This is a genomic window from Ensifer sp. ENS11, assembly GCF_014851895.1.
Taxonomy (GTDB): Bacteria; Pseudomonadota; Alphaproteobacteria; order Rhizobiales; family Rhizobiaceae; genus Ensifer; species Ensifer canadensis.
In genome coordinates, this window is sequence record NZ_JACVAN010000004.1 from 395,472 (window position 1) to 450,049 (window position 54,578).

General features: G+C 61.0%; 48 protein-coding genes and 2 pseudogenes (1 of these 50 only partly in view). 24 read left to right on the plus strand and 26 right to left on the minus strand.

Going from position 1 to position 54,578, the window contains the following annotated elements:
* Positions 1 to 102, plus strand: partial view of a hypothetical protein gene (locus IB264_RS11105; RefSeq protein ID WP_025427110.1) — the 3' end only. The gene continues 288 nt to the left of window position 1, outside the view; 102 of the gene's 390 nt are visible here — the last part of the coding sequence; its start codon lies off the left edge, out of view; it ends in the stop codon at positions 100 to 102.
* 95 nt (positions 103 to 197) lie between these two features.
* On the plus strand, positions 198 to 1,184 hold the full coding sequence (locus IB264_RS11110) for a copper chaperone PCu(A)C (protein ID WP_025427109.1): 987 nt from the start codon (positions 198 to 200) through the stop codon (positions 1,182 to 1,184).
* A 28-nt stretch (positions 1,185 to 1,212) separates the two neighbouring features.
* On the opposite strand, the gene IB264_RS11115 is transcribed toward IB264_RS11110, so the two are convergent.
* Complete coding sequence (locus tag IB264_RS11115) at positions 1,213 to 1,569, minus strand: hypothetical protein (protein WP_025427108.1); 357 nt, start codon at positions 1,567 to 1,569, stop codon at positions 1,213 to 1,215.
* A gap of 432 nt (positions 1,570 to 2,001) precedes the next feature.
* Between IB264_RS11115 and IB264_RS11120 the strand changes: the two genes are divergently transcribed.
* Positions 2,002 to 2,469 carry a nuclear transport factor 2 family protein gene (locus IB264_RS11120; RefSeq protein WP_025427107.1) on the plus strand — a complete coding sequence of 156 codons (468 nt, stop codon included), beginning with the start codon at positions 2,002 to 2,004 and terminating at the stop codon, positions 2,467 to 2,469.
* Here the strand turns inward: IB264_RS11120 and IB264_RS11125 are convergent.
* Both IB264_RS11125 and IB264_RS11130 read right to left on the minus strand, forming a co-directional pair.
* Positions 2,433 to 2,747, minus strand: coding sequence for a chaperone modulator CbpM (locus IB264_RS11125; RefSeq protein ID WP_038576109.1), 315 nt, complete (start codon positions 2,745 to 2,747; stop codon positions 2,433 to 2,435). The two genes, IB264_RS11120 and IB264_RS11125, sit on opposite strands and share 37 nt — an antisense overlap.
* Positions 2,744 to 3,664 carry a DnaJ C-terminal domain-containing protein gene (locus tag IB264_RS11130; RefSeq protein ID WP_025427106.1) on the minus strand — a complete coding sequence of 307 codons (921 nt, stop codon included), beginning with the start codon at positions 3,662 to 3,664 and terminating at the stop codon, positions 2,744 to 2,746. The genes IB264_RS11125 and IB264_RS11130 overlap by 4 nt, the downstream gene beginning before the upstream one ends.
* A gap of 253 nt (positions 3,665 to 3,917) precedes the next feature.
* Here IB264_RS11130 and IB264_RS11135 point away from each other — a divergent pair, with 253 nt between their 5' ends.
* Together IB264_RS11135 and IB264_RS35130 are read left to right on the plus strand one after the other, a co-directional pair.
* Positions 3,918 to 4,160 carry a hypothetical protein gene (locus tag IB264_RS11135; protein ID WP_025427105.1) on the plus strand — a complete coding sequence of 81 codons (243 nt, stop codon included), beginning with the start codon at positions 3,918 to 3,920 and terminating at the stop codon, positions 4,158 to 4,160.
* Between the two features lie 393 nt (positions 4,161 to 4,553).
* The gene (locus IB264_RS35130) at positions 4,554 to 4,682 is read left to right on the plus strand and encodes a hypothetical protein (protein ID WP_255569869.1); all 129 of its coding nucleotides are present in this window, start codon (positions 4,554 to 4,556) and stop codon (positions 4,680 to 4,682) included.
* A gap of 225 nt (positions 4,683 to 4,907) precedes the next feature.
* On the opposite strand, the gene IB264_RS11140 is transcribed toward IB264_RS35130, so the two are convergent.
* The 5 genes from IB264_RS11140 to uvrA form a co-directional block, all read right to left on the minus strand.
* Positions 4,908 to 5,342, minus strand: a complete 435-nt coding sequence (locus IB264_RS11140; RefSeq protein ID WP_025427104.1) for an N-acetyltransferase — start codon at positions 5,340 to 5,342, stop codon at positions 4,908 to 4,910.
* Positions 5,343 to 6,058: 716 nt separating this feature from the next.
* Positions 6,059 to 9,862 carry a vitamin B12-dependent ribonucleotide reductase gene (locus IB264_RS11145; protein WP_025427103.1) on the minus strand — a complete coding sequence of 1,268 codons (3,804 nt, stop codon included), beginning with the start codon at positions 9,860 to 9,862 and terminating at the stop codon, positions 6,059 to 6,061.
* Between the two features lie 684 nt (positions 9,863 to 10,546).
* Positions 10,547 to 11,350 (minus strand): DUF72 domain-containing protein, encoded by an 804-nt coding sequence (locus tag IB264_RS11150; protein ID WP_025427102.1) that lies wholly within the window; start codon positions 11,348 to 11,350, stop codon positions 10,547 to 10,549.
* A 35-nt stretch (positions 11,351 to 11,385) separates the two neighbouring features.
* The gene (locus IB264_RS11155; RefSeq protein WP_025427101.1) at positions 11,386 to 11,859 is read right to left on the minus strand and encodes a GNAT family N-acetyltransferase; all 474 of its coding nucleotides are present in this window, start codon (positions 11,857 to 11,859) and stop codon (positions 11,386 to 11,388) included.
* A gap of 44 nt (positions 11,860 to 11,903) precedes the next feature.
* Positions 11,904 to 14,825, minus strand: coding sequence for an excinuclease ABC subunit UvrA (gene uvrA, locus IB264_RS11160; RefSeq protein WP_025427100.1), 2,922 nt, complete (start codon positions 14,823 to 14,825; stop codon positions 11,904 to 11,906).
* Positions 14,826 to 15,105: 280 nt separating this feature from the next.
* On the opposite strand from uvrA, the gene IB264_RS11165 reads away from it, so the two are divergent.
* Complete coding sequence (locus IB264_RS11165) at positions 15,106 to 15,654, plus strand: single-stranded DNA-binding protein (RefSeq protein WP_025427099.1); 549 nt, start codon at positions 15,106 to 15,108, stop codon at positions 15,652 to 15,654.
* A 264-nt stretch (positions 15,655 to 15,918) separates the two neighbouring features.
* Here IB264_RS11165 and IB264_RS11170 read toward each other — a convergent pair whose 3' ends face one another.
* Positions 15,919 to 16,548, minus strand: a complete 630-nt coding sequence (locus tag IB264_RS11170; protein WP_025427098.1) for a MarC family protein — start codon at positions 16,546 to 16,548, stop codon at positions 15,919 to 15,921.
* Between the two features lie 334 nt (positions 16,549 to 16,882).
* Between IB264_RS11170 and gyrA the strand changes: the two genes are divergently transcribed.
* A complete protein-coding gene (gene gyrA / locus IB264_RS11175; protein WP_025427097.1) occupies positions 16,883 to 19,657 on the plus strand; it encodes a DNA gyrase subunit A in 2,775 nt (924 codons plus the stop codon).
* A gap of 46 nt (positions 19,658 to 19,703) precedes the next feature.
* On the opposite strand, the gene IB264_RS11180 is transcribed toward gyrA, so the two are convergent.
* On the minus strand, positions 19,704 to 20,618 hold the full coding sequence (locus tag IB264_RS11180; RefSeq protein ID WP_192433333.1) for a LysR family transcriptional regulator: 915 nt from the start codon (positions 20,616 to 20,618) through the stop codon (positions 19,704 to 19,706).
* Between the two features lie 94 nt (positions 20,619 to 20,712).
* Here IB264_RS11180 and IB264_RS11185 point away from each other — a divergent pair, with 94 nt between their 5' ends.
* On the plus strand, positions 20,713 to 21,747 hold the full coding sequence (locus tag IB264_RS11185; protein WP_025427095.1) for an NAD(P)H-binding protein: 1,035 nt from the start codon (positions 20,713 to 20,715) through the stop codon (positions 21,745 to 21,747).
* Here IB264_RS11185 and IB264_RS11190 read toward each other — a convergent pair.
* Together IB264_RS11190 and IB264_RS11195 are read right to left on the minus strand one after the other, a co-directional pair.
* A complete protein-coding gene (locus tag IB264_RS11190) occupies positions 21,737 to 22,618 on the minus strand; it encodes a lytic transglycosylase domain-containing protein (protein WP_234907880.1) in 882 nt (293 codons plus the stop codon). The genes IB264_RS11185 and IB264_RS11190 overlap by 11 nt on opposite strands.
* Positions 22,619 to 22,769: 151 nt before the next feature.
* Complete coding sequence (locus IB264_RS11195; protein WP_025427093.1) at positions 22,770 to 23,279, minus strand: GNAT family N-acetyltransferase; 510 nt, start codon at positions 23,277 to 23,279, stop codon at positions 22,770 to 22,772.
* A 36-nt stretch (positions 23,280 to 23,315) separates the two neighbouring features.
* Here IB264_RS11195 and IB264_RS11200 point away from each other — a divergent pair, with 36 nt between their 5' ends.
* The gene (locus IB264_RS11200; RefSeq protein ID WP_025427092.1) at positions 23,316 to 23,885 is read left to right on the plus strand and encodes an XRE family transcriptional regulator; all 570 of its coding nucleotides are present in this window, start codon (positions 23,316 to 23,318) and stop codon (positions 23,883 to 23,885) included.
* A 2-nt stretch (positions 23,886 to 23,887) separates the two neighbouring features.
* On the opposite strand, the gene IB264_RS11205 is transcribed toward IB264_RS11200, so the two are convergent.
* The 5 genes from IB264_RS11205 to trxB all read right to left on the minus strand — a co-directional run bounded on the left by IB264_RS11205 (position 23,888) and on the right by trxB (position 28,812).
* Positions 23,888 to 24,688: an aminoglycoside phosphotransferase family protein gene (locus IB264_RS11205; protein ID WP_025427091.1), complete on the minus strand. Its 801-nt coding sequence runs from the start codon at positions 24,686 to 24,688 to the stop codon at positions 23,888 to 23,890.
* 67 nt (positions 24,689 to 24,755) lie between these two features.
* Positions 24,756 to 25,877 (minus strand): alkene reductase, encoded by a 1,122-nt coding sequence (locus IB264_RS11210; protein WP_025427090.1) that lies wholly within the window; start codon positions 25,875 to 25,877, stop codon positions 24,756 to 24,758.
* 41 nt (positions 25,878 to 25,918) lie between these two features.
* Positions 25,919 to 26,209: a helix-turn-helix transcriptional regulator gene (locus IB264_RS11215; protein ID WP_025427089.1), complete on the minus strand. Its 291-nt coding sequence runs from the start codon at positions 26,207 to 26,209 to the stop codon at positions 25,919 to 25,921.
* 616 nt (positions 26,210 to 26,825) lie between these two features.
* A complete protein-coding gene (locus IB264_RS11220; RefSeq protein ID WP_038577011.1) occupies positions 26,826 to 27,722 on the minus strand; it encodes a LysR family transcriptional regulator VtlR in 897 nt (298 codons plus the stop codon).
* A 115-nt stretch (positions 27,723 to 27,837) separates the two neighbouring features.
* Positions 27,838 to 28,812 (minus strand): thioredoxin-disulfide reductase, encoded by a 975-nt coding sequence (gene trxB, locus IB264_RS11225; RefSeq protein ID WP_025427087.1) that lies wholly within the window; start codon positions 28,810 to 28,812, stop codon positions 27,838 to 27,840.
* Between the two features lie 847 nt (positions 28,813 to 29,659).
* Here trxB and IB264_RS11230 point away from each other — a divergent pair.
* The 4 genes from IB264_RS11230 (at position 29,660) to IB264_RS11245 (ending at position 33,092) form a co-directional block, all read left to right on the plus strand.
* Positions 29,660 to 30,130 carry an Lrp/AsnC family transcriptional regulator gene (locus IB264_RS11230; RefSeq protein ID WP_025427086.1) on the plus strand — a complete coding sequence of 157 codons (471 nt, stop codon included), beginning with the start codon at positions 29,660 to 29,662 and terminating at the stop codon, positions 30,128 to 30,130.
* An 83-nt stretch (positions 30,131 to 30,213) separates the two neighbouring features.
* A complete protein-coding gene (locus IB264_RS11235) occupies positions 30,214 to 31,023 on the plus strand; it encodes a glycosyltransferase family 2 protein (protein ID WP_025427085.1) in 810 nt (269 codons plus the stop codon).
* Positions 31,024 to 31,041: 18 nt separating this feature from the next.
* A complete protein-coding gene (locus IB264_RS11240) occupies positions 31,042 to 32,073 on the plus strand; it encodes a glycosyltransferase (protein WP_025427084.1) in 1,032 nt (343 codons plus the stop codon).
* The gene (locus IB264_RS11245; protein ID WP_192433334.1) at positions 32,070 to 33,092 is read left to right on the plus strand and encodes a glycosyltransferase; all 1,023 of its coding nucleotides are present in this window, start codon (positions 32,070 to 32,072) and stop codon (positions 33,090 to 33,092) included. The genes IB264_RS11240 and IB264_RS11245 overlap by 4 nt, the downstream gene beginning before the upstream one ends.
* Positions 33,093 to 33,115: 23 nt before the next feature.
* Here the strand turns inward: IB264_RS11245 and IB264_RS11250 are convergent, their stop codons facing one another.
* Together IB264_RS11250 and greA are read right to left on the minus strand one after the other, a co-directional pair.
* A complete protein-coding gene (locus IB264_RS11250; protein WP_192433336.1) occupies positions 33,116 to 34,171 on the minus strand; it encodes a glycosyltransferase family 4 protein in 1,056 nt (351 codons plus the stop codon).
* A gap of 87 nt (positions 34,172 to 34,258) precedes the next feature.
* Positions 34,259 to 34,735, minus strand: a complete 477-nt coding sequence (gene greA, locus IB264_RS11255) for a transcription elongation factor GreA (RefSeq protein WP_025427081.1) — start codon at positions 34,733 to 34,735, stop codon at positions 34,259 to 34,261.
* A 295-nt stretch (positions 34,736 to 35,030) separates the two neighbouring features.
* Here greA and IB264_RS11260 point away from each other — a divergent pair, with 295 nt between their 5' ends.
* Positions 35,031 to 36,521 (plus strand): MFS transporter, encoded by a 1,491-nt coding sequence (locus IB264_RS11260; RefSeq protein ID WP_025427080.1) that lies wholly within the window; start codon positions 35,031 to 35,033, stop codon positions 36,519 to 36,521.
* Here the strand turns inward: IB264_RS11260 and IB264_RS11265 are convergent, their stop codons facing one another.
* From IB264_RS11265 to IB264_RS11275, 3 genes are all read right to left on the minus strand, one after another.
* Positions 36,522 to 36,842, minus strand: coding sequence for a DUF6894 family protein (locus IB264_RS11265; protein ID WP_038576103.1), 321 nt, complete (start codon positions 36,840 to 36,842; stop codon positions 36,522 to 36,524).
* A 209-nt stretch (positions 36,843 to 37,051) separates the two neighbouring features.
* Complete coding sequence (carB, locus tag IB264_RS11270) at positions 37,052 to 40,543, minus strand: carbamoyl-phosphate synthase large subunit (protein ID WP_025427078.1); 3,492 nt, start codon at positions 40,541 to 40,543, stop codon at positions 37,052 to 37,054.
* 521 nt (positions 40,544 to 41,064) lie between these two features.
* A complete protein-coding gene (locus IB264_RS11275; protein ID WP_025427077.1) occupies positions 41,065 to 41,928 on the minus strand; it encodes a LytTR family DNA-binding domain-containing protein in 864 nt (287 codons plus the stop codon).
* A 55-nt stretch (positions 41,929 to 41,983) separates the two neighbouring features.
* Between IB264_RS11275 and IB264_RS11280 the strand changes: the two genes are divergently transcribed.
* Positions 41,984 to 42,214 carry a hypothetical protein gene (locus tag IB264_RS11280; protein ID WP_025427076.1) on the plus strand — a complete coding sequence of 77 codons (231 nt, stop codon included), beginning with the start codon at positions 41,984 to 41,986 and terminating at the stop codon, positions 42,212 to 42,214.
* A 102-nt stretch (positions 42,215 to 42,316) separates the two neighbouring features.
* Positions 42,317 to 43,264 carry a neutral zinc metallopeptidase gene (locus IB264_RS11285; RefSeq protein WP_025427075.1) on the plus strand — a complete coding sequence of 316 codons (948 nt, stop codon included), beginning with the start codon at positions 42,317 to 42,319 and terminating at the stop codon, positions 43,262 to 43,264.
* Between the two features lie 221 nt (positions 43,265 to 43,485).
* On the opposite strand, the gene IB264_RS11290 is transcribed toward IB264_RS11285, so the two are convergent.
* A complete protein-coding gene (locus IB264_RS11290) occupies positions 43,486 to 44,481 on the minus strand; it encodes an aldo/keto reductase (RefSeq protein ID WP_025427074.1) in 996 nt (331 codons plus the stop codon).
* A gap of 115 nt (positions 44,482 to 44,596) precedes the next feature.
* Here IB264_RS11290 and IB264_RS11295 point away from each other — a divergent pair.
* The 3 genes and pseudogenes from IB264_RS11295 to IB264_RS11305 all read left to right on the plus strand — a co-directional run bounded on the left by IB264_RS11295 (position 44,597) and on the right by IB264_RS11305 (position 48,513).
* A pseudogene (locus IB264_RS11295) lies at positions 44,597 to 45,506 on the plus strand (LysR family transcriptional regulator).
* A gap of 167 nt (positions 45,507 to 45,673) precedes the next feature.
* Positions 45,674 to 46,966, plus strand: coding sequence for a TCR/Tet family MFS transporter (locus IB264_RS11300; RefSeq protein WP_025427073.1), 1,293 nt, complete (start codon positions 45,674 to 45,676; stop codon positions 46,964 to 46,966).
* 149 nt (positions 46,967 to 47,115) lie between these two features.
* Positions 47,116 to 48,513 (plus strand): MATE family efflux transporter, encoded by a 1,398-nt coding sequence (locus IB264_RS11305; protein ID WP_025427072.1) that lies wholly within the window; start codon positions 47,116 to 47,118, stop codon positions 48,511 to 48,513.
* A 122-nt stretch (positions 48,514 to 48,635) separates the two neighbouring features.
* Here IB264_RS11305 and IB264_RS35135 read toward each other — a convergent pair whose 3' ends face one another.
* Positions 48,636 to 48,764, minus strand: a complete 129-nt coding sequence (locus tag IB264_RS35135) for a hypothetical protein (RefSeq protein WP_256435850.1) — start codon at positions 48,762 to 48,764, stop codon at positions 48,636 to 48,638.
* A gap of 362 nt (positions 48,765 to 49,126) precedes the next feature.
* Here IB264_RS35135 and coaD point away from each other — a divergent pair, with 362 nt between their 5' ends.
* The 5 genes from coaD to tgt all read left to right on the plus strand — a co-directional run bounded on the left by coaD (position 49,127) and on the right by tgt (position 53,053).
* Positions 49,127 to 49,621 carry a pantetheine-phosphate adenylyltransferase gene (gene coaD, locus IB264_RS11310; RefSeq protein ID WP_025427070.1) on the plus strand — a complete coding sequence of 165 codons (495 nt, stop codon included), beginning with the start codon at positions 49,127 to 49,129 and terminating at the stop codon, positions 49,619 to 49,621.
* A 35-nt stretch (positions 49,622 to 49,656) separates the two neighbouring features.
* Positions 49,657 to 50,229 (plus strand): peptidylprolyl isomerase, encoded by a 573-nt coding sequence (locus IB264_RS11315; protein WP_025427069.1) that lies wholly within the window; start codon positions 49,657 to 49,659, stop codon positions 50,227 to 50,229.
* Between the two features lie 22 nt (positions 50,230 to 50,251).
* A complete protein-coding gene (locus tag IB264_RS11320) occupies positions 50,252 to 50,761 on the plus strand; it encodes a peptidylprolyl isomerase (RefSeq protein ID WP_025427068.1) in 510 nt (169 codons plus the stop codon).
* Between the two features lie 78 nt (positions 50,762 to 50,839).
* On the plus strand, positions 50,840 to 51,922 hold the full coding sequence (gene queA, locus IB264_RS11325; RefSeq protein WP_025427067.1) for a tRNA preQ1(34) S-adenosylmethionine ribosyltransferase-isomerase QueA: 1,083 nt from the start codon (positions 50,840 to 50,842) through the stop codon (positions 51,920 to 51,922).
* Complete coding sequence (gene tgt / locus IB264_RS11330) at positions 51,923 to 53,053, plus strand: tRNA guanosine(34) transglycosylase Tgt (protein ID WP_025427066.1); 1,131 nt, start codon at positions 51,923 to 51,925, stop codon at positions 53,051 to 53,053. It begins immediately after the preceding gene.
* A 13-nt stretch (positions 53,054 to 53,066) separates the two neighbouring features.
* Here the strand turns inward: tgt and IB264_RS11335 are convergent, their stop codons facing one another.
* Complete coding sequence (locus IB264_RS11335) at positions 53,067 to 53,489, minus strand: DUF4864 domain-containing protein (RefSeq protein ID WP_057208602.1); 423 nt, start codon at positions 53,487 to 53,489, stop codon at positions 53,067 to 53,069.
* Between the two features lie 201 nt (positions 53,490 to 53,690).
* Positions 53,691 to 54,249 (minus strand): annotated as a pseudogene (locus IB264_RS11340) (IS30 family transposase); the annotation flags it as partial.
* Positions 54,250 to 54,578: the final 329 nt, after the last annotated feature.

The following is a 54,578-nucleotide window of genomic DNA, read 5'->3' on the forward strand; positions in this document are numbered from 1 at the left end:
ACCGGCAACTGGCTTGCCGATTTGCACCGCGCGCAAGACGAAATTACCGTCCGGCATCTGCGCCTTCTGCCGCCGCCGCGCGGACCTCCCCACCAGTCGTAACGCTTCCCCACGCATTCAATTTCAATGCGCCGCGATGGCGGCATCGACCACGACAGAACCGGGCTCTGACCGGCACGTGGTCAGGAGTGTACGACATGAACAAGACCGCACTGACTATATTTTCCCTCGGCCTGGCGCTTTCAACCGCTGGCGTCGCCCACGCCCATGCGACGTTCGAAACCGACAGCGCGCAATCCGAAAAGAGCTTCAAGGCGGTGCTGCAGGTTCCGCACGGTTGCGATGGCAAGGCAACGACCGAGGTGCAGATGAAGCTGCCGGAAGGCTTCGTCTTCGCCAAGCCGCAGCCGAAACCCGGTTGGGAGCTGGAGATCATCAAGGGCGACTACCAGAAGACCTATGACAATCACGGCGAGAAGGTCTCTTCCGGCCCAATCGAGATCCGCTGGAAGGGCGGCAATCTGCCCGAAGAGTTCTACGATACCTTCGTCGTCAAAGGTAAGATCTCGGGCTTCGACAAGGAAACCGTGCTTGCCTTCCCGACGGTTCAGCTGTGCGGCACGGACGGCAAGGTGGTGTGGGACGAGGTAGCAGCCGAGGGGCAGAGCGCCCATGACCTGAAGAGCCCGGCGCCCACGGTGACGGTGACGCTTGCCGCCGGTGGCGACGAGCATGCCGGACACGGCGGGCAGATGGCCACGGACGGCCCGGTCAAGCTGGGCGACCTTGAAATCTTTGGCGGCGCGGCCAAGGCGATGCTGCCGGGCGCCAAGGTTGGCGGCGGCTTCCTGACGATCAAGAACGGCGGCAGCGCCGACGATCGCCTGGTCGCAGTCGAGAGCCCGGTCGCGGGTCGCGTCGAGATCCACGAAATGGCGATGCAAAACGACGTGATGAAGATGCGCAAGCTCGATGACGGCGTTGCCATCCCGGCCGGCGAGACCGTCGAGCTCAAGTCCGGCGGCCTGCATCTGATGTTCATGCAGGTGTCGAAGCCGTTTGCCGAGGGTGAAACCGTGCCGGTTACGCTGGTCTTCGAGAAGGCTGGCAAGGTCGATGCCACGCTTGCCGTGGGAACGGCGGCCGGCGGCGCTGCGGCAACCGGCGGGCACAAGCACCACTGAAGGACCTGATGAGACGAAGGGCTTTGCCTCAGGCGGCGCCGTTCTCATCCTCTTGGCCGGCGGGATCTTCCTGCCGGCTTTCGTTTTCGCGCCATTCTGGCATGTCCCCGTCGTCGCGCATGTATTCGAGATATCGGCGTAGCGTTTCCGCCTCGCTCTGCTGCGGCAGGCGGCCATCGGCGCTCATCAGCATCAACGACAGGGGCAGGGCGCCCTTCATCTTGGGAATAGATGCCTGGGTGATCGTCGGCTCGCTGGAACGGCGGGTCGAAAGCAAGGTGATCGCCTCATCGGCCGGGCCATCGCCGGACACGCGCGCCTTCGGCTTGACGGCTTCCGCCGCATAAGCCGCTGTGGTCGCGGATACCGTGACGACCTGTACCACCTTGTTCCCCTGCCTTCCTTGCTATTAATCCTTTCCTTTTTGCGCTGTTTCGCTTGAAGCTGGGTGAAAATTGGCGGTCGCCTTTTAGTCGAATCCTAACGATTGCTTCTAAGGGCGGTGCGGATCGGTTTTCGAAGAGTCTATGTCGGGATGCGCCCATGCGATCCATCCCTCGGGCATGAAGGCCGGACACTTCGGGCATCCCCGACGGGGGAACGCACAGGTTGAAGACCACCCTGATTGCTCTCTTTGCCTCGACGCTTGGGTCAGTCGCCCGGGCGACGGCAGGCGTTGCCACCACAGGCCAGCAAAGACGAACGCCAGGCTGAGGTTGTACTGCAGCCTTCGCATATACTTGCGACATGCCTTAAATACGCGCACACTCACCCCGGATACAAAAGGCGTGCCCAGATTTCACAAGGGAGCAATTTGATGCCAGATCGCACCGCGCTCGAGCAAACCGTGCACTCGCTCTATGCAGCGCGCGATGCCAACGACCTTGAGGCCATGCTGGCCTGTCTGCATCCAACCTTCAGCTTCCGTATCGTCGGTAGCGGCCGTCTTGGGGCCATGACCCAGAAGGTCAGCAATCCGGAAGCAGTGCGCTCCGCTTTTCGCGGCCTGGTCGACGCCTGGGATTTGAGCCAGATGAAGACGGTTCAGCTCGACGTCGACGGTAACACGGTTTACGCCCATCGGGTTGGGCCCATCCGCTTCGTTCCTTCCGACACATGGTTCGATACGGAAATCCTGGACAGGTTCAGCTTCAGCGACGACCGGATGGCTGACCTGACGGAATTCGTCGACACCTTGCTTGTTGCCGAAACCGTCGGTCTTGTCGCGATGCCGGCGATCGCGGTGGATTATTCGTCGTCCACACGAGACAGTATCAGCCTCTGAATATCCGGATCCTGGCTGCGGATTGCCGTCATCAACGCACTCAACCGGCCGCGTAGGCCGTAAATCTGATCGAGCAGTTGCATGGCGACGTCGACGCCGTCGTCGTTGACGCCCATGGGGCCAGTCAGGTCCTGGATCAGGCGGGCGCGGGCAAGATCATCGTCTTCGAATATCCAACCTCTGTCGGCCTGGCGCGGCACAAGCCAGCGCTGCTCGACCCAGACCCGTAGCACCGTGACCTCGATTTCGAGGTGTTCGCAAAACTCGCTGTCGTTCATGCGTTGCCTCCCAGGTTCTTGCGTGGATCCTCCGCCTTTCCGGCTGCCCAGCCCTCGACGAAGGCGGCGAGCGCCGGATCGGCCTGCGGCGCAAGCGTGATCTTCAGCGTCACATAGGCATCGCCGTGGCCACCGCCCGGCTTGCGCATGCCCTTACCCTTCAACCGCAAGACCTTGCCGGTGTTGGAGTTCGGCGGGATCGTGACGTTGACGGCGCCATCCATGGTCGGAACGCGGATCTTGCCGCCAAGCACGGCTTCGCTCAGCGAAATCGGGATCTCATAGCGCACATCCTCACCATCCACCTGGAACAGCGGATGCGGCCGCACACGGATGTCGATCAGCGCGTCACCGGCAGCCGCGCCGTTGGAGCCGGGCTCTCCCTTGCCGCGCAGGCGCAACGTCTGGCCGTCGCGTGTGCCCGGCGGAATCGTCAGATCAAGGGCCGGCCCGCCCCCCGGCAGGCTGATCTGCTTCTTGGCACCATTGACCGCCTCGAGCAGACTGATCTCCATCGAGAAATGTGCATCGCGCCCGCGCATCGATTGTTGGCCCCGACCACGACGAGAAAAGAAGTTGGAGAAAATATCGTCCGAATCGCCGAAATCCGAAAAGCCGTGAGCGCTTTCGTAGCGACCGGCGGTGTCGTTGGCGCCGGCATAATCGCGGTAGAAGTTCCGAGGCGCCGTTTCCGCGCCGGTTTCGTCGATCTCGCCGCGATCGTATTTGCCGCGCTTCTCCTCGTCGCTTAAGAGCGCATAAGCGGCCGAAACTGACTTGAAGCGATCCTCGGCTCCCTTGTCCCCGGGGTTGAGATCGGGATGTAGTTTCTTGGCAAGCTTGCGGTAGGCGCTCTGAATATCTTTCTGCTTGGCGTCCCGGCTGACGCCCAGGGTTTCGTATGGACTGCTCGGCATGGGTCTCCCTCAAACTGAAGCGATCGGCAGTGGATCGGGCTGTGCGGTACAGCTCACATATCCCAATCCAATCGGGTGATCGGTCGCTTGACTACAAGCATAGGGCACCCGTGCGGAAACGACAGGGAGAAAACGAACCGCGGCCGGTTTGTGCTCTCATTTCGCGAGTAGGCCGTTTCTGCTACAATCGGGATTTCGGAACCATTCGAAAAAGGCAGCGTTCCCATTGGGTGGTTTTTCAACGGAGGCCGACATGTCCGTGCGCCTGCAACTTGCCATCATGGTTGGACTGATGATCAACGCCGTGCTCTTCGGCATCGGTGCGGTGATCGTGCTTTCCATCCCGGTGCTCGCCGACAACGCCAAGTATTCTCTGCCAGTCGTGGTCGTCACATGTTTCATCCTCACGCCTTTCATCGCCTGGCTGATGGCTCCACGCCTCAGGCTGCGTTACTGGCGGGAGCGCGAGCAGCCGGGCAAACACCTGTCGACGTGAACCTTCGCCTCGGCTTTTCCCAGGGGCAGGCGGCTGAGTTCTACTGCATGTTTCCTTAAATCCTATTCGTTTTAAGGATAAAAACCTGCAGCAATTCAAAGTGCTACAGCGACCTTTGCGCGTCTAAGACGCGCGGCGCTGTAGAAGCTGAAAGAAGCGTGCTGCTGTTTGCCCCGCTCACCCTTGTGAGTGCAAAAGCGCCAACGATTTGCCGCGCCCAATATGCGCGCAGACGTTGAACACATCACAGGCAAGCACAAATTAGCTTTAAACAATCAATGCCCTTGATAGATGCCCGGTTGAGTATCATAGAATTGGCGGGTCAAATCGTCATGCGTCGCTTCGGCGTAGCGCACGGCCGAAGATCAAACGACGCTGAAGGAGCAAATGCCTATGAAAACTGCGATGTTGCTACTCGTTCTCTCCACCTTGGCGGCCTGTGCGCAAACCACGGGCGGCGGTGGTGTGAATTATGTCAGCGGCGACGGCGACTATTACCAGGGCATCGTTACACCGAAATAATCCGGTGAAGGCAGCCTGAAATCCCATGGAAGTGGGCTTTTCACCAAAAAGGCTTCGGTTGCACGGTTGCGCTCTCCCACGCACCGATCAACCGAAGCAACACTCGCACCAAGAACGGCAGAACTCTTGTCGACGCGCCACAACTCTGCGGCGCTCTCCGTAACTGATCCATCCTGCATTGATCATACGCAGCGAAGCTGCATGCCACCTGTCTTTGGCTGTCGGCTAATTCTCAAACCGCTTCTTCAGGAAGTAACGCGCTATTGCGCCCGGCGCGCCCTCCAGCTGGCCGAAAACCACAAAACCCAGCTTTTCGTAAAAAGGCCGCGCCTGGAATTCGAACGTATCGAGCCATAGGCCGATGTAGCCGCGATCCCGCGCGATCTTCTCCGCCTCGGCGATCAGTCGCTGTCCCAGACCTTGGCCGCGAAGGTTTTCCGGTATGGCGAGATAGCGGATGAAAGCCCAGCCATAGCCATCGGTCGCATAGAGCCCGCCGATTGCCGCCTTCGTTTCGGGATCCCGAATGAAGACGGCAAAACCGGGCTGATCGACCATGCCGCTATGCGCATCGTTATAGGCGTCAAGCGTCGTGACGATCGCACGCAGATCATCCTTGCTCGGATCTTCGAGGGTGATGTCGATGATGGGGGCTGTCATTTGGAACGAGCCAGATAAGCGGGGCGAATGGGTAAAGACTGCGGATGCACAATTGCGACGGTCGGCGGTGCCTCTCTAGCCGCAACAGATACATAATCTGTGCTAGCTGCCAAGTGTTTCATCCCGACGGCTCTGGCGCCTTACACGGTTGCGATACGCCTTCTCGTAGGACGATCGGCGATTTGGTGCTGAGCCACTCATCGTAACTGAGATGGCGCGTCTCGTAGCCGGGTTTGGCGACACACCACCGCCAAGAGAACACGTCGTAGCCATGCACGACCAGCGCCTCAACACGCCATTCACCTTCTTATGAAAGCGTGCGATTCCTGATGCGTCCGTCTCCGTCACCTCGGCAAGTCCGCGGCGATTATGAGGATGAACAATTGTCCAAAGATGCACCTTCGCGCCCGCAATCGGGACCTCGCTGGTGTCGTGGACGGAGACACGAGCTGCCGGCTTCAGTTGCTTGCAAATCGGGTAGGCGCAGCTAGCCGGCAAGACAAGCGGCAGCAGTAGCAATAGACGGAATGCACTCATTACACCTGCCTCTCCTGTCAGAGAGAAACCAAATCCGTAACGTTTCAAATGCGGGAAGCAAGGTCAGGCAGAAATCCGGAGCCTGCCCCAACACAAAAGGCGCTCTAAGGAGCGCCTTTTGTTTCTTCAATGTCTCACTGCACGCATCTTACACCACGTGGCTTCAGTGTCGTAGCTGGTCAGCTGCAGCCGCTGGTGGCGCCGCAGGTGTCGCACTTCTCGCAGGTGCCGTTGCGCACCATTGTGAAGTTCTGGCACTCGGAGCACATGTTGCCGGTGTAACCCTGCATGATCGAGCGGGCGCGGCGTTCGGCTTCGAGCTTCTTGGCGTCCGACTTGGCCGATGCCGCTTCTGCGGCCGCCTTGTCGGAGAACAGAGCCGTCACTTCCGTTACCGTCTCGACTGTTTCCTCGGCGATCTCTTCGGCAAGTTCGGCGGCGCGCTCTTCGTAGTCGCGCTTGAAGGCAACGATTTCAGAAGTTGCGATCGACGTTGTCTGTTCGATCTTGCGGACGGTGTTGCCGGCAATCGAGGTTACCGTTGCACTGGAGGAGGCGCGGGCAGGGGCTGCTGTCGCCGAACCCTTCGGCTCACTGGTGCGATCAGCCGTGCCGCCGACGATGGTCGGCTTGTAGCCGCGGGTCCAGCCGGTGGAGATCAGGTTCGTCTTGCCTTCCTGGATACCCTTGCCGAGCGCCGTGTTGCTGAAGTCGGACGTGTCGACATGGGCCAGATCGTGACGGCCGAGGTAGGACACGGCCAGTTCGCGGAAGACGTAGTCTAGGATCGACGTCGCGTTCTTGATCGCGTCGTTGCCCTGCACCATGCCGGCCGGCTCGAACTTGGTGAAGGTGAAGGCCTCCACATATTCTTCGAGCGGCACGCCATATTGTAGGCCGAGCGAGATGGCGATGGCGAAGTTGTTCATCATCGCCCGGAAGGCAGCGCCTTCCTTGTGCATGTCGATGAAGATCTCGCCGATGCGGCCATCGCCGAATTCGCCGGTGCGCAGGTAGACCTTGTGACCGCCGACGACAGCCTTCTGGGTGTAACCCTGGCGGCGGTTCGGCAGCTTTTCGCGGGCGCGGATCACCTTCTCGATGACGCGCTCGACGATCTTCTCCGTGATGGTCACGGCCTGGGCAGCGGCCGGCGCCTGGATCAGATCCTCCAGCGCATCCTCGTCATTCTCGTCTTCGATCAGCGAGGCATTGAGCGGCTGCGACAGCTTGGAACCATCGCGATAGAGCGCATTGGCCTTCAGCGCCAGCTTCCACGACAGCATGTAGGCGTTCTTGCAATCCTCGACGGTCGCCTCGTTCGGCATGTTGATCGTCTTGGAGATGGCGCCCGAGATGAACGGCTGGGCGGCAGCCATCATGCGGATGTGGCTTTCGACCGAGAGGTAACGCTTGCCGATCTTGCCGCAGGGGTTGGCGCAATCGAAGACAGGCAGGTGTTCGTTCTTGAGGAACGGCGCACCTTCGAGCGTCATCGCACCGCAGACGTGGATGTTGGCCGCTTCTATGTCCTTCTTCGAGAAGCCCATGTGCTCCAGGAGGTTGAAGTCCATCTGGGCGAGCTGCTCGTCGGTAACCTTCAGCGCACCCTTGAGGAAGTCCGCACCGAGCGTCCACTGGTTGAAGACGAACTTGATATCGAAGGCCGACTTCAGGGCAGCGTTGACGGCCTCGACCTTCTCATCGGTGAAGCCCTTGGCCTTCAGCGTCGAGGGGTTGATGGCAGGCGCCTGGTTGAGGTTGCCATGGCCGACGGCATAGGCCTCCATCTCGGCAAGCTGGCTCTCGGAGTAACCGAGCGAACGCAGAGCCTCGGGAACGGCGCGGTTGATGATCTTGAAGTAGCCGCCACCGGCGAGCTTCTTGAACTTCACCAGCGCGAAATCGGGCTCGATTCCAGTCGTGTCGCAGTCCATGACAAGACCGATCGTGCCGGTCGGCGCGATGACGGTTGCCTGGGCATTGCGGTAGCCGTGCTTCTCGCCGAGTTCCAGCGCCTTGTCCCAGGCGCTCATGGCGTGAATGACGAGGTCCTGGTCGGGGTTTTCGCCATGGATCAGCGCGACCGGGTTGACCGAGAGGCCTTCATAGCCCGTCGTCTCGCCGTAAGCGGCGCGGCGGTGGTTGCGGATGACGCGCAGCATGTTGTCGCGGTTCGGCGCGAAGCCCGGGAACGGACCGAGCTTGGCCGCCATTTCCGCCGACGTGGCGTAGGAAACGCCGGTCATGATCGCCGTCAACGCACCGGCAATGGCGCGGCCCTCGGTCGAGTCATAGGGAATGCCCGACGACATCAGAAGGCCGCCGATATTGGCATAGCCAAGGCCGAGCGTGCGGTATTCGTAGGACAGTTCGGCAATCTCGCGGGACGGGAACTGCGCCATCATCACCGAAACTTCGAGAACGACGGTCCACAGACGCACGGCGTGCTCGTAATCGGCGATGTTGATGCGCTTCGTCGCCGCGTCCTTGAACATCATCAGGTTCAGCGAGGCGAGGTTGCAGGCGGTGTCGTCGAGGAACATGTATTCCGAGCACGGGTTCGACGCGCGGATCGGACCGGCGGCGGGGCTGGTGTGCCAGTCGTTCATCGTCGTGTTGAAGTGCAGGCCCGGATCGGCCGACGCCCATGCGGCGTAGGAAATCGACTCCCAGAGGTCGCGTGCCTTCAGCGTCTTCATCACCCGGCCGTCCTTGCGGGCGGTCAGGTGCCAGTCGCCATCAGCTTCGACGGCGCGCAGGAAGTCGTCCTTGATCGAGACGGAGTTGTTCGAGTTCTGGCCCGAAACCGTGAGATAGGCTTCCGAATCCCAGTCGGTGTCGTAGGTCTTGAACTCAAGGTCCTTGTAACCCTGCTTGGCGAACTGGATGACGCGCTGGACGTAGTTTTCAGGCACCAGCGACTGCTTGGCAGCGCGGATCTCGCGCTTGAGCGCCGGGTTCTGCTTCGGGTCGTAGCAGGCGTCGTCCGTGCCGTCGCAGTTGACGCAGGCCTTCATGATCGCCTTCAGATGCTTGGCGACGACCTTCGAGCCGGTGACGAGCGCTGCAACCTTCTGCTCTTCCTTGACCTTCCAGTTGATGTATTCCTCGATATCCGGGTGATCGATATCGACAACGACCATCTTGGCGGCGCGACGGGTGGTGCCGCCCGACTTGATGGCGCCGGCTGCGCGGTCGCCGATCTTCAGGAAGGACATCAGGCCCGAGGACTTGCCGCCGCCCGAGAGCTTTTCGCCTTCGCTGCGCAGATGCGAGAAGTTGGAGCCGGTGCCGGAGCCATACTTGAACAGGCGCGCTTCACGCACCCACAGGTCCATGATGCCGCCCTCGTTGACGAGGTCGTCGGCAACCGACTGGATGAAGCAGGCGTGCGGCTGCGGGTGTTCGTAAGCCGACTTGGACTTGGTCAGCTTGCCGGTAAAGGGATCGACATAGAAGTGGCCCTGGCCGGGGCCGTCGATGCCATAGGCCCAATGCAGGCCGGTGTTGAACCATTGCGGGGAGTTCGGCGCAACGCGCTGGGTGGCGAGCATATAAGCAAGTTCGTCACGGAAGGCGGAGGCGTCTTCTTCGCTGGCGAAATAGCCGCCCTTCCAGCCCCAGTAGGCCCAGGTACCGGCCAGGCGATCGAAAACCTGACGGGCATCGGTTTCGGAACCGTACTGTTCGTCCTTCGGCAGCGCCTTCAGCGCATCCGTGTCGGGAGCCGAGCGCCAGAGGAAGGAGGGGACATCATTCTCCTCGACGCGCTTCAGCTTCGCCGGCACGCCGGCCTTGCGGAAATACTTCTGGGCAAGGATATCGGCGGCAACCTGGCTGAACTGGGCCGGCACGTCGATATCGGCCAGACGGAACACGATCGAGCCGTCGGGATTCTTGATTTCACTCGTAGCCTTGCGGAATTCGATCTCCGCATAGGCGGATTGCCCAGCCTTGGTGAAACGACGTTCGATCAGCATTATCCCGTGTCCTTCGTGTTGCGAGCGCCCGCCACAGGCGCAAGTGTCCCCGCCCGACCGCGGAGGCATTCCGCAGCCAGTCTCAGCTTCCATCCATGAAGGGAAACCCAGATCTGGGTGACCCTGTATCTTGTGAGATAGGCTGCCTGCAAACACTAAATATAGTATCAACAGCTTCTTTATGCCAGCCAAAAGTTGCTCAAGCGGGCCCGAAAAAGCGCACAGGATTCCTCACTGCGGCTCAAGCGGGGAACCCGCGTTTGCCGCATGTCAGAACCGACGATTTCGTGAAATGAACCGGGCTCAAAACAATCCGGTCCGCCGCCGTCGCAACGTGAAATCCATTAACCGTGAATCGTCCCAAGGCGTCAAGGGGTGGTTTGTGACGGAAGTTTGAGCGCTAGATGTTGTGTGGATCGGCTGTGGAAAACGGGGACAGCGGCCAATGCCTTGTAAATCAGGCACTTCGGCAGGTTGCCTGTGACACTGCCGCAGCGGCAGGCGAAAAATCAAATTTTTGAAGGGTAAAAAAGCACATAAATAGCATCCCCAGGGGCAACCGCGATTGCACAACCAACGCCGATGTGAGGGGCACTACAAATTGATTCGTTTTCAGGTTTTGGGGGTGAGCAATTAGGGTCGCGTGGAGAGGCGCGGGAAGGTCCCCCGCGCCTGAACTTGACATCAATCAACGCGCTTTTGCAGCTCACGCGCGCCATTCGGCGCGTTCACCTTGCCCTCGGTGATGAAGAAGGCAAAGACATCGCGCGGCTCCTTCTTTGCCTTGCGATCGGGCGCGTTCTTGGCGAGATCACCCGGCTCCCCGCCGGCGGCAAAGGTTTTCGCGCGATCCGCCCAGAGATCAAGCTTGTCGGCGGCATAGCAGGTCTTGATATCGTCGCTGCCCTTCTGCAGGCGCAGATAGACGAAATCGGCAGTGACATCGGCGATCATCGGATAGTCCGCATGTTCTGCCAGAACGATGGCCACCTTGTATTTTTCCAGCAGGTCGACGAACTCGGGCGCCTGGAACGTTGGATTGCGCACTTCGACGACGTGGCGCAGCGGCAGACCGTCCTGCTTTTCCGGCAAAAGTTTGAGGAAGCCTTCGAAATCTTCCGGCTCGAACTTCTTCGTCGGCGCGAACTGCCACAGGATCGGCCCGAGATGGGGTCCTAATTCTGTCAGCCCCTGCGTCAGGAATTTCTGCATGGATTCACCAGCTTCGGCCAGAACCTTGCGATTGGTGACGAAGCGGCTGGCCTTCAGCGAGAAGATGAAATCATCAGGGACTTCGGCTGCCCACCTGGCGAAAGTTTCCGGCTTCTGCGATGAATAATAGGTGCCGTTGACCTCGATCGCTCGCAACTCCTTGCCGGCAAATTCGAGCTGGCGCTTCTTCGACAGGCTGTCGGGATAAAACGTGCCCTCCCAAGGCTCGAAGGTCCAACCGCCGATACCAACGCGGATCTTTCCGGATTTCGTCATCCCATCCTCCTCATGGCGGCGAATTCAAGCCGCAACTAGTTTCGTTCGGACGCCATCTGCCTCGCGGGCTTGGCCATATCCACCAGCGTCCACCCTGGCCGATAGGGGTTCGGGCGGCGACCCGTTTCTTGAAAACCATAGGCACGATAAAGCGCGATGTTTCGCTCCATCCGCGCATTGGTATAGAGCCGCAAGTCTGCCACGCCGCATTCCTCCGCCTGTGCATCAACAAACCGCAACAGCTCGCTCCCTAGCCCCTGACGCTGGAAGGAGGGCGCAACGGCAATGCTGAAGATCAAAAGATGATCCGCATGCCGTTCGAAAACGGCAATCGCAGAAACCGCATCGCCATCGTCACGGATCCAGACCTCTTCGCGGGCGATGCGAGGCACGTAATCTTCGGTAACCGGCAAAGGCAGTCCACCGAGCAGGTCGGTATAAGGCGCGTAGGCGGCAACGGTGATATCCCGCACGGCGGGCAGGTCATCTAGCGTCGCCGGCCGCATCATCGCGAAGCCGGCGACGGTGTCGCTCCGCCTATTGCCCGAGACGCTCACTCGGCCGCCTCAACCTTTTTCATCGGACGACGCTCCAAAAGCTCCTTCAGGAACTGGCCGGTATAGGAACGCGGCTCCTTGACGACATCCTCCGGCGTGCCCTTCGCGATGACTTCGCCGCCGCCGTCGCCACCTTCGGGACCGAAGTCGATGACCCAATCGGCCGTCTTGATCACCTCGAGATTGTGCTCGATGACCACGACCGAATTGCCCTGGTTGACGAGTTCATGCAGAACTTCAAGAAGCTTTGCCACATCGTGGAAATGCAAGCCGGTTGTCGGTTCGTCGAGAATATAGAGCGTGCGTCCGGTGGAGCGCTTCGACAGTTCCTTGGCGAGCTTGACGCGCTGGGCTTCGCCGCCCGAGAGCGTGTTTGCCTGCTGACCGACCTTGATATAGCCAAGCCCCACCTGGTTCAGCGTCACCAGCTTGTCGCGCACTGCGGGAACGGCAGCAAAGAACTCCACGCCTTCCTCGACGGTCATGTCGAGCACATCGGCGATCGACTTGCCCTTGAAATGCACGTCCAGCGTTTCGCGGTTGTAGCGCTTGCCGTGGCAGACGTCGCAGGTGACGTAGACATCCGGCAGGAAGTGCATCTCGATCTTGATGACGCCGTCGCCCTGGCAGGCTTCGCAGCGCCCACCCTTGACGTTGAACGAGAAGCGACCGGGCTGGTAACCGCGGGCCTTGGCTTCCGGCAAACCGGCAAACCAGTCGCGGATCGGGGTGAAGGCACCGGTGTAGGTCGCCGGGTTTGAGCGCGGCGTGCGGCCAATCGGCGACTGGTCGATGTCGATCACCTTGTCGATGTGCTCGAAGCCGTCGATGCGATCGTGTTCGGCCGGGTTTTCGCGCGCGCCCATGATACGGCGGGCGGCGGCCTTGTAGAGCGTCTCGATCAGGAAGGTGGACTTGCCGCCACCGGACACGCCCGTAACCGCGGTGAAAATGCCGAGCGGAATGGACGCCGTGACGTTCTTCAGGTTGTTGGCGCGTGCACCGACGACGGTGATTTCCTTTTTCTTTTTCGCCTTGCGGCGTTCGCTCGGGACGGCAACCGACAGTTCACCGGAGAGATACTTGCCGGTCAGCGACTTCGGATTGGACATCACGTCGGCAGGCGAACCCTGGGCGATGACCTCGCCGCCATGGATGCCGGCGGCCGGGCCGATGTCGACGACATAGTCGGCCGTCAGGATAGCGTCCTCGTCATGCTCGACGACGATGACCGTGTTGCCGATGTCGCGCAAATGGCGCAGCGTCTCGAGCAGGCGGGCGTTGTCGCGCTGGTGCAGGCCGATCGACGGTTCGTCGAGCACGTAGAGCACGCCCGTCAGACCAGAGCCGATCTGCGATGCCAAGCGAATACGCTGGCTTTCACCACCCGACAGCGTGCCGGAGTTGCGCGACAGGCTGAGATATTCGAGACCGACATCGTTGAGGAACCGCAGGCGGTCGCGGATCTCCTTGAGGATGCGAACGGCGATCTCGTTCTGCTTGGTGTTGAGATGTCCCGGCAATGCCTCGAACCAGTCCCGTGCGATGCGGATCGACATCTCGGTGACCTGGCCGATATGCAGCGTGTCGATCTTGACGGCGAGCGCCTCCGGCTTCAGGCGGAAGCCAGCGCAGGCCGGGCAGGGGGCAGCCGACATATAGCGCTCGATCTCCTCGCGCGCCCAGGCGCTGTCGGTTTCCTTCCAGCGGCGTTCGAGGTTGGGCACGATGCCTTCGAAATTCTTGGTGGTGTTGTAGGAGCGAGCGCCGTCTTCATAATGAAAGACGATCTTCTCTTCGGTGCCGTGCAGGATGGCTTTCTGCGCGTCGACGGACAGTTCGCTCCAGCGATTGCCGAGCTTGAATCCGAAAACCTTGCCGAGCGCTTCCAGCGTCTGGTTGTAATAGGGCGACGACGATTTGGCCCAAGGCGCGATCGCGCCATCACGCAGCGTCCTGTTATGCTCTGGTACGATCAGCGCCTCGTCGATCTTCTGCTGGCTGCCGAGGCCATCGCAGGTCGGGCAGGCACCGAAGGGATTGTTGAATGAGAACAGGCGCGGCTCGATCTCGGAAATCGTAAAGCCGGAGACCGGGCAGGCGAACTTTTCCGAAAACAGCACGCGCTCATGGGTTTCGTTGAGCGACTTGTTGGCCGAGCCACCGGCCGCGGTTTCTTCCGGCGGCAGCGGCTTGTCGGCGAATTCGGCAACGGCGAGACCGTCGGCCAGCGTCAGGCATGTTTCCAAGCTGTCAGCAAGCCGCGAGGCGAGATCGGGCCGCACGACGACACGGTCGACGACGACGTCGATGTCATGCTTGTACTTCTTGTCGAGGGCAGGAACCTCGGCGATCTCGTAGAAGGTGCCGTCGACCTTAACGCGCTGAAAGCCCTTCTTCATCAGTTCGGCGAGTTCCTTCTTGTACTCGCCCTTACGGCCGCGCACGAGCGGCGCAAGAATATAAAGACGCGTGCCTTCGCCGAAGGCGAGCACACGGTCGACCATCTGGCTGACTGTCTGGCTTTCGATCGGCAGGCCGGTCGCCGGCGAATAGGGCACACCGACGCGCGCAAACAGCAGGCGCATGTAGTCGTAGATCTCGGTCACGGTGCCGACCGTCGAGCGCGGGTTGCGCGAGGTCGTCTTCTGCTCGATCGAGATTGCCGGCGACAGGCCGTCGATCTGGTCGACATCCGGCTTCTGCATCATCTCGAGGAACTGGCGCGCATAGGCAGACAGGCTCTCAACGTAGCGACGCTGGCCTTCGGCATAGATCGTATCGAAGGCGAGCGACGACTTGCCGGAGCCGGAAAGCCCTGTCATCACGATCAGCTTGTTGCGCGGCAGATCGAGATCGATGCCCTTGAGATTGTGCTCGCGCGCGCCACGAATGGAGATGGTCTTGAGTTCGCTCATCGGAAGCCAGCTTTTGCATGTCGGTTGAAAGCCCCCTATGTAATGACGCTAACGCCCATGTCGAGGCGCAATCGGCAAAACTGGTGGCCATTTCGATTCGGTTGACAGGATCATAGGGAAATATTAGAACAAAGAAAGAACAAACAACACGCAAATCGACTAAATCTGTTGTGGATTATGTATGATGCGGGGCGTATCCGCGGCAGCGGACCGCTAAGATACGCGTTCTTGAAATTCGAAAGCCGTGCCGGCGGCGCGGCAAAACCACGGGAAAAGCAATATGGCTGGTAGCGTCAACAAGGTGATCTTGGTCGGAAACGTCGGGGCGGACCCGGAAATCCGGCGCACGCAGGACGGCCGGCCGATCGCCAACCTGCGCATTGCCACATCGGAAACCTGGCGTGACCGCAACAGCGGCGAGCGCAAGGAAAAGACCGAATGGCACACCGTCGTCGTCTTCAACGAAGGCCTGTGCAAGGTCGTCGAGCAATACGTCAAGAAGGGCGCGAAGCTCTATATCGAAGGCGCGCTGCAGACCCGCAAATGGCAGGACCAGACGGGCAATGATCGTTACTCGACCGAAATCGTGCTGCAGGGCTTCAACTCGACGCTGACCATGCTTGATGGTCGCGGCGAGGGCGGCGGCTCCGGCGCCGGCCGTGGCGGCTCCAGCGATTTCGGTGGCGGCGCTGGCGGCGGCTACGACGACTACGATCAGCAGCCGCGCCAGTCCTCCGGCGGCGGTCGCTCCGGCGGCGGCCAGGGTGGTCAGGGCAGCCAGAGTGGCGGCAACTTCTCGCGCGATCTCGACGACGACATCCCGTTCTGAGCCACGCGAACACGGCGATTTTCAGTTGCGGACGCCCTTTGGTGAGCAGACTGGAACGGCACGGGCCTTTAATGGCAATATCGTGACATTGAAAAAGGGCCGGGAAACCGGCCCTTTTTGCGTTCGAATGAACGTTTCTGTCGGTTGGAGCATTTCCAGGAAAAGTGCGAAGCGGTTTTCCGTCCGGAAGTGCGTATGACCAGGAGACGGGACGCTTCCGCAACTCTATCCAAAGCGGAAGCGCTCAAACGTCCCGATGGCCCCTCAGACCGCCATTGCCGATTTCACGCCGTCGACGACGAACTGGACTGCAAGTGCCGCCAGGATGACCCCAAGCAGGCGCGTGAGGATTGCCCGGCCGGTGACGCCGAGAAAACGGTCGATGCGTTCGGCGATGACAAGCGCCAGGAAAAGACTGACCATCGACAGCGCGATGACGATCAACAGCTGCGTGCGCTCGACCGCCGTCGGGAACGAGCCGGCAAGCAGGATCGTCGCGGAGATCGCGCCCGGCCCGGCAATCAGCGGCAGGGCAAGCGGGAACACCGCGATATTGTGGATGTGGTCCTTGGTGGTGGCGTTTTCGCCGGTCTTTTCCTTTCGCTCCTGACGCTTCTCGAAGATCATCTCGAAGGAAATCCAGAACAGCAGCAGACCGCCGGCGATGCGGAAGGCACCGATGGATATGCCGAGCAGGCCGAGAATGCCGTTACCGAAGACGGCGAAGGCGGCAAGGATGAAGAAGGCGATCAGCGAGCCGCGTGTGGCGACCTGAAAGCGTTCCTGCCGGCTGAGGCCGACGGTGAGGCTCAGGAAGATCGGGGCGAGCCCCGGCGGATCGAGCGTGACGAGCAGGGTGGTGAGTGCGTTGACCAGGAGGTCGACATTGAACATCCGTTTCCCCTTCCGGATTGTCGCGTGCGTGCGCGCGCGCCCCGAGTTTTCCCGGTGGCAGATCGGCATTGTTAGGCAAGCGGAGGGGGCTTGGGAAGGGGTCGGTGGCCAAAGCTTGAGCAATAGCTTAATGAGGATGTGACGGAACCTTCTCACAGCCGTTCAGGCCGGGCAGCCGACTTTGTCGCCAGCACTTCCGATTTCCGCTGCAATGCCCTAGAAAAGCCTGTTCCGACGGCAAAAGACTGTTCACAACCACGGGCCAAAATTGGCGCTTCCAGGCGCATTCGGCTATAAATATCCGACTGATTCTGAACAAAGATCGTGATCACAATTGACTGAGCAAAGCACTCCCGGCGGCGGAAAGACTCCGCCAGGCATCGAGCCGATTTCCATCATCGAGGAAATGCAGCGGTCCTATCTCGATTACGCCATGAGCGTCATCGTCAGCCGCGCGCTTCCAGACGTGCGTGACGGCCTGAAACCCGTTCATCGCCGCATCCTCTACGGGATGAGCGAACTCGGCATCGACTGGAACAAGAAGTACGTCAAATGCGCCCGTGTCACCGGGGACGTGATGGGCAAATACCACCCGCACGGCAATTCGGCGATCTACGATGCGCTGGCACGTATGGCCCAGGATTGGTCGCTGCGGCTGCCGCTGATCGACGGCCAGGGCAACTTCGGCTCGGTCGACGGCGACCCGCCGGCGGCAGAACGCTACACCGAGTGCCGCCTGCAGAAGGCAGCGCACTCGCTGCTCGACGACCTCGACAAGGAAACGGTCGATTTCCGCGACAACTACGACGGCACGATGAGCGAGCCGGTGGTGGTGCCCGCGAAGTTCCCGAACCTGCTCGTCAACGGCGCCGGCGGCATCGCGGTCGGCATGGCGACCAACATTCCGCCGCACAACCTCGTCGAAGTCATCAACGGCTGTATGGCGCTGATCGACAACCCGGCGATCGAATTGCCGGAGCTGATGGAAATCATCCCGGGGCCGGACTTCCCGACCGGTGCGCTCATCCTCGGCCGCTCGGGTATCCGCTCGGCCTACGAGACCGGCCGCGGTTCGGTCATCATGCGCGGTCGTGCCCATATCGAACCGATGCGCGGTGACCGCGAGCAGATCATCATCACCGAGATTCCCTTCCAGGTGAACAAGGCGACGATGATCGAGAAGATGGCCGAACTGGTGCGCGATAAGCGCATCGAAGGCATCTCGGATCTGCGCGACGAATCGGACCGTCAGGGCTACCGCGTCGTCGTCGAACTCAAGCGCGACGCCAATGCCGACGTCATCCTGAACCAGCTTTACCGTTACACGCCGCTGCAGTCGTCTTTCGGCTGCAACATGGTGGCGCTCAACGGCGGCAAGCCGGAGCAGATGACGCTGCTCGACATGCTGCGCGCCTTCGTCTCGTTCCGCGAGGAAGTCGTTAGCCGGAGAACGAAGTACCTGCTGCGCAAGGCGCGCGACCGTGCGCATGTCCTGGTCGGTCTCGCCATCGCGGTTGCCAACATCGACGAAGTGATCAAGCTGATCCGGCATGCGCCCGATCCGCAGACCGCGCGCGAACAGTTGATGGAGCGCCGTTGGCCGGCGCATGACGTCGACAGCCTCATCCGGCTGATCGACGACCCGCGTCACCGGATCAACGAAGACAATACCTACAACCTGTCGGAAGAGCAGGCGCGCGCCATTCTCGACCTGCGCCTGCAGCGCCTGACTGCGCTTGGTCGTGACGAAATCGGCGACGAACTCAACAAGATCGGCGAGGAAATCAAGGATTACCTCGATATCCTGTCGTCGCGTCTCCGCATCATGACCATCGTCAAGGACGAACTCACCGCCGTTCGCGAGGAGTTCGGCACGCCGCGTCGCAGCGAGATCGCCGAAGGCGGTCCCGACATGGACGACGAGGACCTGATCGCCCGCGAAGACATGGTCGTGACCGTCTCGCATCTCGGCTACATCAAGCGCGTGCCGCTGACCACCTATCGCGCGCAGCGCCGCGGCGGCAAGGGCCGCTCCGGCATGGCAACCAGGGACGAGGATTTCGTTACCCGGCTATTTGTTGCCAACACTCATACGCCGGTTCTGTTCTTCTCCTCCCGTGGCATCGTCTACAAGGAGAAGGTCTGGCGCCTGCCTATCGGCACGCCGCAATCGCGCGGCAAGGCACTGATCAACATGCTGCCGCTTGAACCCGGCGAACGCATCACGACGATCATGCCGCTGCCCGAGGACGAAACGACGTGGGAAAACCTCGACGTCATGTTCTCGACGACGCGCGGCACGGTGCGCCGTAACAAACTGTCCGACTTCGTCCAGGTCAACCGCAACGGCAAGATCGCGATGAAACTGGAGGAGGATGGCGACGAGATCCTCTCGGTCGACACCTGCACCGAGCATGACGACGTCATGCTGACGACGGCGCTCGGCCAGTGCATTCGCTTCCCGGTCGACGACGTGCGCGTTTTTGCCGGCCGCAACTCGATCGGCGTCCGCGGCATCAACCTTGGTGACGGCGACCGCATCATCTCGATGGCGATCCTCGGCCATGTGGATGCTGAGCCATGGGAACGGGCGGCCTACCTGAAGCGCGCAGCCGCCGAGCGGCGCACGAACGGCGAGGAAGAAGAAATCGCTCTGGTCGGCGAGGAAGTCACCGAAGGTGGCGAACTCACCAACGAGCGCTACGAAGAGCTGAAGGCGCGCGAACAGTTCGTTCTGACGGTTTCGGAGAAGGGCTTTGGCAAACGTTCGTCGTCCTACGATTTCCGCACCTCGGGTCGTGGCGGCAAGGGCATCCGCGCCACCGACACCTCGAAGACGACGGAGATCGGCGTACTCGTCGCGGCCTTCCCAATCGAAGACAACGATCAGATCATGCTCGTTTCCGATGGCGGCCAGTTGATCCGCGTGCCGATCAATGGCGTCCGGCTTGCCAGCCGCGCCACCAAGGGCGTGACGATCTTCTCGACGGCCAAGGACGAAAAGGTCGTCTCGGTCGAGCGCATCAGCGAACCGGAAGGTGACGAAGAAGGCGAGGACCTGGTGGCAGCCGAAAACGGCGCACCGGAAACGCCGGAAGCCGAAGCCTGATAGGCGGCTCCAACCGACTGAAAAGCCCGCCGATCGGCGGGCTTTTTTATTGGGCAGCCATGATTTCCGGCGGGCGAATGTAGGTTCTCAGGCCCTTGGCCAGCGCATCGAAGACCACCCGGCAACGCGGCGCCGCCTTCAGGTTTTCGTGCATGACGAGCCATGTCTCGAGCTTCATTACGAACCCGTCCGCCAGTACCGGGAGAATATCGGGGTCGCGGGCAGCAAGCGCATTCTGACAGATACCGATGCCGAAACCGGCGCGAATGGCGGCAAGCTGCGCGAGGTTGCTGTCTGCCTTCAGCGCAAAGCGCACGTCCGGCAGGCCGGGTGTGCGGGCGATGATTGCCCGGATCGCCGCCGTCTCGCGGTCATAGCCGATCAGGCTGTGGCGGCTCAGATCGGCAAGCGTGGCCGGGGTGCCGCGCCGGTCGAGGTATCGCCGGTGGGCGTGAAAACCGAGCGGCACCGCGCCGATATGAAGCGCCACCAGCGCATACTGACTGGGCACCGCCATGCGCACGGCGATGTCCGCCTCCTGCCGCAGGATGTCCTCGATCGCATCGGAAGCCGACAGCTCGATGGTCAGATCCGGATATTGCACATGCAGCTCGGCAAGGATCGGCGGCAACACCTCGATACCGATCACTTCGCTGGCACTGATGCGCACCGTTCCGCTGACCGTATCCTGCTGGCCGGAGGCAGCGCGAAGCAGGGCCGCTGATGTTGCTGCGAGCGCTTCGGCATAGGGTTGAAGCGCGCGGGCGGCATCGGTCGGCAACAGTCCCTGCGGCGAGCGAGTGAAGAGCGGAAAGCCGAGCATCTCCTCCATTGCATCGACATGGCGCCCGACCGTCGGTTGCGTCAGGCCGAGCTCGCGCGCCGCCGCCGACAGCGAGCCTTCTTTCAGCACCTTCAGGAAAGTCCGGTAGTAGTCCCAGCTCGGCTCGATCTTGCTCATACATAAAAGTATAGCAATGAAACAGAAAACGACAATTCCGTTTATCCCGGAATTGCACGACATTTCCTCCATCAGAACCGATGGAGCAGACGCAATGACCGACAATCTGGAAAAGGCAAGAACAGTCCTGGTATTGGGCGCGACCGGCGGCATCGGTGGTGCCGTCGCCCGCGGCCTCAGCCAGCGGGGATGGAAAGTGCGCGCACTCAATCGCAATATCGCCAAGGCCGCGCAGAAGGCGCCCGCGTACGAATGGGTGGAGGGCGATGCGATGAAGCGGCTGGACGTTCGCGCCGCCGCAGAAGGCGTCGAACTGATCGTTCATGCCGTCAATCCGCCCGGTTACCGCAACTGGGGCAAGCTGGTACTGCCGATGCTCGACAACACCATTGCCGCCGCGAAAGCGGAAGGCGCGCGCATTTTGCTGCCGGGCACGATCTACAATTTCGGTCAGGATGCCTTCCCGCTTCTGACCGAAGACAGCCCGCAGAACCCGCATACGGACAAGGGCATGATCCGCAAGGAGATGGAACTTCGATTGAAAGCTGCGTCAGACGCCGGTGTCGGCGTGATCATCCTGCGGGCTGGAGATTTCTTCGGCCCCGATGCCGCCAACAACTGGTTTTCGCAAGGGCTGGTCAAGCCGGGCAAGCCGCTGACCGCGATCAGCTATCCCGGAAAGAAGGGCGTCGCCCACCAATGGGCCTATCTGCCCGATGTGGCCGAGACGATGATCCGTCTGGTCGAGCGTGCCGAGGATCTGCCGGCCTTTGCCGTCTACCATATGGGCGGTTTCGTCGATGATGACGGCACGAAGATGATCGCCGCCATCCGGCGCGCAGCGGGACAGCAAAGGCTTCCGGCACGTGCCTTTCCATGGTGGCTGGTGACGCTGGCTTCCCCCTTCGTCCCGCTCTTTCGGGAGTTGCGCAAGATGCGCTACCTCTGGCGCCAACCGCTACGGATGCCGAACAATCGATTGCTGGACTTGCTCGGCGAGGAGCCGCGTACACCGATCGATGAAGCGGTGGCCAAAACCCTCAAGGCGCTCGGCTGCTTGCCGCAGAGTGCCGGACAAATCGGCGCCGGCGAGGGACTCACCCCAGCCAAAATGGCGATCAGTTCCTGAAGACCAAGCAAGCGCCACCATTTTTCCGAATGGTGGCGCAAAGCGCATTGGCTTCCACCTGGCTATCGCGGCCGATTCGGGCGGCATAACGAATGCGGCGGCCGAAGCTGGCATTGCGTTCGCGCAGGAGCAGGGCCTTCTCGCTACGGATCGGGGCCGGCAGACGTTTGACAGCGTTGACGAAGAGCCGCTGCGCCACCGATTTCTGAAAATGCGCCGCAAGCTGTACGCCCCAGGGCGCCCACTCCGCCTCATCGATCACGTCGATCTCGCGCAGTTGGCGGGTGCTGGCCAGCGCCACGCAGCCGTCGAGAAAATTCTTGCTCTTGTCGAGCGTCAGATCGAGTGTCTTTGGCGGATTGTCCCGCCAGTCCTCGACGCTGTAGGCGGTGATCGCCAGCACATAGTTGCGTGTCTCCGTCGGCAGCCAGTCCACTTCGAGGAAACGCTCCAGCCCATTTTCACCGGCATTGTAGGCGGCGGCGGCAAAACCGAGATTGCCGTAGCGCGACTTCAGCTCACCAAGATATTCGGCTGATTTTCCCAGAGCGGCAACGACATCGAAACTGTTGGAAAGGCCACGCATTTTCGCCGTTCCCGGCATGAACTGCGCGATGCCTTCCGCCCCTTTCGGGCTGACCGCATTCGGCCGAAACAGGCTTTCGCGCCAGATAAGGCGCGCAAAGAAGGCTGAAGGCAAGTCATTGGCGGCGGCATAATGATCGATGACGCCGCAAACATCGCGCTCGAAGCTTTCCTTGCTGATGCACAGCGATTTAACCGGGTCCGTCACCGACCGGCCGACATAGATGCACTTGGCGCGCACCGGCAGCTCGTCGATGCGAGCCTGAGCGATATCCGGCGACCCCATGCTCACGGCCATCAAAAGCGCCAGCAGCCCTCTGGCGGCAAACGCAAGACCTTTTGAGCTGCCGTTCCCCATGCCGTACCGCCCGCAATGCCTCATCGAAACAGACCGGCTTTATACATAGCATCTCGCGAGGTCAGGAAAAACAGGTCCTTCAGGCGGGTGAGCCGGTGGAGAGCACCAGTTGCATGAAGGTCAAGTCGAGCCAACGGCCGAACTTCGTTCCAACTTCGCGCATTCGACCGGTCTCTGTGAAACCCAGCCGTTGGTGAAGCCGGATCGAGGCGGCATTCTCCGACTCGATCCCCGCCACCATCACATGCTTGTTGAGACGTTCGGCCTCGGCGATCAAGGCAACCATCAGCTCGCGGCCGATGCCGCCGCCACGGCTTTTGCGGTGGACATACACGGAATGCTCGACCGTGTGCCGGTAACCGTCAAACGCACGCCAGTCGCCGAAGGAGGCATAGCCGACGATATCGCCGCTGTCTGCCACCGCGACCAGGACCGGGTATCCGGCATCGCTTCGCGCCCTGAGCCAGGCAGCTCGATTGGCGACATCGACGATCGTGTCGTTCCAGATGGCGGTCGTATTGGCCACCGCGTCGTTGTAGATGTCGCAGATGACCGGCAGGTCATCTTTCGTTGCTTGCCTGGTCAGCATGTTGCCCCGCATGTTCGTACACTATATGACTACGTCATGGATACTAAAGTGTACAGCCTTGATCAACGCATCAGTGATCGCATTCGTCTCGAGCGGGAAATCCGCGGCTGGTCACTGAGCGAGCTTGCGGAACGCTCCGGCGTCTCCCGCACGATGATCCACAAGATCGAGCGCGCAGATAGCAGTCCGACGGCAACATTGCTTGCGCGGCTTTCCGGTGCCTTCGGCCTGACCATGTCGACGCTGATCGCCCGCGCGGAAATTCAGGAGGGTCGCCTGTCGCGGCGCGAGCACCAGCCGGTCTGGCGCGATCCGCAAAGCGGATATCTCAGGCGGCATGTCTCACCGAACTCCGAGCTGCCGCTGGAACTGATCGAGGTCGAACTGCCAGCGGGTGCGGACGTGCCTATGCCGGCGGCCGCCTATGCAATGTTTCGCCAGTTGATCTGGGTGAAGCAGGGCGCCTTGACCTTCACGGAAGGCGAGGAGACGCATGCGCTGGCAGCAGGCGATTGCCTTGAGCTCGGACCACCCACGGACTGCATCTTCCGCAATGGCAACGATACGTTATGTGTCTATGCGGTGATCCTCTTAAGCAGCCGCTGACGCTACCTGTCGATTTCGGCTGCAGCGATCCGCGCGACCAGCATTTCGCCCTCGACATCGAAGTCGTCATCATCCTCCAGAAACCATGCGGCAGAGAGACCCGCATAGGCCAGAATCCAGGAAAGGATACGGCGCGGCGCCAGTCGAGTCGCCTCTGCGACAATAGCGAGATGGCGTTGCAGGCGACCGGGCTCGCTCACCACAGCCAGTTCCGGATTGCAGAAGAGATTGGCATAGTCGTAACCCGGATCGCCATAGACCGGCTTCGGGTCGATCGCCAACCAGCCACGGGCACTGAAGTCGAGAATGTTGCCGTGGTGAACATCGCCATGCAGCACGACCGGCGGATGCGGATCGGAAAACAAGGCCTCGGCCGCCGCAAGCGAACGCGCCAGCACGCCGCCATGGGTTCGTGCTGCCGGCGCCAGTGCCGCAAACCATCTCTCAAGCGGGACGAGATCGGGAATGGCCGCATCGCGGGGCGCATGGAGCGCCGCCACCGTCCCGCAGATGATCCGTGTCGCCACCTCGTCGCTTCCCGTCATCGCCATATGAAACAGCGATCGCCGGCTGTCGGTACGCTCCATCACAAGCGCATCCTCGTCGTCGGCATAGACTTCGGCAGCACCCTGGCCGGCCCACCAGAGCATCGGCAACCGGCCGAGCTTCTCTTCCACCTCGTGAGCGACCTTCAGCATTGCCGGCAGGCCGCGCCAGCGCACCGGCAGCAGTTGGCTCGATCGCGTTGAGACCCGGTCACCGTCCGGCTGCAGCGACCATTTTTCGAGGTAGGGAGCAAACATACAAGGAGGGATGGTCCGTTGACGATCAAGCCCCGCCGACCGGCGGGGCTTGAGGGATGTGGTGGTATCAGGCGACCTGTTCAAGAGACGGGTAGTCGGTATAGCCCTTTGCGCCACCGCCATAGAACGTCGCTTGATCCGGCGCATTCAACGGAGCGTTCTCCTGCAGGCGCTCGACAAGGTCAGGATTGGCAATGAACGGCTTACCGAAGGCGACCAGATCGGCCTCGCGACTTTCAACTGTCTTTGCCGCCAGATCGCGATCATATCCGTTGTTGGTCATCCAGGCAGCCTTGCCGCCGGCAGCGGCATAGACGGCGCGTAGAGCGTGGTAGTCGAACGGACGCTCGCCCTGTTGGTGATCGCGCGGACCGCCGGTCGCACCCTCGATGATGTGGAGATAGGCGAGGGGATAACGGGCCAGGTTCTTGACGACATAGCTGAACAGCGCCTGCGGCTCCGGATCGAAGGCGTCGTTGGCGGGCGTCACCGGCGAGAGACGGATGCCGACACGGCCGGCGCCGATCTCCGAGGTGATGGCATCAACTACCTGGAACAGGAAGCGGGCGCGGTTCTCGATCGAACCGCCATAGGCGTCGGTGCGCTGGTTCGAACCGGAGCGCAGGAACTGATCGATGAGATAGCCATTGGCGGCGTGGATCTCGACACCGTCGAAGCCGGCATCGATCGCGGCGCGGGCAGCCTTGCGATAGTCCTCAACGATCCCGTCGAGTTCGCTGATGTCGAGCGCACGCGGTTCGGAGGTTTCGGCAAACGAACCCGTGCCATCGGGATTGATCAGATAGGTCTTGGACTTTGCCCTTATCGCTGAAGGTGCAACCGGCTTGCCACCGTCCGGCTGCAGCGAATCATGTGAGATCCGGCCGACATGCCACATCTGTACGACAATCCGGCCACCCCTGGCATGCACGGCATCGGTGACCTTGCGCCAGCCCTCGAGGGCTTCGGATGTGTAGAGCCCGGGCACATCGGCATAACCCTGGCCCTGCTGGGTGATCGCAGTTGCCTCGGTGATCAGCAGGCCAGCCGATGCGCGCTGTTCGTAATAGGTGGCGTTGAGTGTGTTCGGCACGGCCTTCGGCGAACGATTGCGCGTCAACGGCGCCATGACGATGCGGTTCTTCAGGGTGATGTCACCAATGGTGATGGGATCGAATAGGGTAGCCATTGCAGGTCCTTTCGGTTTCAGTTTGGTCTTGGGGGGGGGTGTCAGAGACTGCCGATGTCCTTCAGGAACGCGGCAATCGTCTCTTCGTTGCGCCTGTAGAAAACCCATTGGCCGAGACGGCGGGTTGTCACCAGGCCAGCGCGCTGGAGAATGGCGAGATGGGAGGATACGGTCGATTGCGACAGGCCGCAGCGCTCGAACTGCCCCGCGCAAACGCCCATCTCAAACGGATGCTCCTGGGTCGGAAAGTGCACCTCGGGCTCCTTCAACCAAGCAAGGATGCTCACTCTTGCCGGGTGTGCCAGGGCCTTGAAGATTTCGTCTCGATCCATCGTCTATCGCCATATCGTGTTTTATCGATAGATGTATCGGCTACACTCGATATTCAAATCACAAGAGCGTGAGGAGGAAATGAGCAAAAAAAGAGGGCCGCAAGAAAACTTGGGCCCTTGTAGTTGTGAAGGTAATTAGAACCTCCAGAGGGGAACAGCTGCTGCGGTGGCGGGGAGGAGAAAGCCACCAAGAATGCATCAGCTACATTTTGATATGGGAAGCGAAGTACCAGCTTTCAATAGCCGGCTGTGAATTTCGTCACGGCTCGCCCGTGTCCACACAGTAGACAAAAAAAGAGGGCCACAAGATGACTTGGGCCCTTATAGTTGTGAAGGTAATTAAACCTCCAGAGGGGAACAGCTGCTGCGGTGGCACTGGGAGGAGAAGCCACCAAAGATGCATCAGCTGAGGGTGGTATGCTGCTTTTTTGGGCGAGCAGCAATCATTTAATATGCATGTCAGCCATGCCATGTGCGCATCACTGCTCATTTTTGCACCGCACAAACAAAATGCGGCGCACCAAATGCGCCGCACGATCTAAATTACGATTATAAAACAACGAGCTAATCAGCCATCCGGCAAATGCTCACAAATCGAGCAATGGCGCCTTTGGCGTCAGAAGCTCCAGTTCCTGGCCTTGGCGACGATGTAATCGCGGAAGACCTTGAGCTTGGCAGCATTCTTCATCTCGTCGGGATAGCAGAAGTAGGTGTCGAACGACGGAATGTCGGCACTGATCGGAAGTTGTATCAGGCCTGGATCGCGGCCGACGATATAGTCAGGCAGCATCGCTATGCCGATGCCGAGCAGGCAGGCGCGCTTGATCGAGGTCTGGCTGTTGATCTGCAGATGCGAGGTCCGCGGGTTGTCGGAATCGCGGCCGGCGATTTCGAGCCAGTTGACGTCGAGCAGGTAGTTTGGCGCAGGTTCGCCGAAGGTAATGATGCGGTGGTTGTCGAGATCGTCGAGCGACTGCGGTTCGCCGTGCTTGTTGATGTAGGAGGGCGCCGCATAGACGTGCATATGCACGGTGAAGAGCTTGCGCTGGATCAGGTCGGATTGCTGCGGCTGGCGCAGGCGAATGGCGCAGTCGGCATGGCGCATGTTCACGTCGAGCTCCTCGTTATCGAGGATCAACTGTACCTGGACATCAGGGTGCAGCGACATGAACTCCTGGATCTTGTCGGTCAGCCAGCCCTGGCCAAGGCCTACGGTCGTCGTGATGCGCAGCTTGCCGCTCGGCTTGTCGGTCGTCTCGCTCAGCTGAACCTTGACGCTTTCGAGCTTCATCAGCACTTCGTGCGCAGTCCGGTAGAGGATCTCGCCCTGCTCGGTCAGGATCAGGCCGCGCGCGTGGCGGTGGAACAGCTTGATGCCGACATCCTGCTCAAGCGAGCTCACCTGACGGCTGATCGCCGACTGAGAGAGATGGAGCTTGTCTGCCGCATGCGTGAACGACCCAGCCTCGGCCGCCGCGTGAAAAATGCGCAGTTTGTCCCAATCCAGCGACATGAAGTCCCCCATATGAAACCACCCCGGGGGACGGGATCATGTCCTCCGCGTGCGGCTGATGCATCTGTTCCCATACGGGAAGGCTCCTTGCCTGGAGCTTCCCGATTCGCAGCTTCTATTCGGCTGCAATTGCGACGGGCATATGACCCGCCAGGTATTTCTCGGCCTCGAGCGCCGCCATGCATCCCATGCCTGCAGCCGTCACGGCCTGGCGGTAGATGTCGTCGGTGACGTCACCTGCGGCAAAAACGCCGGGTATATCGGTCGCCGTCGAATCAGCGGCCGTCCAGAGATAGCCATTGGACTTCTGCCGGAGCTTGCCCTTGAACAGTTCGACAGCCGGCGCATGACCGATTGCGACGAAGACGCCGTCGGTCACCATGTCGCTCGTTTCGCCCGTCTTGGTGTTGCGCAGCTTCACGCCATTGACCGATGCAGGCATCGGCGGCTTGGGGGCGGCACCAAGATATTCGACGACCTCGTGGTCCCAGATGATCTTGACGTTGGGCTTGGCGAACAGGCGCTCCTGCAGGATCTTTTCGGCGCGGAACGAATCGCGGCGATGAACGACGGTGACGGTCTTTGCGAGATTGGAGAGGTAAAGAGCCTCTTCAACGGCCGAATTGCCGCCGCCGACGACGATGACGTCCTTGTTGCGATAGAAGAACCCGTCGCAGGTGGCGCAGGCCGAAACGCCGAAGCCCATGAAAGTCGGCTCGGTTTCGATGCCGAGCCACTTTGCCTTGGCGCCGGTGGCAATGATCAAGGCGTCAGCCGTCCAATCGTTGCCGCTGTCGGTCTTGACGCGGAAGGGGCGAACGGAAAGGTCAACATCCGTGACCAGATCATTGACGATCTCGGCGCCAACATGCGTCGCCTGCTTCAGCATCTGCTCCATCATCCACGGACCCTGAACCGGATCGGCATAGCCCGGATAGTTCTCCACATCGGTGGTGATCATCAACTGGCCGCCTTGTTCCATGCCGGCGATCAGGACCGGTTCCAGCATCGCGCGCGCCGTGTAGATGGCGGCGGTATAACCGGCCGGGCCGGAGCCGATGATCAGCGCTTTTACGTGGCGGGCAGTCATGGTCTTGTCCTTCGCTCACCGAATGGCCGAAGGGCCCTGTCCGGTTCCGTTACATCACAGGCAAATAGTGCCATACTTTAGGTATTCCCCCCCGGGACTTTCAAGGGCGGTCGCGGTGATACACACAAGTGCTTGAGCCCAAGGCGCCGATTTGACACCAGATCAGGCATTTTTGCACCGCTTGCGTCCCCCTTCTTCACGTCACAAGCCCGTGATGACATCGCATGAGAACCGGATCCAGCGAACGGAACATGAGATACAGGGATCGAGGGCAACACGACATTGCCCCCTTACACGCCTGACGGAAGACCTAGGACGGGCGCGAAGGCGTGGATCGCCACAGGTTTTTCGACGAACGCCCCCAAAAGAATCGATGTCAACCGGGCGCGACCGCCTCTGAACGCCGGTTTTCCCGCGAATAGTCGGCGCAGATGCTTGTTGTCGGATCGGTTTGGCGATATTTCACGCGGATTCACTTTGCTGGAGAGGCATATGGGGTTGAATGCAAGCCGCGTTTGGCTCGACCGCGAACTCGCCGCGTTCGGCAATTCACGACCGGAGAGTAGCCTCGCCTTCAGTGCGGGAACCGGATCGCAAACATACGCCTCCACGCCTCCAAGATCGCCCGCCGATAACACAAGGCTCACGCGCTACGAGCGAGAACTGCACACGCAGGGTCCGTCACTACGTGCAGGTCGAACGGACGGTCGACTGTCGATCAATTCTCTATGGCCAACCTGATAAAATCGGCTCGGTGACGACAACCTACCGGGCAATCCAAGCAAAGATACTCCTCTTCGGCTTTGCCCCATGCATCAAAGTCGCTTTGTGAAAAGGACGAACCTTCATGACGAAACAAGTCGAGCTCGACGCAATCGATCTCAAGATCCTTCGCGAGCTCCAGCGTGACGGCAGGATGACCAATGTGGATCTCGCCCAGCGTGTTGGCATTTCGGCGCCCCCCTGTCTGCGACGGGTGCGCAAACTCGAGGAAACCGGCGTTATCAAGGGCTACCACGCGCTGCTGAACGCACCGGCGCTCGGCTTCGATCTGGTGGGTTTCTGCATGGTGGGTCTCAAGCGGCAGTCGGAGGCGGATCTCAAGGCATTCGCCGCGGCAACCGCGGAATGGCAGATCGTGCGCCAGGCATGGACAGTCTCGGGCGAAAGCGACTTTCTGCTTCATTGCGTCGCCGAGAACCTGACCGCGTTCCAGGATTTCGTCATCGAGGTTTTGACCGCCAACGAGCGCGTCGATACGGTTCGCACGATGTTGACCATTCGTCAGGTCAAGGATATCGGGCTGGTCCAGATCTAGGATCCGGAACACTTGCGGATCCGCAACGGCAGCGAGGCTCCCTTGGAGAACGCAGACACGACCGAAGTTGAGTGGCGTCATCCATGAGCAAACTTCCGCTTTCCGCCTTCATCATTTGCCAGAATGAAGAGGCCTACCTCGGCAACTGCATCGAGAGCCTCGAGCAGTGCGCCGAGATCGTCATCGTCGATTCGGGATCGACGGATGGCACTGCCGCGCTCGTGCAATCCTTCATCGATAATGGATGGCCGATCCGCTTCATGCACGAGCCCTGGCGGGGCTATGCGGGCCAGAAACAGTTCGCGCTGGACCAGTGCACGCAACCCTGGTGCTTCAACATCGACTCCGACGAACGCCTTGATGAACCGCTGAAGGCGCTTCTGCCGTCGCTGCTTGACGGGCCGGCCGAGACGGTCGGCTGGCGCGTGGCGCGCCGCCCCTATTTGATCGGTTACGGTTATACGCCGGTGCGCGTGCATGAGAGGCGAAATCTGCGCCTGATCCGCAAGGGCAGGGGACGCTACGACCTCAGTCAGAAAGTGCACGAGGGTATCGTACCCGATGGTCATGTTGGCGCCGCCAGCAAAGGCAGCCTGCTTCATTATCGTCCGCTTGTTATCGACGAACAGATCCTGAAGGAAAACAAGTACTCCACGCTGAAGGCGGATCAGCAGGCAGCGGCCGGAAAACCACCGCGGCCATACAAGATGCTGTTCAGCCCACCGCTTTACTTTTATCGTCTCTATTTCCGAAACGGGCTTTGGCGCTGTGGCTTTCCGGGCTTCATCGAAGCCATGACGGGCGCCGTATACGCATTCTTGACCGCCGCAAAAATCTATCAGAGGCACGCACTCAGTAAGCGTCCCAACAACGATGATGCCGCTCTGCATTGAAAGCATCCAGGTGATTTTATGAAAGTGATGCATATCCATTTTGGCAAGGACGGTGGAGCGGAACGGTTCTTCGTCAATCTCGTCAACGCATTGCATGATCGTGGTGTCGAGCAGCGCATGCTGATCAGGCCCGACAGAAGCTGGCGTCAAGAGCTGGAGCATTGCGGCAAGATCTACGAAGGCGTCTTTCGCCGAATTTCGCTCTCGCGCTTTGTCCTTCAGGCACGCATGCAGCGGATATTGCGGGAGTTCCAACCCGACGTGATCATGGCCTGGCAGCTTCGCGCAAGCCGTTTCATGCCTGTCTACAACAAGGCCTTCCGCATTTCCCGACTTGGCGATTATCCGGAGCACCTCGGTTACTACACGAATGTCGAGACGCTCGTCTGCATAACACCCGATATCGCCGATCGCGTCAGAAAGCTCGGCTGGAAGCGTGGGGTCGAAGTGATCGCCAACTTCACACGGGCAACGCCGGCGGCCGCGATAGAGCGCCGAGACCTCGAAACGCCGGAGGATGCCTTTGTCGTCGTCGGCATGGGGCGGTTCGTGCCGCGAAAGGGCTTCGATCATCTGCTGCGCGCCGTCGCCAAGGTCAATGGCGCCTATCTTTGGCTGCTGGGCGATGGTCCCGAACGCGCCAACCTCGAACGGCTTGCAGAAGAACTCGGCATAAGGGACCGTGTGCGCTTTCCTGGCTGGAAGACGAACGCCTATGGCTACCTGTCGGCGGGCGATGCCTTCGCGATCACATCATTGCATGAGCCTTTGGGCAACGTCTGCTTTGAGGGGTGGGGTGCGGGAGTAGCCACTATTGCGTCTCGCGCCGAGGGGCCGTCCTGGGTCATGACGGATGGCCAGGACGCACTGATGGTTGATTGTGCCGATGCGGAGGGTCTGGCAATCGCTATCGAACGGCTGCGCGACGACCCGGCGCTTCGCACGCGCCTCTGCGAAGGTGGGCGCGATACGCTTGCCAAGCGTTTTTCGGAGCAGGTGATCTCAGAGACCTACCTCGAGCTGTTTGCCCGGGGTTCGAAGCAAACATGAAACTCGTCCATTTTCACTTCGGCAAGGATGGTGGCGCCGAGCGTTTCTTCGTCCATCTCGTCAATGCCTTTGCCGAGCGCGGCGTTGAACAGAAGGCGATCATTCGACCGGATCGGATCTGGCGCAAGGACATCAGCCCTTCCGTCGGAATCAAAGAGAGCCATTTCCGGAACCTGTCGGTCGACCGCATCCTTCTTCCATGGAAGACAGCACGGCTCGCCATGACGTGGAAGCCGGATGCTCTTATGGCATGGGCGCCCCGTGCCAGCGAATTGATGCCGAACTACAAGGGTTGCATCAAGATCTCGCGGCTCGGCGACTACCCGCCGCGGCTCCACTACTTCCGCAACACCGACTGCCTCGTCTGCAACACTCCTGGCATCGCCGCGCATGTGCGCGAAATCGGTTGGAAGCGCGACGTCGAGGTTATCTCCAATTTCACCAATACCGAACGCGTCGCTGCCGTCAGCCGCGCCACGCTGGATACGCCGAACGACGCGCCGGTCGTCATGTCGATGGGCCGCTTCGTTGAGCGCAAGGGCTTCCATACGCTGATCGAAGCGATCGCCAAGGTGCCGGGTGCGTATCTCTGGCTTGTCGGAGATGGGGAAGAGCGCGAAAACCTCGAAAAGCTTGCCATCGATCTCGGTGTTTCGGGCCGGGTGCGATTTGCCGGCTGGCAAAAGGACACGCGTGCGTTCCTGGCCGCCGCAGACATCTTCGTCATGGCGTCAAGCCATGAACCACTCGGCAACGTTATTCTCGAATCCTGGGCGCAGGGCACGCCAGTCGTTTCAAGCCGCTCTGAAGGACCGCAATGGTTCATGCGCGACGGTGAAAACGGCCTGATGGTCGATATCGGCGATGCCGAGGGTTTCGGCCACGCCATCGAGCGCATAGCAAACGACCGACAGATCGGGTCGCGTTTGGCAGAACGCGGCTACGAAACGCTGATGAACCAGTTTTCCAAACAGGCCATCACCAACGCCTATTTGAAGCTGTTCGCCTCGAAGAAATAGGCGGCAGTCGGCCACTAGGCCGGTCAGCGCATCAGCCGTTCGTACACTGAATTGATGGCGGCCGCTTCGCCTTCGATCGCAAACGAAGTGGCGGTGCGGACAAGGCCATTCGCACCCGCTGCTGTGCGCCGCCGGTCACCATCCATGAACGCGGCCGTCGCCTCGACCATGGCTTGAAGGTTATCGGCCGGGACGATCGTCCCGGTTTCGCCTGCACCGCTCACAACCAGTTCGGAAAATGCGCCGACATCGGTCGCCACGACGGGAACGCCCGTTGCCATGGCTTCGAGCGGTGTCAGACCGAATCCTTCCCAGCGCTGCGGCGCGACGAAAAGATCGAGCGCCCGGTACCAGTCGGGAATGTTGGTGTGTTCACCGACAAACAGGATACGCTCGGCAAGCCCGGCTTTGGCGACGCGCTCCTTGAGCTCGTTTTCAAATGCCACATGCGGACCCGTCGCCCGACCGGCAACGATCGCGCTCCAGCTTGGACGGCAGGGCAGGAGGGCGATCATGCTATCAACGAAGAGATCGGTGCCCTTCTGACGGCGGACCCGCCCGAAGCAGCCGACGAATTTCTGGGCCGGATCGACGCCAAGTGCGGCCTTCGCCTGATGCTGATCGACGGGCGGCTGGAACCGTATGGTATCGATCCCGTGCAGGATGACGTCGTTCGGCACTTCGAGATAGGCGGCTGTCTTGCCGCTTGTCGCGATCACCGCATCAATACGGCCGATCAGAAATTTACTCCAGCCCGTATGGCGGCGCTGGGATGCCGAGGTGAAGGCAATCTTCAACTTCATGCGCAGGAGATCGCGCAGGATGATCGCCGGCAACATCTCGACGTTGCGCCGAGCGTGCCAGACGCGGCAGCGCCGGCCGTCGGGCGCTTTCCAGAGATGCAGGAGATCGAGAAACCTGATCGAAGGCAGACTGTCGGGAAGACCCGGACCGAGCACCGCGATCTTCTGACCCAGCGCGCGCTGGATCGGGATGAGTTGGATGATTGTCGAGGTAACGCCCGAGAGGCGCCGCTTGAAATTGGGAGCGATCACCTCGACGTCCCGGATGTCAGCCACGGAATCGCTCTCCTTGCGCATGCGACAGTCAATGTCTTGGAGGCAGGGGGATCGGGGCGAAGCGGAACCGTCGCCCCAAAGGGGCGATCAGCCCCAGTTTACCGCGAGGATTTCGTAGGCCTTGGAACCGCCGGGTGCGTTCACTTCGATGGAATCGCCGACTTCCTTGCCGATCAGCGCGCGGGCGATCGGCGACGAGATGGAGATGCGTCCAGCCTTAACGTCCGCTTCCTGATCGCCAACGATCTGGTAGGTTTTTTCTTCCTCGGTGTCCTCGTCGACGAGCTTCACCTTGGCACCGAACTTGATCTTGGAGCCGGACATCTTCGACAGGTCGATGACTTCGGCGCGCGCGATCAGGTCTTCGAGTTCGCCGACGCGACCCTCGTTGTGGCTCTGAGCCTCTTTGGCGGCATGGTACTCGGCATTTTCCGACAAGTCGCCATGCGCGCGTGCTTCGGCGATGGCCTCGATGATTCGTGGTCGCTCTTCCTGCTGGCGCCAGCGCAGCTCCTCCTGCAGGTTGACGAATCCACCCTGTGTCATCGGCACTTTGTCGACCATTTCAATGTCCTTCATCAAGCACGAGGCGCCGCTTGGGGGCGGCGCCAACGCAAAAGAAAACGGTCTCCGGCGCGCAAGCACCGGAACCGTCCGAAATATCCGAACCGTTCTTATAGCAGAAAGGAAACTGCCAATGCCAGATTTTTCGCCATGATCCACCGCGTCCTTCACTTGGGGGGCGCAACTTGCAGACGCTCCTACCAATTTGACATCCTCGATAATGGGCTTTACCTCAACCGCGGTTGAGGTCGTAACAGTTCTGTTTCCGAAACGACGAACACACGGAAATGACAGGATGAGCACGACAAAAGACGACCGCGACGCAGGGAAAGCCGAGGGCCATTCAGAAGCGGAAGGGCGTTGGGCCGAGTTGTTGCAACCCAACCATCTGGCGGCGACCGTGACGCTTTGCCTCGGTGTCGCGCTCTTTGCCTTCAACGAGTTCTTCATCTCGACCGCGCTCCCGACGGCAGTCGAGGAATTTGGCGGTGCGGCACTGCTCTCCTGGGCCTTCACCCTCTATCTCGTCTTTGCAATCATCGGCGGGGCATTGGCTGCCAATCTCAAGGCGCGCTTCGGCGCCCGCAATGCGTTGATCGCAGCAGCGCTTGTCTTCGTCACCGGCACAGTGATTGCGACGCTGGCGACGAGCATGCCGCAGGTCCTGGTCGGAAGGCTGTTTCAAGGGCTGGGCGAGGGCATCATTGCCGCTATTTGCTATGCACTGATCCCGGAGCTTTTCCCGCCTCGGCTCGTGCCGAAGGTCTTCGGTGCAGAGGCCATCGTCTGGGCAAGTGCTGCCTTTGCCGGTCCGCTCATTTCAGGATTTCTCACCGAACACTGGTCATGGCGTGCGGCCTTCTTCGTCAACATTCCCGCCGCCGCCATCTTTATTGCGCTGGTCCTTGCCATCGTACCCAGACGGTCGGCTTCGGCGCAGATCGTGCAACCCATTCCGCTTTTTCGCCTGATCGCATTTGGCCTGGGCATACTGCTGATCTCGGTTTCGAATATGCTCCAGAACGGATTTGCCATGGCGGCGCTCGTGGTCGTAGCGATCGCCGTTCTCGTCAACACTGTGCATCTCGACCGTCGCTCCAGGCACTCAATTCTCCCGCTTGGCGCATTTTCGATCGGGCGCCCGCTCGGCACCGGCCTCTGGATCATTCTGCTGATGCCGTTGGCGCAGGCTTCCGGCTCCGTCTATCTCGTCTACGGCTTGCAACACCTCTGGAATTTCGGCCCGACGGCCGCCGGATTCTCGAGCGCGCTGATGGCGATGTCGTGGAGCTTGACCGCCATTCTGGTGGCGAGCCTGCGCTCGCATGATCTGCGTGTACGATTGATCTGGGTCGGGCCACTGCTGCTTTGCCTCGGGCTCATCGGCCTGACGGTCGCGATCGCGACAGCGGAGTTTCGGTTGGTTTTCGCAGGTCAAATTGCCATTGGTGCCGGCTTCGGCGTCTGCTGGGGCACGCTCAGCCAATTGCTGATGGATGTGTCGCCGCCCCCTGAGCGAGACAAGACTTCGGCACTGCTGCCGACGCTGCAATCCGCAGGTTACGCAGTCGGCGCAGCCGTCTTCGGGCTGACCGCCAACATACGCGGCTTCGATGAAGGCGCACGGTTGGCCGTCATGCGCGACGCGCTGTTAGCGGTGTTTGCCTTGAGTTGCGTGATCTCGGTTGCGTCGTTGTTCTTCGGCATCAGGACTGTCCGGCTTGCGCGCAGCCGAAGGCCAACACGCAGCGAGGCTCGGGCACAGCGGCCCGTGACGGTCGATTGATCACCAGGCCGTGGGCAGGGCGGCGGCGGTTTCGGTGGGGCGGCGGAATACGCCAAGGCTGCCTCGACCGATCAAAGCGTCCTGTTCACGGCCACGACCGTCTGACGGCGCAATCGTCGCCAGAATCTCGCCGCTGCCCGAGCGCACATGGACCCTCAGCGATCCATAGTCGGCATCGCGGCCAATCTTGTCGGCAATTCGCTGGCCGTAATACAGGGCGGAACCTTCGTCGAAGTGGCTGATGCCGTCCTCGTCGACAAAGCGCTCGTCGCCCCAATACAAATCGAAGAAATAGACCTGCACGATGTTGCCCCATCCCATGCGCAGTGCCGGATCTTTCCGACTTGGGAGCGCATGTGGGCATGTAAGCACCCGGCGACCGTACCTAGGCTGAACCCGGCGTTCAGGTGGCGTTCACAACAATGAGGGGGAGATTGCGCACTCGTAGAGCGATTTCGGCTGAGCATCGAGCCGCCGCTCGTCAGCGGCCCAACTGCGCGCACCCAAAGATGCGCGCAGCCGTCGTTCGATCAGGCCTTGAAGTAGCTCTGGAGCGGGCGAACCTCGAGGTTGCCGGCCTTGAGCGCCTTGATCGCGCGCGCTGCCGCCTCTGCACCTGCCATGGTGGTGTAGTAGGGCACCTTCTGCATCAATGTCGCGCGGCGAAGCGACTTGGAATCCGAGATCGCTTTGTTGCCATCCGTCGTGTTGATGACAAGCTGGACCTGCCGGTTGCGGATCGCGTCCTCGACATGCGGACGACCTTCCTGGACCTTGTTGACCTTGACGGCGGCAATGCCGTTTTCACCGAGGAAGCGGGCGGTGCCGCCGGTCGCCATCACCTTGAAGCCGATGTCGACGAGAATGCGGATCGCCGGTAGGACGCGGGTTTTGTCTTCGTCGCGGACGGATACGAACACCGTTCCGTCGCGCGGCAGATCGACGCCGGCACCGAGCTGCGACTTGGCAAAAGCAAGCGCGTAGTCGGTATCAAGGCCGATGACTTCGCCAGTCGAGCGCATTTCCGGGCCGAGCAGCGTGTCGACACCGGGGAAGCGGGCGAACGGGAACACGGCTTCCTTGACGGCGATGTGCTTCAGGTTGCGCGGGTCGGGCTTTTCGCCGTAGGCGGCGATCGCCACATCCAGCGCTTCACCGGCCATCACGCGGGCAGCGATCTTGGCGATCGGCGCACCGATGGTCTTGGCGACGAAGGGCACGGTGCGCGAGGCGCGCGGGTTGACTTCGAGCACGTAGATCGTGCCGTCCTTGATTGCGAACTGGACGTTCATCAGACCACCGACATTGAGTGCTTTGGCCAGCGCCGTCGTCTGGCGTTCCAGCTCGTCGACCATCGCGTTGTCGAGCGTGTGAACCGGCAGCGAGCAGGCACTGTCGCCGGAGTGAATGCCGGCCTCCTCGATGTGCTCCATGATACCCGAGACGAACACATCCTTGCCGTCACAGAGGCAGTCGACGTCGACTTCCGTGGCGTTGCTCAGGTAGCTGTCGAACAGCAGCGGGTTCTTGCCGAGAAGCGTGTTGATCTGGCCGGTCTTGTCGTTCGGGTAACGCTGCTTGATGTCTTCCGGAACGAGGCCCGGAACTGTATCGAGCAGATATGTCTGCAGCATGCTTTCCGAATGGATGATCTGCATGGCCCGGCCACCGAGAACGTAGGACGGACGCACGACCAGCGGGAAGCCGATTTCGGCGGCAACGAGGCGTGCCTGTTCGACCGAATAGGCGATGCCGTTGTTCGGCTGGTTGAGATCGAGCTTCATCAGCAGCTTCTGGAAGCGGTCGCGGTCTTCGGCAAGGTCGATCATGTCGGGTGCGGTGCCGAGGATCGGGATGCCGTTCTTTTCCAGTGCTTCCGCCAGCTTCAGCGGCGTCTGGCCGCCGAACTGCACGATGACGCCGACCAGTTCGCCCTTTTCCTGCTCGGCGCGCATGATCTCGATCACGTCTTCAGCGGTCAGCGACTCGAAGTAGAGCCGGTCCGACGTGTCGTAGTCGGTCGAAACGGTCTCGGGGTTGCAGTTGATCATGATCGCTTCATAGCCAGCGTCCTTCAAAGCGAAGGCGGCATGGCAGCAGCAATAGTCGAACTCGATGCCCTGGCCGATCCGGTTCGGACCACCGCCGAGGATGACGACCTTCTTGCGGTCGGAGACATCAGCCTCAGAGCGGGCCGCACCAACGAAAGGCGTCTCGTAGGTCGAGTACATGTAGGCGGTCGGCGAGGCGAATTCGGCGGCGCAGGTGTCGATGCGCTTATAGACCGGGCGGACGTTGAGCGCGTTTCGAAGTTCTGCCACTTCCTTCGGGCGCTTGCCGCCGAGCGTTGCCAGCCGGGCATCGGAGAAGCCCATGGCCTTCAGCATGCGCAGGTTCTCAGCATCCTGAGGCAGGCCGTGCTCGCGGACGCGCGCTTCCATGTCGACGATCGCCTTGAACTGGGCGATGAACCACGGGTCGATCTTGCTTGCCTCGTGAACTTCGGCCTCGCTCATGCCGAGACGCAGCGCCTGGGCAACCATGCGCAGACGGTCCGGCGTCGGCGTACCGATCGCGGCACGGATAGCGTTACGGCCATCGCCGTTCTCGTCCATGTCAGGGATTTCGATTTCATCGAGACCGGTGAGCCCGGTCTCAAGGCCACGCAGCGCTTTCTGCAGCGATTCGGCAAAGGTACGGCCGATCGCCATGACTTCACCGACCGACTTCATCGCAGTGGTCAGGACCGGCGAGGCGCCTGGGAATTTCTCGAAGGCAAAGCGCGGGATCTTGGTGACGACGTAGTCGATCGACGGCTCGAAGGATGCCGGCGTCGCGCCGCCGGTGATGTCGTTCTCGAGTTCGTCGAGCGTGTAGCCGATGGCGAGCTTGGCCGCGATCTTGGCGATCGGGAAGCCGGTTGCCTTGGAAGCGAGAGCCGAGGAGCGCGAAACGCGCGGGTTCATCTCGATGACGACGAGACGACCATCCTTGGGGTTGACGGCGAACTGCACATTCGAGCCCCCGGTCTCGACGCCGATCTCGCGCAGCACCGCGATCGAGGCGTTGCGCATGATCTGGTATTCCTTGTCCGTCAGCGTCAGCGCCGGAGCAACGGTGATCGAATCGCCGGTGTGCACGCCCATCGGGTCGATGTTTTCGATCGAGCAGATGATGATGCAGTTGTCCGCCGTGTCGCGGACGACTTCCATCTCGTATTCCTTCCAGCCGAGAACCGATTCTTCGATCAGCACTTCGGTGGTCGGCGATGCGTCGAGGCCGCTGCCGACGATGTCGAAGAATTCGGTGCGGTTATAGGCGATGCCGCCGCCGGTGCCGCCGAGTGTGAACGACGGGCGGATGATCGCCGGCAGGCCGACATCGTCGAGCGCCTGCGCGGCGATGGCCATCGCATGGTTCATGTAGCGCTGCTTGCGATCGCCTTCGCCGAGGTTCCACTGGTTTTCCAGTTCGTCGAGCGCCGTGTCGAGTTCCGGCCCGGAAAGGCGGCCCTTCAGTTCGGCGCGTTCGGCCTCATGCACCTTGCGGTCGTGGTCCTTGATGTCGGTGGCGTTCGCCAGGCGCGACTTCGGCGTCTCCAGGCCGATCTTGGCCATCGCCTCGCGGAAGAGCGCGCGGTCTTCTGCCTTGTCGATCGCGTCCGGCTTGGCGCCGATCATCTCGACATTGTAGCGGTCGAGAACGCCCATGCGGCGCAGCGACAGCGCGGTGTTGAGCGCGGTCTGGCCGCCCATGGTCGGCAGCAGTGCGTCTGGGCGCTCCTTGGCAATGATCTTGGCAACGACTTCCGGGGTGATCGGCTCGACGTATGTTGCGTCCGCCAGACCCGGGTCGGTCATGATCGTTGCCGGGTTGGAGTTGACGAGGATGACGCGGTAGCCTTCCTCCTTCAGCGCCTTGCAGGCCTGGGTGCCGGAATAGTCGAATTCGCATGCCTGACCGATGACGATCGGCCCCGCGCCGATGATGAGGATCGATTTGATATCTTGGCGCTTCGGCATGGTCGGTCATCCGTTTCTAGCTGCGCGAAAAACCGGCCAAAGTGGGAGGTCACCGGCCGGGCACGCATTGATGGTCTTTTCAGGCTAGAAGCGGCTTATAGGCAAATGTATCTGCAAGCGAAACCCCGAAAATTCCGGAATCGACAGGAAAGCCGACATATTTCGGCATGGGCTTTTGCAACGTGTCGGACGGCGGTCCCAAAGCCGCATGCGGGCCGTCAAATCACGCCCGGTACCACCAGAACCTCGACCTCGCCGGCAGCAGGCGGATGGGCAATCACGCTGGCGGCTTCATCGAGCGAAACGTGCCGCGCGATCCTCCGTGCAAGAGGTGCCTGTCGGTGCCACACGCCTCGACGCGCACCAGCAGGTCACCAGGGCCGGGAGCAGGCGTCCACCTTACGCAGGAAGTTCACTTCACCCAGGAACAGGTCGTCAATCGCCTCGAGCCGCAACGCCTTCATGACCATGCCTCCCTCCACAATTTCCCTGGTGCCAATAGGATTGTCAAAGCGGGACGGTCAAGGACGCGATCGAGGAAGGCGATAACCCCAGCGCTGCCGCACGGCCGCAGCATAGGTGCGGCTCACCGGCACTTCGGTTCCATCGCAAAGCAGGATCGTCATGCGACCGTTATCACGGACGAGGCGTGCAACATGCGCGTCCGCCACCCAATGGGAACGATGGACCTGCAGGCCCGCCACCGGGCCGAGTTCACCGAGCGCATCGGCGAAGCGCAACAGGACGAGTTCACGGCCGAGAGTGGTCGTCACTTCCGTGTAGTGATCGCTAACCGTCACGTGCAGCGGCAGGCCGCGATTGGCGGGTTTCAGGCGCAGAAGCAGCGGTACCCGGCCCGTCTCCTTGAGAAGAGCCGGGTTGCGGGACGTCTGTTGCCCGGCCTCGTCGGACGCGATTGCGGTGGTGCCGGCGTCATTCAGCTCCAAGGCGAATTCAGTGTTCATCGTCATCCAGGTCAAGGTGCAGAACAAGAGCGACAGGAACAGGCCGGTCGCGATGTCCGTCATGACGTCAGCGACTGTTGGAATGGCCGAAAAGGTCGCCGAGCCGATCGCGGTGGTCACGAGGCCGATCGGTATGCTGGCAACGGCTGCACCGATCATCATGCGAACGAAACCGGAGGCAACCTTTTCGCGCAGCAGGCCATTGGCAAGCACGGCCGAAACGATTGCGATCGCCCAGGTGACGGCGTGCAGCACGAGCCAGAACCCGAGCCGCGGCACGACAGCCAGGCGTTCGGCAGTGCCATAGGGCCCCGTGACCCAAAAGATCAGCACGACTGCAGCAAAGGTTGCCCAGAGGCGTGGCGCCTTGACGACAAGATGCAGCTCACGAAGCGTGGATTGCAGAAATGGGCGTTTCACGAAGTTTTCCGTCCGTTCCAGTCAAAGCGTTTGAGCGCAGCCCGGAGCCTGCCGCATGCATCGCGGGCATGTGGCTGGCATGTATCTCGGCGGCATTGTCGTTGCCGGCCTCTTCACACTGCTGCCCGGAAGGCTGCTGCATGCGAGCCTGTTCTCCGAGCTTTCGATCTGGCAGTCGGCGGTGATGGCGGCTCTGCTGGCTGCGCTGCTCATTTCCGCAGCCGTCCTGTCGATCCGACAGGGTCGTCTCTTCGGTCGCCGCAAGTCCTCGAAAAGATTAGCTTGATCGCAACCTTACGGGCCTGATTGCGTTTTACAACGGCATTCGGCCCGGCATATAAAAGGTCTGACCGATATTGCGTATCGATCCATGCCGGGAGGACAGATCATGGAATGGAAAGGCCGCCGCCAATCCGGAAACGTTGAGGACCAGCGCGGGGCGAGCCCCGGCGGCGGTCTGGGCGGTAATCCATTCGGCCGCGGTGGTGGCTTCCGCATGCCCGGCGGTGGCGGAGGCATGCGTGGCGCCGGCGGCGGCATGAGCTTCGGCACCATCATCTTTCTGGTCGTGCTCTATTTCATCCTGAAGGCCTTGGGCATCGACATGCTGCAGGTGCTGAACGGCGGCGGCGGTCCGGTCGCGCAGCCGGGCTTCGAGCAGAGCGATGGCTCGCCGGTACCCCGCGGATCGGCGCAGGAAGAAGAGATGAAAGCCTTCATGTCGACGGTGCTGGCCGAAACCGAAGACACCTGGAACGGCATCTTCCAGGCGAGCGGCGAACAATATCAAGAGCCGAAGATGGTGCTGTTCAGCGGCTCCGTGCGCTCCGCCTGCGGCTTTGCCTCGGCAGCGTCCGGCCCGTTCTACTGCCCTGGTGACCGCAAGGTCTATCTCGACATGGGTTTCTTCGACGAGCTTGAGCAGAAGTTCGGCGCATCTGGCGACTTCGCGCAGGCCTATGTCGTTGCGCATGAAGTTGGCCACCATGTTCAGAACCTGATCGGCGTGCTGCCGAAGTTCAACCAGATGCGCCAGTCGATGGGTGAAGCCGAAGCCAACCAGATGTCGGTTCGCGTCGAACTGCAGGCTGATTGCTTCGCCGGCGTCTGGGGCAAGTATACCCAGCAGAAGGGCCTGTTGGAGCAGGGCGATCTGGAAGAGGCGCTGAACGCCGCCACCCAGATCGGCGACGACACGCTGCAGAAACGCATGCAGGGCTACGTCGTCCCGGAAAGCTTCAACCACGGCACATCGGAGCAGCGCATGCGCTGGTTCAAGCGCGGCTTCGACAGCGGCAAGATGGCGGCCTGCGACACCTTCTCCGGCCAGGTCTGATTCCAGACCGTCCAGGGAAAAAGCAAAGGGGCCGGCGAGAACTGTCGGCCCCTTTCGTTACCCGGGATTAGAGCGCTCTGGGTTAGACAAAGTTGCAGAGAACACTCTACAGCGCTGCGCGTCTTATTCGACGCGCAAAGATCGCTGTAGCACTTTGAATTGCTGCATGTTTTCACGCATTTCCTGACGGAAAACCGCTTCGCACTTTTCCTGGAAATGCTCTAATGGCGCTCGCTGTCCATATGGGCGAGCTGCGCCTCGGGATAGCGCGCGCCTGCGGCCGCATCCCTCGGCACCGCCCGCTCGATCGCGGCCAGATCTTCCGGTGTCAGATGTACCGCTTGCGATGCCAGCGCTTCGGCCAGCCGGTCGCGACGACGTGCACCGATGAGCGGCACGATATCCTTGCCTTGGGCTGCGACCCAGGCGATCGCAATCTGTGCCACGGTGGCGCCCTTCGCATCCGCCACGCGCTTCAGCGCGTCGACAAGGGCCAGATTTGTGTCGACATTGCCCGCCTGAAAACGTGGGCTGGCCGCGCGGAAGTCGCCACGTGCGACCGCATCCTTCTGCCAATGGCCGCTGATCAGGCCGCGCGACAGCACGCCATAGGCGGTAATGCCGATACCGAGCGCACGGCACGTGGGCAGGATATCGTCCTCGATGCCGCGCGAGATCAGCGAATATTCGATCTGCAGATCCGCGATGGGATGGACGGCCGCTGCCCTTCGGATGGTCTCGGATCCGACTTCCGAAAGCCCGATATGCCTGACATAACCTGCCTGCACCAGATCAGCGATTGCGCCCACTGTTTCTTCGATCGGCACGTCCGGGTCGAGACGGGCAGGGCGGTAGATGTCGATATGGTCGACGCCCAACCGCTGCAGGGTATAGGCGAGAAAGTTGCGCACCGCCTTCGGTCGGCAATCATAGCCCACCCAACTGCCACCAGCGTCTCTCAAGGCACCGAACTTCACGCTGAGAACGACCCGATCGCGGTCCTGGCCCTTGAGCGCTTCGCCAATCAGCATCTCGTTGTGGCCCATGCCATAGAAGTCGCCGGTATCGATGAGCGTAATTCCCGCATCGAGCGCCGCATGGAACGTGGCGATGCTTTCCGTACGATCCGACGGGCCATACATGCCCGACATGCCCATGCAGCCAAGGCCGATGTTGGAAACCATAGGGCCGACTTTTCCGAGCGAAACCTGATCCATTCTCGTTCTCCTTCGGCGGCGCGCCTTTGCGCCCTTCTTCGTCCCCATTGTTACGCCCGGTCCTATCGTGCGATAATCCCGTACAGTCAGAACAAGCCGTACGGCATTTCGCACAATGAACGATCTTCCTCTCGCCGACCTCGATGCCTTCACCGCCGTTGCGCGCGAGCGCAGCTTTCGCGCTGCCGCCGAGAAGCGGGGCGTTTCCGCTTCGTCGCTGAGCGAAGCGCTGCGGCGGCTCGAAGCCAAACTCGATGTGCGGCTCCTCAACCGCACGACCCGCAGTGTAACACCGACGGAAGCCGGCATGCGGCTACTCGAGCGCCTGCAGCCGGCACTCGGGGAGATTGCCGGCGCGCTCGACCAGGTGAGCGAATTGCGCGACAGTCCCGCAGGAACCCTGAAACTGAACGTGCCCACGGTCGTCGCGCGCGTGATCCTGCCCTCGATCATTGGGCGCTTTCTGAAGGTAAATCCTGCCATTTCGCTGGAGGTGACGGCAGACGACGGCTTCATCGACGTCCTTGCCGCCGGCTTCGACGCCGGCATCCGCTACGAAGAGCGGGTCGAGCGCGACATGATCGCCATTCCGATCGGACCGCGGCAGCAACGCTACATCACTGCCGCGTCGCCGGACTATCTCGCGCGACACGGCCTTGCCGCAACACCCGCACGATCTTCTGGAGCATGCCTGCATCCGGCATCGCTTCGCAAGCGGCGTCAGCCTAGCCTGGGAGTTCGGTGACGGAGACGCAGCAATCTCGATCGCCCCTCCGACTGTCGTCATCGCGAACTCGGTCGATCTTGAAATTGCCGCTGTAGTCGAAGGTCTCGGCGTCATCCGGACGTTCGAGGAGTTCCTGGCGCCGCATCTCAAATCCGGCGCCGTCGTGACGATCCTCGACGAATGGGTGACGCCCTTTCCAGGGCCGTTTCTCTACTATGCCAGCCGCCGCCACATGCCGGCGCCGCTTCGAGCCTTCGTCGACTTTCTCAAGGCCGAGCAACGGTCAGGGGTGCGCTGAATGGCGGCCATTTTGGGGAGCAATGGATCAACAAACGCGATTGTTCTCATAAAAAACTTTGAGATGTTCACGTATTGTTTCGACTAAAATCATGCGTTACACCTAAATTGGTAACGTCGTTCACGTTCTGTCTCCGCGCTGGCGACGGATGGCGCAGGGAGAGTTTCATGCTCGACGAAAAGTTCGTGCGGCGCGGCCTGTTCCTCGTCTTTCTCATCCTGCTTCTCGACATCATCGGCATCGCCATCATCGTGCCGGTGCTGCCCACCTATCTGGAGGAGCTGACCGGCGCCAATGTCAGCGACGCGGCGATCGACGGCGGCTGGCTGCTGCTCGTCTATGCCGCGATGCAGTTCCTGTTCGCGCCCCTCATCGGCAACCTCAGCGACCGTTTCGGACGCCGGCCGATCCTGCTTGCCTCCGTGCTCACCTTCGCCATCGACAATCTGATCTGCGCTCTCGCGACCAGCTACTGGATGCTCTTCGTCGGCCGTGTGCTCGCCGGCATCAGCGGCGCCAGCTTCGGCACCGCTTCGGCCTATATCGCCGACATCAGCCATGACGGAAACCGGGCGAAGAATTTCGGCCTGATCGGAATCGCGTTCGGATCCGGCTTTGCACTGGGGCCGGTCATTGGCGGGCTGCTTGGCGAACTGGGTCCGCGTGTGCCGTTCTATGGTGCCGCGGCACTTTCCTTCATCAACTTCCTGCTCGGCGTTTTTCTGCTGCCGGAGACATTGGACAAGGCGCATCGTCGCCGCTTCGAATGGCGGCGCGCCAATCCACTCGGCGCGCTCAGGCAGATGCGCAACTATCCCGGCATCGGCTGGGTCGGGCTGGTGTTCTTCCTGTTCTGGATGGCGCATTCGGTTTATCCGTCCGTCTGGTCGTTCGTATCGTCTTACCGGTACGGCTGGAGCGAGGGGGAAATCGGCCTGTCGCTCGGCATCTTCGGCATCGGCGGTGCCATGGTGATGGCGTTCGTACTGCCGCGCGTCGTGCCGCGGCTTGGCGAGTGGCGGACGGCCGTCCTCGGCCTGATTTTCACGGCACTCGGTGCCGCGGGCTACGCTGCTGCCTGGCAGGGCTGGATGATCTATGCCGTGATTATCGCCACCGCGCTCGAAAGCCTCGCCGATCCGCCGCTGCGCAGCATCGCCGCCGGCCATGTGCCGCCGTCGGCGCAGGGAGAGTTGCAAGGGGCGCTCACCAGTATCGGCAGCATCACGACGATCATCGGCCCGCTGATCTTCACCCAGATCTTCGGCTACTTCACGAGCCCGACGACCACGGTCTCCTTCTCAGGCGCCCCCTATGCACTCGCCAGTTGCTTCGTCGTCGGTGCGCTCGCGGTGTTCTGGCTCAAGGCACCAAAACGGCTCGCGGTCGCGGCTGAACATATCGAGCCCGCAGTGTCCATGGCCGAACCGCGCTACTCCGATCGCAGTGCCATGCACTGAAATTGATCAATATTCGTGATCTTTGGATGAAAAATTGAGCAGTCGGAGCTTTGTTACTGGTTCTTTTGCCGGCCGTGATCTATTTCGGTCATCCTTGCCTTCGTTCTGACCTGCCGCATTTCGGCCGCGTCGACATCCAGGAATCCGTCATGCTGACCGCCACTGCGAGCCCGACCCCGGTGCAAACCGACAATTCATGGCGCACTCATTATCGTGCAAGCCTCTATCTCGGGGTGCCCTTCATCGGCGCACAGCTGGCGCAGCTTGCGATCAACACAACCGACGTCTTGATGGTGGGCAAGCTTGGCGCAACGCAGCTTGCGGCAATCATCCTGGCGACGCAGATGTACTTTACCATCTACATCTTCGGCAGCGGCTTCGCCAACGCGGTCGTACCGATGGCCGCGCAAGCCCAGGGCAGGGGCGACAAGGTCTCCGTGCGTCGCTCCGTGCGCATGGGTCTCTGGGTGGTGCTGTGCTATGGCGTGCTGACGGCGCCGGTGCTCTGGCTGGCGGAACCGATCCTGCTGCTTGCCGGCCAGCAGCCGGAGGTCGCGGCACTCGCGGCCGAGTATCTGCACATTGCGCAATGGGCGATCTTTCCCGGCCTCATCTTCATGGTGCTGCGGGCGTTCCTGAGCGGTCTGGAGCGGGCGGGGATCATTCTCTATGTCACACTGGCAACGCTGGTTCTCAATGCAGCGCTTTGCTACGTGCTGATCTACGGCCACTACGGCTTTCCGCAGCTGGGCATCTTCGGCGCGGCCGTCGCCGCCCTTGGCGTGGCCGTGCTCGGCACGGTGCTGACCATCGCCTATATCAAGAGCAAACCGGAACTGAACCAGTATGAGCTGTTCGTGCGTTTCTGGCGCCCGGATTGGCCCGCCTTCAGGGAAGTCGTCTATCTCGGCATACCGATCTCGCTGACCATTCTTGCCGAAGTCAGCCTGTTCACCGTCGCCTCGTTGCTGATGGGAACCATCGGCACGATCGAGCTTGCCGCACACGGCATCGCGCTGCAGTTCGCCTCGCTCGCCTTCATGATCCCGCTCGGAATTGCGCAGGCGGCAACCGTGCGCGTCGGCCTTGCCTACGGCCGTGGCGACATGCTCGGCGTCCGGCGTGCCGCGATCTCGGCACTGGTGCTCGGAGCCATCTTTGCGATCATTGGCAGCGCCATCTTCGCTCTCTTCCCGAGCCAGCTCGCCGCCCTTTATCTTGACACCAACCGGCCGGATGCCGCGCAAGTGCTCGCCTTTGCCGCTCCGCTCATCGTGATCGCCGGCGCGTTCCAGCTGGTGGACGGATTGCAGGCAATCGCCGCCGGCATGCTTCGCGGGCTCAAGGACACAAAGGTGCCGATGATCCTGGCGATGATCTCCTATTGGCCGATCGGGTTCCTTTGCGCCTGGGCCTTCGCGTTCCCGCTCAAGTTCGGCGGCATCGGCGTGTGGTTCGGCTTCGTGCTGGGACTTGCCGCTGCAGCATTGTTCCTGAACTGGCGGTTCTTCCGGATGATCCGCGACCACAAGGTGACGGCGGCTTAAGCATCGACCAAAGAAAAAGCCGGACGGGCAGGGGATGCCGTCCGGCTTACAAAAGGCGACCACATCAGGGGAGAATGTCGGTCGCTTATTCCGAAACTCCTGGAGGAAGTTTCTCAAGGTCTCTAAACGTTGAACCCGCCGGTCTCATTGGAGCCCAGTCGATCGCGCTGGAGGTCGCGTATCGTGCAGGCAAAATCGACGAGAAAGACGAAACTGATTACCGCCGCGGCGGTCATGAAGACTGTCGCCATGACATGATACCTTTAGCCGAAGATCTTACGGTTGCTTGAACGGTCACGTTGCTCACGGGACTCGTCGCGGAGTGCATGTATCGTCGCAAATATCATTGCGAAAAACATCGTCATCGAAAACAGAGCAAGTCCCATAGCCGTCATCCTTTCAGGTTCCTAAACGGCAGTATCTTCAAAAAGGTTCCGTTCTTTCTTGCTTCACATTACCGATTGCAACGTGAAACACTCTTGAACATGGCATTCATCTAGCATTCATTTCTTTGGTGCCACTGTTTCCCAGGGAACAGGCCCGCGCTCCTGCACAACTCTTGCGATCTGTCGCCGTCCATGACAAAAGGCTTCACCAAACGGAAACAGGTGCGATGACGACGGCATTCTACCCCGGCTCCTTCGATCCGATGACGAACGGGCATCTCGACGTACTTGTTCAGGCGCTGAACGTGGCGCGCAAAGTCATCGTGGCAATTGGCATCCATCCGGGCAAGGCGCCGCTTTTCTCGTTCGACGAGCGCTCGGACCTCATTCGCCAGTCGCTGCTCGAGTTTCTGCCCGAGCGTGCCGCCGACATCGACGTCGTCTCCTTCGACAATCTCGTGGTCGACGCTGCGCGGCAAAGCGGCGCAAAGCTGCTTGTGCGCGGCTTGCGCGATGGCACTGACCTCGATTACGAGATGCAGATGGCTGGCATGAACCGGCAGATGGCGCCGGATGTCCAGACCTTGTTTTTGCCGGCTGGCACGGCATCGCGGCCCATTACAGCCACATTGGTCCGCCAGATCGCGGCCATGGGCGGCGACGTCAGTGCCTTCGTGCCCAAGGCTGTTCACGCGGCGCTGCAGGCCAAACGCAAGGCCTGAGCCGCCACACTCCATTCACCACTCAGGGAGAAACCATGAAAATCCTCCACCTCGCTTTCGCCGGTGCCGTCACGCTTGCGTCCTGGACGGGAACGGCGCTTGCGCAGTCGGCCGACAACTTCCTCACAATCACGCTGAAGGATGGCCCTGTTGTCGTCGAGCTTCGCCCTGATATCGCGCCGAAGCACGTCGAGCAGATCAAGGCGCTTGCAACAGCCGGCGAATACGACAACGTCGCCTTCCACCGCGTCATCAAGGGCTTCATGGCCCAGACAGGCGACGTCCAGTACGGCGACATGGAAAACGGCTTCCAGCCCCAGGCTGCGGGCACGGGCGGTTCGTCCAAGCCGGACCTGCCGGCCGAATTTTCCGACGTACCGTTCGAGCGCGGCACGGTCGGCATGGCCCGTTCGCAGGATCCCAACAGCGCCAATTCGCAGTTCTTCATCATGTTTGCCCCGGGCGACTTCCTCAACGGCCAGTACACGGTCGTCGGCAAGGTCGTCTCCGGCATGGAGAACGTCGATAAGATCAAACTCGGTGACGACGCCAACAACGGCTCCGTCGCCGATCCCGACCGCATGATCAGCGTCAAGGTCGGCAAGTAAAGTCAACAGAAGGAGAAAACCCATGGCCGAGATCAAAGATCCGGAAAACACGATCATCATGGAGACCACCAAGGGCAAGGTCGTCATCGAGCTTATGCCGAACGTGGCTCCGGGTCATGTCGCCCGAATCAAGGAACTGGCACGCGAAGGCGCCTATGACGGCGTGGTGTTTCACCGCGTGATCGAGGACTTCATGGCACAGACCGGCGACGTCCAGTACGGCAAGACCGGCGGCGAGCACTTCAACCCGTCGCGTGCCGGCATGGGCGGCTCATCCAAGCCGGACCTGAACGCTGAATTCTCGAACGTCAGCCACATTCGTGGCACGTGCTCGATGGCGCGCAGCCAGATGCCGAACTCGGCCAATTCGCAGTTCTTCATCTGCTTCACCGATGCTCCGTGGCTGAACAAGCAGTACTCGGTCTGGGGCCAGGTCATCGAAGGCATGGACAACATCGACAAGATCAAGCGCGGCGAACCGGTGCGTGATCCCGACACCATCGTGTCCATGCGGGTTGCCGCCGACGCCTGATTTGCGCTAATGCACAAACCCGCCCCGGTCGCGCCGAAAGGCCCTGGGGCGGGTTTGCTTTTTTTTCAGAAACGATCCATGCGCGTAGACCTGTTCGACTTCGACCTTCCGGAAACCTCGATTGCGTTGCGGCCCGTAAATCCGCGCGACAGCGCCCGCATGCTCGTCGTCGACCCGCAGGCGCCGGAACTCCTGACGGATCACGGCGTGCTCGACCTGCCGTCCTTCCTGCGTCCCGGCGACGCACTGGTGTTCAACGACACCAAGGTCATTCCGGCGCAGCTCGAAGGCATTCGTCGACGCGGCGAAGAGATTACCACGCCCGTCTCGCTGACCCTGCATATGCGGGTCGCGCCGGATCGCTGGAAGGCGTTTGCCCGGCCGGCACGCCGCCTCAAGGTCGGCGACCGCATTGCCTTTGGCCACGGCGGCAACAGCTGCATGCTCGGCACACTCGACGCAACTGTCGAGGAAAAGGGCGACGCCGGTGAGGTGACGCTGCGCTTCGATCTCGCCGGACCGCTGCTCGACGAAGCGATCATGGCCGTCGGGCACATTCCATTGCCGCCATATATCGCCTCCAAACGCGCAGAGGATGCTCAGGACCGCGTCGACTACCAAACGGTCTACGCCCGTGAGGAGGGCGCCGTAGCCGCCCCTACCGCTGGCCTGCATTTCACCGAGCGGCTGTTTTCCAGGCTGAACGAACTCGGCATCGAACGTCATTTCGTCACCCTGCATGTCGGCGCCGGGACATTCCTGCCGGTCAAGGCCGATGATACCGACGACCACGTGATGCACCTGGAGATTGGCCAGGTCGATGCCGCAACCGCCGAACGCCTCAATGCCGTCAAGGCGAGGGGCGGCCGGATGGTCTGCGTCGGTACGACGTCGCTACGGCTGATCGAAAGTGCGGCGGACGAACACGGTATCATCCATCCCTGGTCAGGCCCGACCGGCATCTTCATCACGCCCGGCTACCGCTTCCGCGCCGTCGACATGCTGATGACCAATTTTCACTTGCCGAAATCGACGCTGTTCATGCTGGTTTCGGCCTTCTGTGGCCTCGAGACGATGCGCGCGGCGTATACCTACGCGATCGAGAGCGGCTACCGCTTCTATTCCTATGGCGATTCCAGCCTGCTTTTTCGGAAAGACTAGATGACCGAAACCTTCCAGTTCAAGCTGCACGCAACCGACGGCAAGGCGCGCCTCGGTGAGGTTTCCATGCCGCGCGGCACCATCCGTACGCCTGCCTTCATGCCAGTCGGAACCGTCGGCACGGTCAAGGCGATGTATCTCGATCAGGTCAAGGATCTCGGCGCCGACATCATCCTCGGCAACACCTACCATCTGATGCTGCGCCCTGGTGCTGAACGCGTGGCGCGGCTTGGCGGTCTGCACAACCTCATCCGCTGGCAGGGTCCGATCCTCACCGACAGCGGCGGCTTCCAGGTGATGTCGCTTGCCGGGCTGCGCAAGCTCGACGAGCAGGGCGTCACCTTCAAGAGCCATGTCGACGGCGCGCTGTTCCACATGTCGCCGGAACGGTCGATCGAAATTCAAGGCTTGCTCGGCAGCGATATCCAGATGCAGCTGGACGAGTGCGTGGCTTTGCCGGCCGAGCCCAAGGAGATCGAGCGGGCAATGGAAATGTCATTGCGCTGGGCGGAACGCTGCAAGGTGGCGTTTGGTGACCAACCGGGCAAGGCGATGTTCGGCATCGTCCAGGGCGGCGACATTCCGGCACTGCGCGTGCGCTCGGCGGAAGCCCTGAAGGGGCTGGATCTCAAGGGCTACGCCGTCGGTGGACTTGCGGTCGGCGAGCCGCAGGAGGTGATGCTCAGAATGCTCGACATCACATGCCCCGAGCTACCTGCCGAAAAGCCGCGCTATCTCATGGGCGTCGGCACGCCCGACGATATCCTAAGGTCGGTCGCACACGGCATCGACATGTTCGACTGCGTCATGCCGACCCGCTCCGGACGACATGGTTTGGCCTTCACCCGCCATGGCCGCATCAACCTGCGCAATGCGCGCCATGCCGAAGACCTGCGGCCGCTAGACGAACAATCCTCGTGCCCGGCGACGCGCGACTATTCGCGCGCCTATTTGCACCACCTGATCCGCTCGAATGAGTCACTCGGGGGCATGCTGCTCAGTTGGAACAACCTTGCCTATTACCAGGAACTGATGGCGGGCATTCGCCTGGCAATCGAAGAGGGCCGCTTTGCCGACTTCATGGCCGAAACCCAGGAAACCTGGCGGCGAGGGGATCTGGCGCCACTCTGAGGACCAGACCTGCTCAGATCTCCGGACCTGGGGCCGACTGGAGCATCATGACGCCGTTGATCTTGTAGCTGCCGTCGGGCTGCTTCATCAGCTGGTAGACCGCCGTCCAGTCCTTACCATCGGGAGCCGAGATCAGCACCTCCTGAATGACCTGATCGCCCACCACCTTGGAGCGGCCAAAGGCAAAATTTCCGGGCCGATAGACCGGCTGGTAGCCGCGCCTGACCATGTCGAAGAAGGCCGTCTTGTCGGGAAACTTGCCGCGTATCGCCGGCGAAGCGAAGGAGTAGGCGGCGTCCGCATCGTCATTGAGGAAAGCCGCGATCTGATCCTGGATGATCGAGCGTGCCGTATCGACCGGTTCTTCCGCCCGACAAAGGCCCGCGCCTGCGAGTTGCGCTGCGATACCGAAGGCAATGGCAAATGTCCTGATCATCACCGATCTCCACCAGACGTTTCTGCCTGCTCCTGAAAGCATAGGTCGTTTGCACGTTCTGGAAATGGCGCGGACAGCGCCGTGCGCTTCTTCACACCAAGCACATATATACAATATCGTTCATATTCAATGCCTTAAACGGAACTTCTAAATTAATCTTTCAAACATCATAACTTAGTGATATTCGCAATTGTCACCTGAGCGCACCCAATCGCATTCCCAATGGCCGAACTGTTTGCGCTCGGCGACGGTGTCGGGACGGTAGAGAATGTTGACATCCGGGCTGAACCGCCTGCCATGACGACGCCTGGCATGCCGCGGCCGACGTCTGGCGCGGTGCTCGGGCAGATGCCGCCAGAGCTTGATCGCGTGCCCATCCGCGGAATAGGCGTACTTGTAGATCGTCTCATGGCTGACAGAAACTGGATCGCGCTCCAGCCGCATGCGGCCGGCGTTCTGCTGCGGCGACCAGCCATGCATGATGCGCTCGATCACCGATTGGCGGCAGATGCGAGAAACGAGCAAGCTTGCGTAGCTTGGCTCTGCGCTCACGCGCCATGTCGTTGGCGGTGACGCAATAGTAGCCGCTAAGGTCTGGCATCTGCGGATCAACAAAAGTATTGCGCCTGAGTTCGCGGAAAATCGTCGAACGATGTCCGTGCAGTTTCTCAGCGATTACGTCAACGCTGATGCCAGCCGATCGCCAGCGGGCAATCTTGCGGCGTTCATCCATATCGATCTGGGAGTAGGTGCGTCTCATGAGCCATTCCTTGCGCGTGACAACCCATTGGTATCTATCGCAAGTCGCACTTCGAATTAGAATGTACCCGGCTACACGAGATGTCAAAGCTGAATAGGGCTGCGACATGCTCAGCCATTTAGAAATGCGACACTGGCTCCGCCGGTCAGCCCCCGATCCGACCGGCTGGGCCGGGTTGCAAGGAAGGAGCGGGGCGGGTGATGACGCTCCCCTTCGGCTTTAGCTTGGACAGTTGAAGCAGCCGGTCATTCCGCCGCATCGAGGTCAGAGAGCGCCTGTCGCCGCCGGGCAATGACCGCAGGATCGTTCATGAAATCCTTCCGACGTCC

Bases quoted from the DNA above. Each gene is read 5' to 3' on its own strand.
- IB264_RS11110 (WP_025427109.1), top strand. From the start codon at position 198: ATGAACAAGACCGCACTGACTATATTTTCCCTCGGCCTGGCGCTTTCA.
- IB264_RS11120 (WP_025427107.1), top strand. From the start codon at position 2,002: ATGCCAGATCGCACCGCGCTCGAGCAAACCGTGCACTCGCTCTATGCA.
- IB264_RS11125 (WP_038576109.1), bottom strand. From the start codon at position 2,747: ATGAACGACAGCGAGTTTTGCGAACACCTCGAAATCGAGGTCACGGTG.
- IB264_RS11130 (WP_025427106.1), bottom strand. From the start codon at position 3,664: ATGCCGAGCAGTCCATACGAAACCCTGGGCGTCAGCCGGGACGCCAAG.
- IB264_RS11135 (WP_025427105.1), top strand. From the start codon at position 3,918: ATGTCCGTGCGCCTGCAACTTGCCATCATGGTTGGACTGATGATCAAC.
- IB264_RS35130 (WP_255569869.1), top strand. From the start codon at position 4,554: ATGAAAACTGCGATGTTGCTACTCGTTCTCTCCACCTTGGCGGCCTGT.
- IB264_RS11140 (WP_025427104.1), bottom strand. From the start codon at position 5,342: ATGACAGCCCCCATCATCGACATCACCCTCGAAGATCCGAGCAAGGAT.
- IB264_RS11145 (WP_025427103.1), bottom strand. From the start codon at position 9,862: ATGCTGATCGAACGTCGTTTCACCAAGGCTGGGCAATCCGCCTATGCG.
- IB264_RS11150 (WP_025427102.1), bottom strand. From the start codon at position 11,350: ATGACGAAATCCGGAAAGATCCGCGTTGGTATCGGCGGTTGGACCTTC.
- IB264_RS11155 (WP_025427101.1), bottom strand. From the start codon at position 11,859: ATGATGCGGCCGGCGACGCTAGATGACCTGCCCGCCGTGCGGGATATC.
- uvrA (WP_025427100.1), bottom strand. From the start codon at position 14,825: ATGAGCGAACTCAAGACCATCTCCATTCGTGGCGCGCGCGAGCACAAT.
- IB264_RS11165 (WP_025427099.1), top strand. From the start codon at position 15,106: ATGGCTGGTAGCGTCAACAAGGTGATCTTGGTCGGAAACGTCGGGGCG.
- IB264_RS11170 (WP_025427098.1), bottom strand. From the start codon at position 16,548: ATGTTCAATGTCGACCTCCTGGTCAACGCACTCACCACCCTGCTCGTC.
- IB264_RS11180 (WP_192433333.1), bottom strand. From the start codon at position 20,618: ATGAGCAAGATCGAGCCGAGCTGGGACTACTACCGGACTTTCCTGAAG.
- IB264_RS11185 (WP_025427095.1), top strand. From the start codon at position 20,713: ATGACCGACAATCTGGAAAAGGCAAGAACAGTCCTGGTATTGGGCGCG.
- IB264_RS11190 (WP_234907880.1), bottom strand. From the start codon at position 22,618: ATGGGGTCGCCGGATATCGCTCAGGCTCGCATCGACGAGCTGCCGGTG.
- IB264_RS11195 (WP_025427093.1), bottom strand. From the start codon at position 23,279: ATGCTGACCAGGCAAGCAACGAAAGATGACCTGCCGGTCATCTGCGAC.
- IB264_RS11200 (WP_025427092.1), top strand. From the start codon at position 23,316: ATGGATACTAAAGTGTACAGCCTTGATCAACGCATCAGTGATCGCATT.
- IB264_RS11205 (WP_025427091.1), bottom strand. From the start codon at position 24,688: ATGTTTGCTCCCTACCTCGAAAAATGGTCGCTGCAGCCGGACGGTGAC.
- IB264_RS11210 (WP_025427090.1), bottom strand. From the start codon at position 25,877: ATGGCTACCCTATTCGATCCCATCACCATTGGTGACATCACCCTGAAG.
- IB264_RS11215 (WP_025427089.1), bottom strand. From the start codon at position 26,209: ATGGATCGAGACGAAATCTTCAAGGCCCTGGCACACCCGGCAAGAGTG.
- IB264_RS11220 (WP_038577011.1), bottom strand. From the start codon at position 27,722: ATGTCGCTGGATTGGGACAAACTGCGCATTTTTCACGCGGCGGCCGAG.
- trxB (WP_025427087.1), bottom strand. From the start codon at position 28,812: ATGACTGCCCGCCACGTAAAAGCGCTGATCATCGGCTCCGGCCCGGCC.
- IB264_RS11230 (WP_025427086.1), top strand. From the start codon at position 29,660: ATGACGAAACAAGTCGAGCTCGACGCAATCGATCTCAAGATCCTTCGC.
- IB264_RS11235 (WP_025427085.1), top strand. From the start codon at position 30,214: ATGAGCAAACTTCCGCTTTCCGCCTTCATCATTTGCCAGAATGAAGAG.
- IB264_RS11240 (WP_025427084.1), top strand. From the start codon at position 31,042: ATGAAAGTGATGCATATCCATTTTGGCAAGGACGGTGGAGCGGAACGG.
- IB264_RS11245 (WP_192433334.1), top strand. From the start codon at position 32,070: ATGAAACTCGTCCATTTTCACTTCGGCAAGGATGGTGGCGCCGAGCGT.
- greA (WP_025427081.1), bottom strand. From the start codon at position 34,735: ATGGTCGACAAAGTGCCGATGACACAGGGTGGATTCGTCAACCTGCAG.
- IB264_RS11260 (WP_025427080.1), top strand. From the start codon at position 35,031: ATGAGCACGACAAAAGACGACCGCGACGCAGGGAAAGCCGAGGGCCAT.
- IB264_RS11265 (WP_038576103.1), bottom strand. From the start codon at position 36,842: ATGGGATGGGGCAACATCGTGCAGGTCTATTTCTTCGATTTGTATTGG.
- carB (WP_025427078.1), bottom strand. From the start codon at position 40,543: ATGCCGAAGCGCCAAGATATCAAATCGATCCTCATCATCGGCGCGGGG.
- IB264_RS11280 (WP_025427076.1), top strand. From the start codon at position 41,984: ATGCATCGCGGGCATGTGGCTGGCATGTATCTCGGCGGCATTGTCGTT.
- IB264_RS11285 (WP_025427075.1), top strand. From the start codon at position 42,317: ATGGAATGGAAAGGCCGCCGCCAATCCGGAAACGTTGAGGACCAGCGC.
- IB264_RS11290 (WP_025427074.1), bottom strand. From the start codon at position 44,481: ATGGATCAGGTTTCGCTCGGAAAAGTCGGCCCTATGGTTTCCAACATC.
- IB264_RS11300 (WP_025427073.1), top strand. From the start codon at position 45,674: ATGCTCGACGAAAAGTTCGTGCGGCGCGGCCTGTTCCTCGTCTTTCTC.
- IB264_RS11305 (WP_025427072.1), top strand. From the start codon at position 47,116: ATGCTGACCGCCACTGCGAGCCCGACCCCGGTGCAAACCGACAATTCA.
- IB264_RS35135 (WP_256435850.1), bottom strand. From the start codon at position 48,764: ATGGCGACAGTCTTCATGACCGCCGCGGCGGTAATCAGTTTCGTCTTT.
- coaD (WP_025427070.1), top strand. From the start codon at position 49,127: ATGACGACGGCATTCTACCCCGGCTCCTTCGATCCGATGACGAACGGG.
- IB264_RS11315 (WP_025427069.1), top strand. From the start codon at position 49,657: ATGAAAATCCTCCACCTCGCTTTCGCCGGTGCCGTCACGCTTGCGTCC.
- IB264_RS11320 (WP_025427068.1), top strand. From the start codon at position 50,252: ATGGCCGAGATCAAAGATCCGGAAAACACGATCATCATGGAGACCACC.
- queA (WP_025427067.1), top strand. From the start codon at position 50,840: ATGCGCGTAGACCTGTTCGACTTCGACCTTCCGGAAACCTCGATTGCG.
- tgt (WP_025427066.1), top strand. From the start codon at position 51,923: ATGACCGAAACCTTCCAGTTCAAGCTGCACGCAACCGACGGCAAGGCG.
- IB264_RS11335 (WP_057208602.1), bottom strand. From the start codon at position 53,489: ATGATCAGGACATTTGCCATTGCCTTCGGTATCGCAGCGCAACTCGCA.